Below are 48,763 nucleotides of genomic sequence, written 5' to 3' on the forward strand. Positions count from 1 at the left end.
GGGCATATCCCCGGCGCGATCTTCGTCGACCTGGAGACCGAACTCGCGGCGCCACCTTCACCCGCACGCGGACGGCATCCGCTGCCCGAGATCGGGCAGCTGGAGAAATGCGCGCGCAGCTGGGGCGTGTGCGCGGGTGACACGGTGGTCGTCTACGACGCGACCGGCGGGATGGCCGCCGCCCGCGCCTGGTGGCTGCTGCGTTGGGCTGGCATCGCGGATGTGCGGATTCTGGACGGCGGCCTGCCCGCATGGATCGCCACCGGTGGTGTGCCTGCTACCGGCGCCGAGCCCGACCCCGCCGCAGGCGATGTCGAGCTGAGCCCGGATCATCTGCCCGTCATCGATGCCGACGCGGCCGCCCGCTGGCCGGGCGCGCTGCTCGACGCGCGGGCAGGCGAACGCTTCCGCGGCGAACAAGAACCGATCGACCCACGTGCAGGCCACATCCCGGGCGCGATCAGCGCGCCGACCGCCGAGAACCTCACCGCCGACGGACTCTTCCGCCCAGCCGCCGAACTGCGCGGACGCTTCGCCGACTGCGGTGGCCCGGTCGCGGTCTACTGCGGTTCCGGAGTCACCGCCGCCCACCAGATCGCGGCTCTCGCTGTGGCAGGCATCGATGCCGCCCTGTACCCGGGCTCCTGGTCCCAATGGTCCAATGACCCGAAACGTGCTGTAGCCACCGGCGCGTGAGCATTACGCCCATACGGCGAAGATCACCGCAGCCACTGCCAGCGCGATCAGCGCGACAACGTCGATCTGTGCCACGCGGCGGATGCGTGGGTTCGCGTCGCGTGCGCCGAATGCGAACACGATGAACGTCGCCATGCTGACGGCACCCGCGATCATCGCGGGGACCCTCAGTTCCTCGACGAACGCGCCCGCGAGCATGGCTGCCCCGACCAGTACGAGCAGCACCGCCCGATGTCGCAGCAACACCGTCAGGTCCTGATTCGCGGGATCCACTCCATAAGCGGCCCGCGCCTGCGCCGCCGACAACGCCACCACACCCGGTGCGAGATGAACCAGCCCCACCGCGATCAGCAAGACCTGCGCAAAGAACTCCACGGATGTCTCCTCCCTGCCCGGTGCTGCCTGGAGGGCGCTGCACCGATCGCTGAGGTAGATCATGACTGCCCTGCCGCGTCGCCGCTTCCAGAAACCGGCTGTCATCGGACGGCCGCAACCCGGACGTCGAAGTCGTGTCGCCGCTGCCGATTCGTCGCGGGTACACGGGATCTCGTGCCTCGACGTGGTGTGTCGGACACACGGCTGGCACGGCACAAGCGGTATCTATGAGCAGGCCGAAGCCACGGGTGCGTCGTTAGGGGCAGGTCCCGGCGATCGTCCGCATTGCGGCATGGTCACCGACGGTGACCGGCAGGTCGTAGCGCAGGGCCACAGCCAGGTATTTGGCTGCGTAGAAGCAGTGGCCGGGCCGTGACGGCGGCAGCCATTCAGCGGGTGTGCTGTCGCCCTTGGCCTGATTGGCGGCACGGGTGGTGGCCTGCAGGTTGTAGTCGATGTCATTGGCGAAGCGGACCCGGCGCTGGAGCGGCCAGGCGGCGGCGCCGAGATCCCAGGCGGCGGCCAGCGGGTACACGTGATCGATCGGGACGTTGCTCGCATCGGATTTGGCGAAGGTGACGCTGGTGCCGGTGTACGGATCGGCCAGCACCCCGGAGATCACCACGCAGTCGCGGGTCCCGGGCCGATAAGCGGGGCCGGTGAGTTGGCGGGCGAGCACATTGTTTCGGGTGTCGCAGCCGTCGTGTCCGCCGGCGCCCTCGTAATCATCGGACCATGCGGGACCGAAGACACAGCCCTCACCCTCCCGGCAGCCACGTTCGTAGCCACCGGGATGTGGGCGAACCTCGACCACACGCACCGTCGCGAGCAGGCGCTCTACTTCTGCGCGGCCTGGACTGCCCGGTGCGGGCTTCGCCGGCTGCGCGCATCCGTTGAGCAGGCACGCCGCGGCGGCCAGCACCGCGACGACCGGCGCCACGATGCGTCGCGTCGGTCTCTGCTGCGCAGAGCATCCACGAGACGTGGATCGCCCCGTGACTATTGCTCTGGTCGGCGAGGTCAGCCGTCGAATTCCCACCCGCATGAACAAGGTGTACCGGCACCCACCGACAGGTGACGGCATTCGATGCGGGTTTCGAGGAGGGATCTACAACCAGGCGCGGGCCAGCAGCTCGTCGGCGGTGTCCTGGGTGCCGTGCGGCGGGAAACGAGTGGCGGCCAGTGTGCTGCTGTGCGTGCCGTCATGGCCGATCAACCAGCAGCCACCGCGATCTTCGCACTCGGCGATCTTGGCGAACGTGGTGAGCAGGAAGGTGATCGCCTCATGCGGATCGCCGGTATGCGCCAGCCGCTGCGATTCCCCCGGACGGGACAGATCCAGCCAGACGCCGGACTCGCCGTCCAGCCGCATCCCGACGATGCAGTGCGCGTTGACGAAGGTGAATTTGCGCCGTTCCCACGGTGTTGTCGGCGTGAAGCTCTGCTCGAGAACCTGGAGCAGAATCGTCATACTGCTGCCCTCCGCTATGTGTGCCGTCGTTGTGGGTGAATGACCGCGTTGTCACGCTGCGGGCGTCTTGTGGACCCGCTGCCTTGTTGTGAATGATGCCGCTACCGCAACCGCCGAACATCGAATCTCCGCGGTGACCAGCGGATACCCCAGTATGTTCCAGAATTCCTCTGTTGGGTACCGCAGAGCACGAGGTAATTCGTCCGGGTTTCCGGGCCAGGACCAGGTCGGCCGATACATCCACCCACTCCGGCGCACCGGCCTCAGGCGATACGCACCTCCGGAATCGTCGACATCAGCCGATCCCACTCCGGATACATCCGCACCTTGCGCTGGTGCAATGCCATGATCTGGGCATTGAGCTCGGGGTCCGGGTCGTCGGAGATATCCGGGCCGATGGCCACCTTCGCGAGATAAGGAATGATCACCGGATCGCCGGCCAGATGCACGGGATCGTGCATGTAGCGCTCCAGCGCCGCCAGGTCCGCGATGCCGACGCAGTACGAGTACGTGTATCCCGATTCCGGATCGCCGAGATCCTGTCCGACGCAGGCGAATTCGACCGATTCCACCGAGGCGGTGCGACGCAGCGTAGCCAGCACCAACTCCTTCTGCTGCTCGGTGACGTCATCGCGGAATCCGAAACGTAGTACGTGCACGATCATGAATCCTCCAGTTTGAACTTACCGGTTCAAAATACAAGTCCTACTAGTACAGTCAAACAACTGAACCCGCAAGTTCAAAGTTGGCCGATTCTCCGATAAGCTCGCACGGTGACTCCACCGACGACCAGCCGCGGACGGATCGACAAGCGGCAAGCAATCCTCGAGGTGGCATTCGAGGTCTTCGCACGTCGCGGCTATGACCAGGCCTGCGTCCAGGAAATCGCCGATGAGGCGGGCGTGGCCAAGCCGACGGTGTACAACCACCTCACCGATAAACCCACGCTGTTGCGGGAAACGATGCGCGCAGCGGCGGATTCGGTCGGGGCGCAGTGCCTGGCCGCGCTCGAACCGCTGCGCGACTCCGGTTCAGGTCCGGGCACCGCGCTCGGCGAGACCGCGTATCGCCTGGTAACGGTATGCGCGGGGCCGCGGGCCACGGCATTACATCGCCTGACCTACGCGCAGCTGGTCACCTTCCCCGAGCTGACCACCGAGATCCTGGACCGTGTGCCGCAGCGGCTGGCCGAGGCACTGGCCGATCGGCTGGCTCGCTACATGCTCGACGGGCGGCTGCGGCACTCCGATCCGGGACGTGCGGCCGAACAACTGCTCGCCTTGCTCACCGGTCCGCTCGAACGGCACAGCAGGCTCGGAACACGCGAGATCACGGACGACACCCTCCGCGATATATCGGACGCGGCCACCGACACGTTCATGCGGGCGTATGGCCCCGGCTCCGCATAGCGACTGCGGGTTCTGAGGTGTGGGCAGGCAAGGCCAGCAGGCACCTTCGAACCCGGCAGATCATTCCGCCTGACTGCCCGCGCGGATGAGCAGGTAGCCGCCCACACCGAGCACCACTGCGCCGATGATCAGGACCGCACCCGCGGCGCCGACCGAACCGTCGGTCCAGTCCCATACGGCTTCGGCGGCGGCGATGGCGAGTGCGGCCGCACCGCCGAGGACGAGCACCCAGGAGCGTTCGGTCAGGTAGAGGGCGAAGCAGAGCACGGCGACCAGGGCGGTGAGCCAGTAAGCGATGGCCATGGTGTCGTATTCGCCGGTGAACTGAGCCCCGAAAACAGCGAGGACCACGGCGATCAGATAGCCGGCCCAGCGTTCGTCGAAGGCGCTGAGGCGAGTCAGCACACCCCAGACGATGCCGAGGAGCAGGACGGCGAGGCCGGGCCAGCCGTCGTGTAGGTCGACCAGGTCCGTCATGACTCCGGGCACGGCGGCGGCGCTGAAGCCCGCGCAGGTGAAGATCCCGATCAGCGAGGGTAAGGCCAGATAGCCGATCACGGCGGCGATCAAGCCGGCGATGCAGGCATACACCCAGGCCGAATCGGTATTGCCGTCCTCGATCGCGGAGCCGACCGTTCCCGCGACGAACGCGGTGGCGAGTGCGAACAGCACGGTGGCGAGCCGGGTTCGGACGGCGGGCACCTGCGCGGCCGCGCCGGGCCGGTCTCGAAGCCGACCGAACAACGCCGACCCCCCGCCTGCGACCGCGACCGCGATCACGGCGAGCACCACCGATATCAGTGCGAGGATCGCGACGCGGCCGGTTCGGGCCAGATCCTCCCATGACGCCGCAAGCACCAGGGCGATCCCGGCGAGCAGCAGCCCCGCACCGGCATAGGCCGCGATCTCGGCGAGCAACCTGGTCCGCGAGTGACGGGCAGGCGGTCCGGCCAGGGCGCCGAGCACGGCGTCCAGCTGCTGCTCGGTGAGCACCCCGGATTCGACCAGTGGGCGCAACGAGGCCGCGTGCGGCCCGCTGTCCTCACCAGCCGGACCGCGTGATGCCGTGCGGCGCGGCGGATCGACGTCATCGCTGGCAAGTGCGACCGCCTCGTGCCGGGCGCGGCGGGCGGATGCGGCGTGATCCCGCTGCACGCCGGTGTCTTCAGTCCGATCGCCCGATGGCGCCGACTCGGCCCGCCCGCTCGGTTCGCCGGAATCGGCAGCCGCATCCGATGCGCCGTGATTGTTGTCGACCACGCGGCCAGTATGTCCGACCCGGCCGCGGTTTCGGCGCTACTGCGACTGCGGATCCGGCTCGCGTGTGACAATCGGCCCCGACCGGGTGAACGGCGGACGGGATGGACCCCATGGATCTCACCGACATTCCCATCATCGACGCGCATATCCACCAGTGGGATCCGCTGTCGACACCGCGTGACTTCAGTGGCCTGGCCCGGCTGTTCAAATACCTGCCGGTGCCGATAGGTGTCGCCATGAAGGTCGCGCCGCAACGTGACCGGGAATTCGTCGGCGACCCGACGCCCTATATGCACCCCTATCTGCCGGCGGACTACCGCACCGACACCGCCGGGCTGACAGTCCGAACCATCGCCCATATCGAGGTCGAATGGACCGGCACCGGACCGCTGGCAAAGGCCGACGAGACCCGGTGGGTGGCCAGCCTGCCGTTCGGCGTCGACACGCCCGCGCTCGGCGCCATTCTCGCCAGTGCCGATCCGGCCGCACCGGGGTTCGCGGCGTTGCTGGACGCACACGCCTCGGCCTCGCCGCTGCTACGTGGCATCCGCACCATGGTCGCGCACCATCCGGACCCCGGCGTCCGCTCGTTCACCAGCACGCCGGGTGATCTGACCGCGCACGCGTTCCTCGAAGGGTTCGCCGAACTGGCCGAGCGTGAGTTGTCGTTCGAGGCGTGGGTGTATGCGCATCAGCTCCCCGATGTGGCCGCGCTTGCCGCCAGGTATCCCGAGGTCACCATCGTGCTGAATCATCTCGGCACACCGGCCGGGATCTTCGGCGCGGTCGGCAAACACACCGGATACAACCCCGGGCATCGGCGCGAATTGTTCATCCGCTGGCGCGAGGAGATCGCCGCCGTCGCGGCCCAACCGAATGCGGTGGCCAAGGTCAGCGGCCTGATGATGCCGATTCTCGGTCACAAGGTGCCCCCGCGCGGAACTGCGACGCCGGTGCCCGAACTACTCGACCGGATCGGGCCCCTGCTGACACATGCGGTGGACTGCTTCGGAGTCGAGCGGCTGGTGTGGGGCTCGAACTTCCCGGTGGACAAGCCGATCACCACCATGGCGGGCAGCGCCGTGGCGGTCGCCACGGCGATCACCGATCATGTCGGCGATACCGGCTGTCTCGACCTGATCTTCCGCGCCAACGCGCAGCGGGTGTATCGCATCGACGGGGACTGATCCACGCCATATCGGTGCTCTGGACCCGAGTTGCCGTGGGCCGAATCGAACCGGTGACGCCGAGCGCATCGTCAGGAGCGGCTCAGGTCGGTATAGCAGGCGGTCAGGGCGCGCAGACCGCTCGCAGCGGTCGGCTCGTCCTCGGCGAGCATCCGTAGTGCGCGGCGCAAGAGCATTGGGTCCAGATCGTCAGGGGCCGAGTGGAATTCGGGAGTGGGCAGCGCGGGCAACTCGAGTTCCGAACCGTAGGGGTCGGTGTCGCCACCGGGACCGCCGCGTTCGACCCCGCCGATGAGTGTGTCCAGCGACAATCCACGCAGCGTGAGCAGATCGCGCGGGTACTCGTCGAGCCGTTCGGCGAGCAGGTAGCACAGCGCGGCGACGTGTTTGCACGGCCAGCCGGGGTCGGGGCAGGTGCAGCCGAAATCCAGGTCGGCGGCGGTCTCGGGCAGCAGATGGGGCGACAGCGCGGTCGGTAGCGCACCGGAGACGATCTGGGCCAGCATGCCTGGCGCGGAACGGATCTCCTCGACCAGCAGCTCGACCTCCTCCGGCCGCAGCAGCCGAATTGTGCAGGTGGCGGTGAACGGACGCGGCTGGCTGCCCTGCACCTCACCGACGACCGCGCCGCGTTCGATCCGATAGCTCACGACCTGCCCCGACCGCGCATAGCTGCGTCCACGGGAGAGCCTGCCGGGCTCGGCCATGCGCTCCACCGCATCGATGAACGCCCGGCCCCACGCAGTGCGGCCGAACGCCCCTCGCCTGCTGCGGGCTTCGACACCACCGGATACCGGCCGGCGCGGACCGAACTCACGAAAATCGACGCGCGGATTCATTCGCCCACCGCTTCCGCACCGAGGGTGAACAGATCCCGCAACTCATCGGTGCTCAACTCGGTGATCCAGTTCTCGCCCGAACCGACCGCGAGATCGGCGAGCTGGCGTTTCCCGCTGATCATTTCGTCGATCCGCTCCTCGATGGTGTCGACGCACACCAGCTTGCGCACCTGGACCGCGCGCTGCTGCCCGATCCGGTAGGCGCGGTCGGTGGCCTGGTTCTCTACGGCCGGATTCCACCAGCGATCCAGGTGCACAACATGATTGGCGGCGGTGAGGTTCAGGCCGGTACCGCCTGCCTTGAGCGAGAGCAGCATCAGCGGCGGGCCGTCGGACTGCTGGAATTCGGCCACCATGGTGTCGCGGCGCTGCTTGCTCACCCCGCCGTGCAGGAACGGGATCCGGGTGCCGAATCGATCGGCCAGATAGGGCGCGATCAATTCACCGAACTCGCGGAACTGGGTGAACATGAGCGCCTTCTCGTCGTCGGCGAGCACCGCGTCCAGCACGTCCTCTACCAGGGCGAGTTTGCCGGAGCGATGGCCGCCGCGGCGCAGCACGGCCGAACCGTCGCCGAGGAAATGCGCCGGATGGTTGCAGACCTGCTTGAGGCGGGTCAGCGCCCCGAGCACCGCACCCTTGCGGGCCATCCCCTTGGCATCGCGGAGCTTGTTCAGCATGTCGTCGACGACGGCCTGGTAGAGCGCGGCCTGCTCGACGGTGAGATTGGCGCGGACGGTCATCTCGAGCTTGTCCGGGAGATCCGCGATGACGGTCGGATCGGTTTTCACGCGGCGCAGCACGAACGGAGAGGTGACGGCGCGGAGCCTGGTGATGGCGTTCTCGTCGCGCTCGCGCTCGATCGGCACGGCGAATCTGGCGCGGAAGGCCTGCGCGCTGCCGAGCAGTTTCGGCATCGCGAAGTCCAGGATCGACCGCAATTCCTCCAGGCGGTTCTCGACCGGTGTGCCGGTCAGCGCCAGCCGGTGCCGTGCGGGCAGTGCCCGCGCCGCCCGCGCCTGCCGGGTGCCCGAGTTCTTGATGTGCTGAGCTTCATCGAGCACCACCCGCTCCCACTCCCGTGCGGCCAGATCCGCTATATCGCGAGTCATCAGGGCATATGTGGTGACGACGAGATCGGCGTCGGCGATGGCGGCGGCCAGCTCATCACCTTTGGCCCGCGCCGGACCGTGATGCACCAGCACCCGCAGATCGGGAGCGAATCGTTCGGCTTCGCGCTGCCAGTTGCCGACCACCGACATCGGGCACACCAGCAGGGTCGGTCCGGGCTCGCCGCCCACGGGGCTCGGCCTGGCTTCGCGTTCGTGCAACAGCATCGCGAGCACCTGGATCGTCTTGCCCAGACCCATATCGTCGGCCAGGATCGCGCCGAGGCCCATCCGGCTCATGGTGGCCAGCCAGGACAGGCCCCGCCCCTGGTACGGGCGCAGCTGCGCCTTCAAACCGATCGGTGCGGGCACCGGCTCATCGGCTGCGGCCGTATCGAACAGCTCGGCCGCCCAGCCGGTGGCGGTGACCTCGGTGACCGGCACCTGGTCGACGCGGGTGGCGGCGATCTCACCGATCATGTCGGCCAAACTCACCTCGGTGCCCTCGGCATGCATGGCGACGTACTCGGCGGCCGCGGCCAGCACCTTGTGGTCGGCCTGCACCCATTCACCGCGCAACTGGACCAGATCGGATTTGGCGCGGACCAGTCGCTGCATCTCGTCCCTGGTCAGCACGGTGTCGCCGAGGGCGAGTTCCCAGCGGTAGGACACCAGGCCCGGCAGCCCGACCGTGCTCTCGGCGGCGGGCACGGCACTGTCCACCCGCAGCCGCATAGTGGGTGCGCTGACGGCCCATGCGCGTGGCAGCAGCAGGCGGATGCCGGCGGCCTGCAAGGCCTGTGCGCCATGGGCCACCAGGTCGATCACCACTTCGGTGGGCAGCAACAGATCCATGCTGCGTGGATCGCCCGGCAGATCACGCAACCGCGGATAGACGCGCTGCGCCTCGCCGAGCCGTTCGACCGCGGTGCGCACCAACTGCGGATCACCATGCAGCGGAACAGAACTCGGTGCCTGCCCGTCCATCCGAAGGCACACTTCGAGACGCCACAGCGCCACCTCGTCGGAGTCGTCGGTGTCAGGTTCGAGCAGGCGCAACACCAGTTCCGTCTCGTCCACGGCGAGGCTGCTGCGCCAGCGTTCCAGCATCTGGGCGGCCTGATGGCTGCCGCCGTCCACCGGGACATCGGCAGTGAGGCCCTGTGCCAGCGGGTGCGGAGACGGACGCGTCTGGATCAACTCGCGGGCGATGGGATCGGTGAGTTCGGTGACCATATCGTCGAGCACCGCCGCCGGCTCGCCGGCCACCCGGAGCGCAGCGGGCATCACGGAGGCGAGTTCGGCCAGCCAGGCCCGCTGCCCCGCTCCGCCTACCAGGCGCCAGCGCGCCCACCACTGCCCATCATCGCGACGCAGTTCGGGCACGACGCGCCCGGCCCGCACCCACCGCTCGACTCCATTGGCGACGTGAGCGAGAAACCGCAGATCAGCGGCAACCGCAGTGGTCGGGAGCCGTTGCCGCAGCGCCGCGGCAGCGGCATCCGGCGCCAATGCGTGGGCGGGTACCCGTTCGCTGCGGACGCCGCCGGCCTCGGCGAGCAGCACCTGCGCACGGTGCCGGAACTTGGCCGTCCGGATGACGTCGCCGAGCAGCCCCGGCACGGTCGCGTCACCGGAGCCCGGGGCAGTGCGGTGGCCTCCGCCCTGGTCGGGCGGGTACCACAGCAGCAGCCCGGATCCCGGAGACCACAGACCGTGCAGCATTCGCCCATCAAATCAGGTGCCACCGACACGCATGCGGCCGTGTGGTCCGCGGCCCCGCCGGCGAGGACCTTACGGCTGATCGCGCTGCGTAGGTGCGCCCGCGACGCGTCGCTCGCCGCCATTGGCCTGCTGCCATTGCCGATAGACGTCGATCGCTTCGTCGCGCGGCTCGTAACGCATGGGCAGGCGGCGACGCTGCCAGGGTTGGGCGAATTCGTCGTAGAAGGTAGCGAGTTCGAAGTATTTACGGTCGTCGACATAGTGCGGCTCGTAGGCTTCGCGAGTGGTGAGGAAGACGACCTCGTCCGGTGAGCAGTAGTAGAGAGCTCCAAGGCACATCGGGCACGGCGAGGCCAGGATGTAGATCGTGGCGCCCATCAGGTGTTCGGTGCCGAGTTTCGTGCAGGCTTCGCGGATTGCGAGGATCTCGGCGTGGGCGGTGGGGTCGTTTGTCTGGGCAACCTTGTTCGGGCTTTCGGCCAGGATCTGGCCGTCCTTGACGATGACGGTGGCGAAGGGGCGTCCACCTTCGGCGACGTTGCGCCGCGCCAATTCGATGGTGTGTTGGGCGTATTCCATTACTTTCTCCTTCACAGTCGTATGTTTTCCAGGGATTCACAGTGCGCTTTTGGCGAGCAGTGTCAGCACTGCCGCGACCACCGCGAGCGCGACTGCGCCCGCTCCCCACGCAACGCCGGCCCGATGCCACGGGCGATCATGATCCAACGACATCATGTGTTGTTCCTTGTCGTACGTTTTCGATCAGCGCTCATCCGCATTCGCAGTGGGCTGATTGTTTCCATCGGAATATTCAGCTCGCCGCGTCGATCAGGGCGACGACGTCGTCGAAGCCCCTCCTGTCGGCCAGATCACGCGGCGAAGTGCCGTCGCGTCGGGAATCGTGACGGCCGCCCCGGCATCGATGAGCAGGCGGACCGTCAGGCATCGCCATTCACCCTCTCGCGCTCCGATCCTGGGGTGTGGTAAGGCCGCTGATGGGCACCCAGGTCTGGTCCACTAGCTGTGTCGATATATCCAGACTGCGTGTCGTTGGCTATTGCGTCCAATATCGGAAAACCATCCTGGCAATAGGTGACATCAATAGTCGGAGGGTGGCGATCTACGCCCGTTCGGGCGAACGGGCCTACAGGGACGGCCTGGTTGTGGTCGCCGCTTCGGGGGTTTCCCGAAGCCGTTGCCGCTCATCCACAGCGGCTGCTGGTGCTGCACGGCGGCCGTGTCGCCGCCGGCGACTCGCGCTAGTCGCCGGGCCGGCGCACCGATTGCAGCCGTTGCCCCAGATCCGTCACTCCAGGCTATGGGTGTCACCGGTATCGCGGACTCGGGTCGCGATGGTGGGGCCGCCGCGCCGATGGCATCGGGGCAACGACCGTCGACTGAGGTCTGGTGCACCACTCGACCTGGGTGTACATTAATGCTTGGACGTCCAACTATTGGATGCCCGTAGATCTGTGCATGCGCCGCATGTCGCCACCGCCAAACACCACCTGAGGACAGGATTCGCATGGTTCGTGAGCTCACCCACTTCATCGGCGGACAGCAGGTCCCCGGCACCTCCGGCCGCTTCGGTGATGTGTTCGATCCCAATATCGGCCAGGTACAGGCCAGGGTTCCGCTGGCCACAACCGCCGAGGTGGAGGTGGCGATCGCGAACGCCGCCGCCGCGCAGCCGGAATGGGCCGCGTTCAACCCGCAGAAGCGGGCGCGGGTCCTGATGAAGTTCCTGACCCTGGTGCAGGACGAGATGGATTCGCTTGCGGCGCTGCTGTCGAGCGAGCACGGCAAAACCCTCGCCGACGCCAAGGGTGACATTCAGCGCGGACTCGAGGTGATCGAGTTCTCGACCGGCATCCCGCACCTGCTCAAGGGCGAGTACACCGAGAGCGCGGGCACCGGCATCGACGTCTACTCGATGCGCCAGCCGCTCGGCGTCGTCGCGGGCATCACGCCGTTCAACTTCCCGGCCATGATCCCGCTGTGGAAGGCAGGTCCCGCGCTGGCCTGCGGTAATGCCTTCATCCTCAAGCCGTCCGAGCGTGATCCCTCGGTTCCGCTGCGGCTGGCCGAGCTATTCCTGGAGGCGGGGCTGCCCGCCGGCGTGTTCAACGTCGTCAACGGTGACAAGGAAGCGGTGGATGCGATTCTGCACGATCCGCGCATCCAGGCCGTCGGCTTCGTCGGCTCCACCCCGATCGCCCAGTACATCTACGAGACCGCCACCGCCAACGGCAAGCGGGCCCAGTGCTTCGGTGGCGCCAAGAATCACGCCATCGTGATGCCGGACGCCGATCTCGACGACGTCGCCGACCAGCTCATCGGCGCGGGCTACGGTTCCGCGGGCGAGCGCTGCATGGCCATTTCGGTGGCCGTGCCCGTGGGCGAGGAGACCGCCGACCGGCTCGTCGCCAAGCTCACCGAGCGGGTGCACAAGCTCAACGTCGGCCGCTCCGATGATCCGGGCGTCGATTTCGGCCCACTGGTCGGCCGCGACGGTCTGGACCGGGTGAACAACTACGTCCAGATCGGTATCGACGAGGGCGCCGAGTTGGTGGTGGACGGCCGCGGCCTGACCGTCGACGGCGCCGAGGACGGCTACTTCGTCGGCGCGACCCTGTTCGACAAGGTCACCCCCGAGATGCGCATCTACACCGAGGAGATCTTCGGTCCGGTGCTCAGCGTCGTGCGCGCACACGACTACGAGGAGGGTCTGCGCCTGGCCAGCGAGCACGAATTCGGCAACGGCGTCGCGATCTTCACCCGCGACGGCGACACCGCCCGTGATTTCGCAGCCCGCGTCCAGGTGGGCATGGTCGGCATCAACGTCCCGATCCCGGTGCCCATCGCCTACCACACCTTCGGTGGCTGGAAGCGGTCCGGATTCGGCGATCTGAACCAGCACGGCCCGGATTCGATCCGCTTCTACACCAAGACCAAGACCGTCACCCAGCGCTGGCCGAAGGGTCTGAAGGAGAACGCGGACCACTTCGTCATCCCGACGATGGACTGAGGCGATGTTCACCCTGAACTCCGATGAAAGGGCGATCCGCGAGACCGCGCGGGATTTCGCCGACGAGTTCCTGGCCCCGCACGCGCTCGAATGGGACGAGCACATGCACTTCCCGATCGAGGTGCTGCGCAAATCCGGTTCGGTCGGCCTCGGCGGCATCTATGTCGCCGAGGACGTGGGCGGGTCGGCGCTGCGCAGGCTGGATGCGGTGCGCATCTTCGAGGAGCTGGCCACCGGCTGTCCCGCGGTCGCCGCCTATATCTCCATCCACAATATGGCCGCGTGGATGATCGACGCATACGGTGACGATGCGCAGCGGTTCCGCTGGTTGCCCGGTATGACGTCGATGGAGATCCTCGGCAGTTATGCGCTCACCGAACCAGGTGTCGGGTCGGACGCGGCGGCGTTGACCACCAAAGCGGTCCGTGACGGCGACGATTACATCCTCAATGGCGTCAAGCAGTTCATCTCCGGCGCGGGCGCCAACGATGTGTACGTGATGATGGTGCGCACCGGAGACGATGGGGCACGCGGCATCTCGGCGCTGATCGTCCCGGCCGACACCCCTGGTCTCACGGTCGGCCCGAATGAGAAGAAGATGGGCTGGAAGGCACAGCCGACGCGGCAGGTGATCCTCACCGACGCCCGCGTCCCGGTGGCCAACCGGCTCGGCGCCGAGGGGGACGGCTTCCGTATCGCCATGAACGGTCTCAACGGCGGCAGGCTCAATATCGCGGCCTGTTCGGTCGGCGGCGCGCAGGCGGCGCTGGACAAAACCGTGCCGTACCTGGCTCAACGTCAGGCATTCGGCGCGCCGCTGTTGAAGAATCCGGCGTTGCAGTTCGACCTGGCCGATATGCGCACGCAACTGGAGGCCGCGCGGACCCTGCTGTGGCGAGCCGCCGCTGCCCTCGATGCCGATGACGCCGACAAGGTCGAGCTCTGCGCGATGGCAAAGCGGTTCGCCACCGACGCGGGCTTCGACGTCGCCAACAAGGCTCTACAGCTGCACGGTGGCTACGGCTACCTCGCCGAGTACGGTCTGGAGAAAATCGTCCGGGATCTGCGGGTGCATCAGATCCTCGAGGGCACCAACGAAATCATGCGGGTGGTCGTCGCCCGGTCGATGACCTCGACCGCCCGCGGGGCAGGAGCAGCGTGAGTATGAGTCAGGAACCCGAAGTCCTGATCGAGAAACGTGATGGGCTCGGCGTCATCACCCTGAACCGGCCGAAGGCCATCAATGCGCTGAATCATCCGATGGTGCTCACCATCACCGAGGCGCTGCGGGCCTGGGCCGACGATCCGCAGGTACACACCGTCGTGCTCACCGGTGCGGGGGAACGCGGGTTGTGCGCGGGCGGCGATATCGTCGCCATTCACAACGATGCCAAGAGCGCACAACAGGATTCGAGCTCGACACGCACCGGCGCCGAATCCGCATCTGGCCGGTTCTGGCGCGACGAGTACATCCTGAACGCGTTGATCGGCCGGTTCCCCAAGCCCTATGTCGCGATCATGGACGGCATAGTCATGGGTGGTGGCGTCGGATTGTCCGGGCATGCCGGGCATCGGATCGTCACCGAGCGCTCCATGATCGGTATGCCCGAGGTCGGGATCGGGTTCGTGCCGGACGTCGGTGGCACCTATCTGCTGGCTCGCACCCCCGGCGAGCTCGGCACGCACGTCGCGCTCACCACCGCGCGCATGCGTGCGGGCGACGCCATCGCCGCCGGTTTCGCCGACTATTTCATTCCTTCCGAGCACATCCCGGCGCTGCTCGAGACCTTGCGCTCGGAGACCGCCGATATCGCGATCGCCAAGTTCGCCACGGCCGCACCTGAATCGGAGCTGCTGACCCAGCGGGACTGGATCGACGCCTGCTATGGTGCCGACACCGTCGAACAGATCGTTGGCCGGTTGCGCACGCACGGCCCGCAGGCCGAGGCCGCTGCGGCCGAACTGCTGTCGAAATCGCCGGTTTCGCTGAAGGTCACGCTGCGCTCACTGCGTTCGGCCCGCCGAGCCGACTCACTCGAGACCGTGCTGAACGAGGAGTATCGCGTCTCGATCGCCACGCTCGGCTCCCACGACCTGGTCGAGGGTATTCGTGCGCAGGTGATCGATAAGGACCGTAACCCGCAGTGGTCGCCCGCCACCCTCGAGTCGGTGACCGACGAGCAGGTCGCGGCGTATTTCACCGAATTGGGTGACCAGGAACTGGGTTTGACCGCCCCGACCCCGGAGGGACAGCTGTGAACGAGCCTGCCCGCAAGACGATCGGCTTTCTCGGCCTCGGCCACATGGGTGAGCCGATGGCCGCCAATCTGGTGCGCGCCGGATACGACGTGCACGCCTTCGACCCGATGCCCGCCGCCAAGGAGACCGCACGTGCAGCGGGGATCCAGATGGTCGACACCGGCATCGCGGCCGCCACCGACCGCGACATCGTGATCACCATGCTGACCAACGGCAAACTGGTCCGCGACGTCTACGCCGAACTGCTGCCCGCGGCCCGGCCGAACACGCTGTTCATCGACTGTTCGACCATCGACGTCGCCGATGCCAAAGCGGCCGCCGAGATGGCGACCGCTGCCGGTCATCGCGCCCTGGACGCCCCGGTGTCCGGCGGTGTCGCCGGCGCCGCCGCGGGCACGCTGACCTTCATGGTCGGTGGCGGGGAGGCCGATTTCGCCGAGGCCTTGCCGATCCTCGACGTCATGGGCGGCAAGGTGGTGCACTGCGGGGCGAGCGGCGTCGGCCAGGTCGCCAAGATCTGCAACAACATGCTGCTCGGCATCTCGATGATCGGTTTGTCCGAGGCGCTGGTGCTGGGGGAGAAGCTGGGGCTGAGCCACCAGTCGTTCTTCGATGTGGTGTCCAAGGCTTCCGGTCAGAGCTGGTCGCTCACCAGCTACTGTCCGGTCCCCGGCCCGGTGCCGACCAGCCCGGCCAATAACGACTACGAACCCGGATTCGCCACCGCGCTCATGAACAAGGATCTCGGCCTCGCCGCGAATGCCCTGCGCACCAATGGTGTCGATGGTCAGCTCGGTCTGCTGGCCGCACAGATCTACGAGCGGTTCAACCAGTCGGCGGCGGGCAAGGACTTCTCCGCTATCGTCACCGACGTCCGTAAACGATCCGAGCAAGAGGGTGCATGAAATGGAAGCATCGCGGAGCGATTCCGTGAGGGGTGGCGGCCGGGAGACGGGCGGGTGCGAATTCGAGACGATTCTGCTGGAGCGCAAGGGCCGGGTCGGCCTGATCACGCTGAACCGCCCGAAGGCGCTGAACGCCCTCAATGCGCAGGTCCTCGATGATGTCATCGCCGCACTCGACGAACTCGAGAACGACAACGAGATCGGCGCGGTCGTCATCACCGGCTCCGAGAAGGCCTTCGCTGCGGGCGCCGACATCAAGGAAATGCAGCCCCAGTCGTACATGGACATGTTCATGAACGACTTCTTCGCCCGCTGGGACCGCCTGGCCGCGTTCCGTAAGCCCACCATCGCCGCCGTCGCCGGATACGCGCTCGGCGGCGGCTGTGAGCTGGCGATGATCTGCGACATCCTGATCGCGGCCGATACCGCCAAGTTCGGCCAGCCCGAGATCAAGCTCGGCGTCATCCCCGGTATCGGCGGTTCGCAGCGGCTGACCCGGGCGATCGGCAAGGCCAAGGCCATGGACCTGGTGCTCACCGGCCGCACTATGGATGTCGAGGAGGCTGAACGGGCCGGGCTGGTCTCGCGCATCGTGCCCGCTGCCGAACTACTCGACACCGCGCTCGAGGTGGCCGACACCATCGCGTCCATGTCGCTGCCGGTCGCCATGATCGCCAAGGAATCGGTGAACCGGTCTTTCGAAACCACGCTGGCCGAGGGCTTGCGGTTCGAGCGGCGGGTCTTCCACTCGCTGTTCGCCATCGAAGATCAGAAGGAAGGCATGTCCGCCTTCGTGGAGAAGCGGCAGGCGAAGTTCACCAACCGCTGATCAGTGCGGTCCCGCTCAGTTCTCGGAGCTGGGCGGGATACCCGCGATTTCCATCGGAGTCGGGGCGGTCCCTCCCTCCGAGGGCCGCGCCGATTCGTCGTTGACGGTGAGCAGTCCCGCAATGGTGGCACCGAGCCCGACGGTCACCGCGAGGGCCGCGACGAGTTTGCGACGGCCCACCGAGCCGCTGGCCAGACTCTGCGACAGTGCCCCGTTGCGCAGCCGCTGTGTCCGGATCTCCGCGGCCGGACGTTCCGCGGCCAACAGGACCGCACCGCGCGCCGATACGCATTCGGGTTCGGGGTCGTAGACGATCGGGAGACCGACCAGCGTCTCGAGTTCGGCGCGCAGGTTCGGATTCCGAGTACACCCGCCCAGCAGCACCATCGCGGCCGGTCGGACCCCGGCCTCTTCGCCGATCTGGCGGACGAACGAGGCCGAATGGTGGATGCCCGCGGCGCACAGTTCCGCGAGATCACTGCGGGTGACCACGGCACGTTCGTCGGTGCCCGGATCCATCGCGGTGACCACTCGCGCGCTGCTGAGTGCTTCGCGGTGCTTGCGGATGGTCGGCTTGTCGGTCAGCACGCCGCCGCGGGCCAGCTGCCAGCGCAGCAGGGCGTCATAGCCGTCGCCGCCGAGGACCGTGCTGCGCCTGCCTGCCAGCACCGTATCGGTGCGGCAGTCGATATGGGTGATGGTGAGCCCGGAGCTGCCGAGGTCGTAGAGGATGGCGGTGCCGGAATCGGGCAATGCCCCGGTGAAACGCAGGTAGCGCAGCTGAGCAAGCGGCTCGTCGACGACGGTGAGATCACTACCGCCCGCGGCGGCCCTGATGCTGTCGGCGTGCAGTGCGCACCGGCAGGTCACCGCGATACGGGTGATCAATTCGTCGCGGCGGGCGGCGGCGGCCCGCATCCGGCGGATCGCCTCGAAAACTGCCTCTTCGATCCCTGCACCGGCCCGGCGTGGCACCTGGCATCGGTCGATGGGATCCAGATGGGGTTGGTCGGAGTGGGTGAGCATGGCGCGCGCACCGCAGGCACCCGCCGACACCCCGAGGACCAGCACCATGGAGTCCATGGTGGACCACAGGTCCGTTCTTGCCAAGGCGGTCGGTCGCGAAATTCGCTACTTGGATGCCGGAACGTTACTCAGCGGATGCCTCGGAGGAGTAATGGACCGTGTGGTTTTCACCGTTTGCACTACTTGGGCGTTTCGCGCGGTTTGTCGTTGTGACGACTCACGAGTCGGCGGCGCTCCAGCGGGCGGGTTCCTCGCCGGTGTCGAAGTCGCCCGCGGTATGCCGGAATTCCGCCAGCAGTTGCAGCAGCGTGTGCAGCCGGTCCGGGGGGAGACCCGGGCGGGCGAAGACCTCGCCGTTGAGTCGCTCGGTGGCCTTGGCGACCACTTCCCTTCCCGCGTCGGTGATTTCGATGAGCGTGGCGCGGCGGTCGCTCGGATGCGGTACTCGGACCACTAATCCGGCGGACTCCAGCCGGTCGACGGTATTGGTGACGCTGGTCGGATGCACTTGCAGCCTGGCGCTCGCCTTGGCCATCGGTAGAGCGCCGGTCTTACTGAAACTCAGCAACATGAGCAGTTCGTAGCGGGAGAACGTCAACCCGGTGGGCTTCAATGCCTCGTCCACCCGAGACATCACGATCTGCTGTGCCCGCACCAGCGAGGTCACCGCCGCCATACCATCGGCTACCGCGCCCCAGCCGTGGCCGACCCACTGACGGTGGGCCTCCTGGATCGGGTCGAGCGGTAGCGGACGTGACCTGGACATGGATCCGATCATTCCATGCGCCCATTCCTGGGCCGCCTCGCCGCGGCCGGCACATTGAAATCAGGGTGATCGCAACGCTGGGCGAGCCGGATCGTGCCGGGCACTATCGGTAGGTGAGGCGGGCGTGGCTGAGTGGTTCAGGCAACGGTCTGCAAAGCCGTTCACGCGGGTTCGATTCCCGCCGCTCGCTCCATGCGTCGCCTCGGTGCCTCGCCCGGTTCCGTCACTGCCGGGCGGGGCGCCGGGTGCGGTTTCAGCTCAGTCCCGAAAAATCGCGCGGCACAACATGATTGCGGTCTGCGAACGTGCCGAGGGTGTAGTCCGGGAAGAGGCCGAAGTATTCGCCGCGGGTCAGTGTGCTCCACCGGCGGGCATGATCGGTGCGGGTCTTGTAGAAGTTCAGCATGTACCCGCCCTCGTAGATCCGAACCAGGCTGTATCCACCGGGGTATTCCTTCACCGCCGCAACCTCGAGGAACTCGACCGCGCACGCCGTGTCGGGCCGGGTGCGCCGGTTGCGGTGGGTATGTCCGCTGTGGTGCAGGAATACCCCTGGGGTGCGCTCGTACAGCGCTTGCAGCTCGGTGCTGTCACGACGGTTCAACACGAACCCGGGACCTGCGGTGTTGGTGAGCCCCGATTCCGCGGTGACCGGGTGATGGCCGAACACGAGCGTCGGGCGATCCGGTTCGTCGCGAAGGATCTCGCATACCCGGTCCATCTGCGGTCGTTCGATCGTGCCGCCGGAACCGTCGAGCTCGCTGGTGTCGAGGCCGATCAGCCGCAAGCCGCCGAGATCATGCTCCACCGCCTGCTGTCGTGGACCGAATTCTTTTGCCCAGCAATCAAAATGGGTGTCATGGCCTCGTACTGCAGGACAGTCGCGGTAGTCGGTCCCGGTGTGTGGGCGATCGTGGTTACCGCGCACCGCGAGATAATCGGCGCCCGCGGTGCCCCACGCATCGAGGTGTGCACGCACGCCACGGGTTTCGGCCGGGGTCGCCTCACTGGTGAGATCTCCGGCCAGTAGTAGGAACCCGGCGTCACGATCCGGTCGGCGCAGATCGTCGAGCATCGCCGTCAGCATTACCTCCGGATACGGCGGCAGCCCCGGCTCCTGCCGGAAACCGGGCGGCAGACCCCCGACGACGAGGCCGCTGACATCCTCGCCGTAGTGCACGTCATTGGCGAGCGCGACAGTGCGAAGCAACCGGCCAGGCGGTGGGACCAGTGTGATGAATTCGCCGAGCAGTTCGGGACTGTCGGGCAGATGCGTGATCAGCGATGGCGCCGGTTGTGCGCGCACGCCCTGTGACCAGGCTTCGAAACGGTAGCGCCGCCCCGGTTCCAAGCCGTCGACCTGCGCGTAATGAAACGGCGTTCGGGCATCGGAGGCCCACACCTGGATCGGTGCGCGTGGGCTGTCGGCCGAGATCAGCCGGACTTCGCCGTCGGTGGCCACGGGCAGCAGTCGCCCGGCGGCGTCGGGGGCGCGCGTCGTCCAGGTCAGGACGGCGGACCGATCGGTGACGGTAACGACCTCCAGATCGCACGCGATGATCGGATTCGCCTGGGCCAGAACCGAACCTGGCCGCACCGCGCCCACAGCGGGCAACAGTGCGGCCAGGCCGATGGCGCCGAGAATCGTCCGGCGCGAGGGTCCGCAGCAGCTCACAGCCGGCAGCGGCTCAGCTCTCGTCGGAGTCCGAGCAGATCTTCCACTCGCCGTCTTCCTTGGCAAGTGTCTCGTCCGAGGTGTTCTCGGGTTCGGTGGTCTCTTCGCCCGGCATGGAGATACTGAAGGTGCCGGTGACCTTCGCGGTCGCCTTGTCTCCGGTGATGACGACGTCCTCGACCTTGTCGATATCGATCGAGAAGGACGCCTTGCCCATCATGTCCTTCTCGCTCTGCGACGCCTCGTCGAACTTGGCCCGGTCGGCCGCGCACGACAAGTCGGCCGCGGCGATGATGCCGTCGTTCTCCATGGTGTCGTAGAACTCGCGGATCGCGTTCTCGATCTGCTTCTCATCCGATGCCAGTGGCGTCTTGCCCTGCATCGTCAGCACCACACCGGTAGTGATACCGCCGATCACAACGAGCGCGAGCACAACGAGACCGATGATGAGTCCGGTCTTCTTCTTCGGTGGCTGCTGTGGCGGGTAGCCGCCGGGCTGCTGGAATCCACCGGGCGGCGGCGGGTACTGGCCCGGCTGTTGCCCGTACTGGGGCTGCTGGCCATAGGGCGGCTGCTGCTGCCCGTACGGCTGCTGACCGTGCGGCGGCTGCTGACCGTAGGGCGGCTGCTGCCCATGCGGCGGCTGTCCTGCTGGTGGGTAAGTCATGTGGGTTCGTCCTCCGTATCCCCCGGGTGTGTCTGGAACATTACGACACCTGATGGCTGCTGTCCCTGTCCGCCTCGATGAGCCTAGGGACGGGTCGGTGGCGGCCCCGCCAGCGCTGGGAAACCCCGACCTCGCCTACGGACAAGGATATTCGTGCCTGCTGACACGAAAAATGTCCGCCGAACACGACGAAGGCCCCGACCATGCGGTCGGGGCCTTGCTCATCTGTGCCCTCGGCAGGAATCGAACCTGCGGCCTTCTGCTCCGGAGGCAGACGCTCTATCCCCTGAGCTACGAGGGCGGGGATCGCGCCGGTCGGGGCCGGGAGGGCCGTCCGATCGGGCTGGGAAAGCGTATCGCATCCGGGGCCGTTGGCCAAAAAGTGGTTCAGTTCAGTGGTAGCGGGGTGGCGCCGCGGGCGGCGAGCATGCCGGTCATCAGGTGGGACTCGCCCTGTTGGGTCTGGTCCATATTGCTCGCCAGGCTCCGCACTGCCGTGGTTTCGGCGTAGGTGGCGGCGTACTGGATCATCGGCAGCCCGCCTTGGTGGTGGCGCAGCATCAGTTGCAGGAACAGCACATCCAGTTCGGCGCCCTCGGCCCGCCGCAATGCGGCGAGGTCCTCGGAGCTCGCCATTCCGGGCATCTCCCGCACCGGGCCGCCCATCGCGTGGCCCGATGCGGCAGCGGTGTGGTCGTGGCCGCCACCGTGGTCGGTCATCCAGCCCATATAGCCGTCGACGCCGCGCGCGGGCTCACCCCACAGTTGCAGCCAGCCCTGCATCCGCCCGACCTGATTCTGCTGGGTGGTGAGGATGTCGTAGGCCAGGCGCCGCACATCCTGATCGGTGGATCGGATGAGTGCGACCCCGGCCATCTCGACGGCCTGCGCGTGGTGGGCGGACATGTCCTGGCTGAATCCGACGTCGACCGAGTTCGGCGACGGCTCGGAGTCACCGTCCAGCGGCAGCCGTGCCAGCACTCCGATGGCGAAACCGAGCACGATCGCACCGATGACGCCGAGTACCAGCAGCGCGGTCCGTTGCCGCCGCACCTGCCCGGAGAAACCCGCATCGTCGTCATCGGCCGGCTCGGTGTCGTCGTCGGCCGAATCCGCAGCGGCGTCGATGGGCGCCGCACCGGGTTCGCCCGTGGTGTCGCTCTCGGCCGGGCCTGCCTCCGGCGCGCCGGACGTAGCGTCGGGGCCGGTCTCCTCGGAGTCCTTCGGCCGATCCACAGATCCCATCTACTGACCCGAGCCCGGCTGCGCACCCTCGGGTGCAGGCGCAACCGGAGCACCGCCCGGCACCACTCCGCCAGGTGCAGGAGCCCCGCCGGGCACCGGTGCCCCGCCAGGCACTTGCACGCCATCGGGCACCGGCGCACCGCCGGGCATACCGGGCATACCCGGGATAGCGGGAACGCCCGGAACACCGGGAACCCCACCCGGCATACCGCCGAGCTCGGTCGGATCCGGCGTGATGCCGCCGCCGTCCATCGGCACCGCGTCTGGGCCGGGGGGAGTGGGGTCGAACGGCGGCGGGTTCTCGGTATCGAAGGCGATCGTCGAGCAGTCCGCGCCGACCTCAGGGTAGGCGTAGTTGTTCAGCCGCAGTGCGGTGATGAACTGGCCGACACGCTTGTCGTCGGCACTGTCGAGCTTCAACTGGTGGCCCCAGGACTGCAAGGCGACGGCCGAGTCCTGGCCCGGATAGGGCGACATCATCGTGTACTGCTCGCCCTTGACCCTGCCCGCGAGCGTCTCGATACCCGAGGAGTCGACCTTGTCCGGGTTGTAGGTGATCCAGACCGCGCCGTGTTCGAGCGAATGCACGGCGTTCTCCACCCGAATGGGCGTGTCGTAGACGACGCCGGTGCAGTTGGCCCATGAGCTGTCGTGCGGTCCGCCGAAGGGCGGGGTCTGGTCATAGGCCACGCGCTGGTTCGGGGCGATGTGCAGGCCGGCCGGGTATTCCTTCTTCACCACACCCTCGATGTCGAGGGAAGGATCCTGCTTGTCAGCGCTGGGGGTGAACTTCTCCAGCTCCGCCGCCTCCTGGTACTTCGGTACCAGGTTGTAGGCCAGCGCCCCGATGAGGGCGACGACCACCGCGGCCGCGCCGATGGCGAGCCAAGGAATCTGGCGCTGACGTGTACCTTTACCCTTGCCGGTGCTCTTCTTCCGGCCGGGCCCCGCCTTTCCGGCGGCCTTGACGGCCTTGGCCGATTTGGCGCTGGTCTTGCTCGGCATCGCTGATCGTGCTCTTTCGACGTGGTGGACGGTCCTTCGCGCGGTGCCCACGTGACCGCGAACACCTGGTGCCCACTCGTGGTGCACACCTGCCCAGACCATAGGATAGAGACTCGTGACTCCAGCTGACCTTGCAGATCTCCTTCACGCGACCGCGGCGAAGGTGCTTGTCGAACGTGGACTGGACCCGGCGGTCCTGCCCGACGAGGTCACGGTGGAGCGTCCCCGCAATCCGGAACACGGCGACTATGCCACGAATCTGGCCATGCGTGTCGCGAAGAAGGCCGGAGCCAATCCGCGGGAACTGGCGACATGGCTGGCCGAGGCGCTCGACGCCACCGATGCCGTCGCCGCGGCCGAGGTCGCAGGCCCCGGCTTCCTGAACATCCGGCTCGCCGCGTCCGCGCAGGGCGCCATCCTCGAGCAGGTGCGTTCGGCAGGCGCCGCGTACGGCACCGCCGACACGCTGGCTGGCACCAAGATCAACCTCGAGTTCGTCTCCGCCAACCCCACCGGTCCGGTGCACCTCGGCGGCACCCGCTGGGCGGCCGTCGGCGACGCGCTCGGTCGCATCCTGGACGCGCAGGGCGCCGACGTGGTGCGTGAGTACTACTTCAACGACCACGGCGCGCAGATCGACCGATTCGCCGAATCCCTTGTCGCCGCCGCCACCGGCGCACCGACTCCGGAGAAGGGTTACGCGGGCGCCTACATCGGTGAGATCGCCGACAAGATCGTCGCCGAACATCCCGGTGTGCTCGAGATCGACCCCGATGCCCGGCTGGAGCGCTTCCGCGCCGAGGGCGTGGAACTGATGTTCGCCCACATCAAGAAGACGCTGCACGATTTCGGCACCGACTTCGACGTCTACTTCAACGAGAGCTCGCTGTTCGCCTCGGGTGCGGTCGAGGACGCGGTGAACACGCTCAAGAACTCGGGCGACCTGTACGAGAAGGACGGCGCCTGGTGGATCGCCAGCTCCGAGTACGGCGACGACCAGGACCGCGTCGTCATCAAGAGCGACGGCAACGCCGCCTACATCGCCGGTGACATCGCCTACTTCCAGAACAAGCGCTCGCGCGGCTTCGACCTGTGCATCTACATGCTCGGCGCCGACCATCACGGCTACATCGGCAGGTTGAAGGCCGCCGCCGCCGCGTTCGGCGATGACCCGGCCACCGTCGAGGTGCTCATCGGCCAGATGGTCAACCTGCTGCGCGACGGCGTCGCGGTGCGGATGAGCAAGCGGGCCGGCACCGTGGTCACTCTCGACGACCTGGTCGAGGCCATCGGTGTGGACGCCGCGCGCTACTCGCTGGTGCGCAGTTCGGTGAATTCGAGCCTGGACATCGACCTGGACCTGTGGACCAAACAGGACAGCGTCAACCCGGTCTACTACGTGCAGTACGCGCACGCCCGCGCCGCCTCCATCGGCCGCAATGCCGCCGAATTCCCGGAGTACGGCACTGTCGAACCGGACTTCGCGCTGCTCACCGCCGACGAGGAAGGTGCGCTCATCCGCACCATCGGCGAATTCCCCCGGGTCGTGGCCAGTGCCGCGAGTCTGCGCGAACCGCATCGGATCGCCCGCTACCTGGAGGAGCTGGCCGGGGCCTACCACCCGTTCCAGACCAACAAGTCCCTGCGTGTACTGCCGTTGGGCGACGAGCCGGTCTCGCCGACCAATGTCGCCCGCCTCGCGCTGGTGAACGCCACCAAGCAGGTGCTGGCCAACGGCCTCGCCCTGCTCGGCGTCTCCGCACCGGAGCGCATGTGAACACGCGGCATCAGGCATCGAACGCACCGGCTATGGAGGAGAACAAGTGAGCGCCCATCCTGCCGGACCCCGGCACGCCGAAATCCCACACGCCCCGAATCTGCCGGAGCGTCCGGCCGACCCGAAGCAGCTCATCGAGCTGCCCGCGCATGTGTGGCCGCGCAACGCCACTCGCGGTGAGGACGGTGTGGTGCGTCTGGCCGGTATCCCGGTCACCGAACTCGCGGCCGAATTCGGTACACCGCTGTTCGTCATCGACGAGGACGACTTCCGTTCCCGCTGCCGCGATATGGTCCGCGCCTTCGGCCCGAACGCCCGGGTGCACTACGCCTCCAAGGCGTTTCTGTGTGGTGAGATCGCGCGCTGGATTCGCGACGAAGGCCTGTCGCTGGACGTGTGCTCCGGCGGTGAACTCGCGGTTGCGCTCAACGGCGGCTTCCCGGCCGAGCGAATCGCCTTGCACGGCAACAACAAATCCGTTGCCGAGCTGGAGAAGGCCGTCGAGGTCGGGGTCGGGCACGTGGTTGTCGACTCGCTGATCGAGATCGAACGGCTCGAGGCCGTGGCTGGGCGCGCCGGTGTGGTGCAGGACGTGCTGGTTCGCGTCACCGTCGGTGTGGAAGCTCATACCCACGAATACATTTCGACGGCGCACGAGGACCAGAAGTTCGGGTTCTCCATCGCGGGCGGCGACGCCATGCAGGCGCTGGCCCGGGTTTTCGAGGCCGACAACCTGCGTCTGGTCGGTCTGCACAGCCATATCGGCTCGCAGATCTTCGAGATCGACGGGTTCGAGATCGCCGCGCGTCGCATCCTCGGCCTGCTGCGCGATGCCGTCGACAAGTTCGGTGCCGAACGCACCGCGCAGATCGCCATCCTGGATCTCGGTGGCGGACTCGGTATCTCCTATCTGGAGGCGGATAACCCGCCCCCGCTCGACGAATTCGCCGCCAACCTGCGCAAGCTCGTCGCCCAAGAGGCCGAGCGTGCTGGTTTGCCCGAACCGGTTATCGCCGTGGAACCCGGTCGCGCGATCGCCGGACCCGGCACGGTCACCCTCTATGAGGTCGGCACCACCAAGGACGTCTCACTCGACGGCGGCCTGCGTCGCCGGTATGTCAGCGTCGACGGCGGGATGAGCGACAACATCCGGCCCGCGCTGTACCAGGCCGACTACGACTGCCGTCTCGTCTCCCGCGCCTCCGATGCCGCGCCCGTCGTCGCTCGCGTCGTCGGAAAGCATTGTGAGAGTGGGGATATCGTCATCAGGGACACTTGGATGCAGGCCGACGCCGGGCCGGGTGATCTGGTCGCGGTGGCCGCGACCGGTGCGTACTGCTACTCGATGTCGAGTCGGTACAACATGCTGACCAGGCCAGCGGTCGTCGCCGTGCGTGATGGCCAGGCGCGGCTGCTGCTGCGCCGCGAAACGGTTGCGGACCTGATCGGCCTAGAGGTCTGATGGACGACTCGATGAGCAATGCCAGAAAGAAGGAGCATCATGACCGAGGCGACTGACGCCGGCGCGGCTGTGGCTGCGAAGAACGGCACCTGGGGCACCGATCGTCCGATCGGGGTCGCGGTCCTCGGCCTGGGCAATGTCGGTACCGAGGTGGTGCGCATCCTGCGCGAGCACACCGCCGATCTGGAATCGCGGGTCGGTGCGCCGGTGGTGCTGCGCGGGGTCGCGGTACGTAACACGGCCGACCGGGGCATACCCGACGAGCTGCTCACTACCGACGCCGATGCGCTCGTCGCGCGCGACGACGTCGATCTGGTGGTCGAGGTCATCGGCGGTATCGATCCGCCGCGCAGGCTGATCCTGGCCGCGCTCAACGCGGGTAAGTCCGTGGTGACGGCCAACAAGGCCCTGCTGGCCGACTACACCGGCGAACTCGCCGCGGCTGCCGAGCGCAGCCGTGCCGACCTCTACTTCGAGGCCGCCGTGGCCGGTGCCATCCCGGTGGTGCGCCCGCTCATCCAGTCGCTGGCCGGTGACCGGGTCAACCGGGTGGTCGGCATCGTCAACGGCACCACCAACTTCATCCTCTCCGCGATGGACGAGACCGGCGCCGACTATCACGACACCCTCGCCGAAGCGACCCGTCTGGGTTACGCCGAGGCCGACCCGACCGCCGATGTCGAGGGCTACGACGCCGCCGCCAAGGCCGCGATCCTGGCCTCGCTGGCCTTCCACACCAGGGTCACCGCCGCCGACGTCTACCGCGAGGGCATCTCCCGGATCACCTCCGAGGACCTGGAGACCGCTTCCGCGGTCGGCTGCACCGTGAAGCTGCTCGCCATCTGCGAGCGGGTTCCGGCGGGCCCTGGCGAACCCGGACCCGAAGACGGCGGTAAGGAGCGGGTCTCGGTCCGCGTCTACCCGGCACTCGTCCCGCGCGAGCATCCGCTGGCCGCGGTCAACGGCGCCTTCAACGCGGTGGTCGTTGAGGCCGAGAATGCGGGCAGGCTGATGTTCTACGGCCAGGGTGCCGGTGGCGCCCCGACCGCGTCGGCCGTGCTCGGCGATCTGGTGATGGCGGCACGCAACAAGTTCTACGGTGGCCGGGCCCCGGGTGAATCGGTTTATGCTGAGCTACCGATTGCGCCGATCGGTGATACACCCACTCGCTACCACGTGAACCTGCAGGTCGCCGACCGTGCGGGTGTGCTGCAGGCGGTGGCGGGTGAATTCGCCGAACACGGGGTGAGCATCTCGACCGTCCGCCAGGAAGGTCACGGCGAGGGTGCGCGCCTCGTCGTCGTCACCCACCATGCGACGGAGTCGGCGCTCGCGGATACTGTGTCCGCGCTGGCGGAACTGGATTCCGTCACCTCTGTGACCAGCGTTCTTAGATTGGAAGGCACCGAAGAATGAGCACGACAGGCGCGGGAGTGGCCCACCAGACCGGGGTGCACTCCCGGTGGCCGGGTCTGATCACTGCCTACCGCGATCGGCTCGCGGTCGGTGCCGACTGGGAGCCGGTCACCCTCTTCGAGGGCGGCACCCCGCTGGTGCCTGCGACGCATCTGTCCGAGCTGACCGGTTGCGAGGTGTACCTCAAGGTCGAGGGCCTGAACCCGACCGGTTCGTTCAAGGACCGTGGCATGACCATGGCCATCACCGATGCCAAGTACCGCGGCCAGAGGGCCGTGCTGTGCGCCTCCACCGGCAACACCTCGGCATCGGCCGCGGCCTACGCCACCCGGGCGGGCATGAGCTGCGCGGTGCTGATCCCCGAGGGCAAGATCGCGATGGGCAAGCTGGCCCAGGCCGTCATGCTCGGCGCGAAGGTCATCCAGGTGCAGGGCAATTTCGACGACTGCCTCGAGCTGGCTCGCAAGGTGACCTCGGAGTTCCCCGAGATCGGCCTGGTCAACTCGGTGAATCCGGCCCGCATCGAGGGTCAGAAGACCGCGTCGTTCGAGATCTGCGATGTGCTGGGCAAAGCACCCGACGTGCACGTGCTGCCGGTGGGCAACGCCGGCAACATCACCGCCTACTGGCGCGGTTACCGCGAGTACCACGCCGACGGTGTCACCACCTCGCTGCCGCGCATGCTCGGCGTGCAGGCCGCCGGTGCGGCCCCGCTGGTGAACGGTGCCCCGGTCAAGGACCCCGAGACCATCGCGACGGCGATCCGGATCGGCGCCCCGGCGTCCTGGAACAGCGCGGTCGAGGCCAAGGAACAGTCCGGCGGTGCCTTCCGCGCGGCCACCGACGAGGAGATCCTGGCGGCGTATCGCCTGGTCGCGGCGACCGAGGGCGTGTTCGTCGAACCCGCGTCGGCGGCCAGCGTCGCAGGTCTGCTCGCCGCACGCAACGAGGGCTGGCTCGATTCCGGCCTGACCGTCGTGTGCACCGTGACCGGTAACGGTCTGAAGGACCCCGACACCGCGCTGCTGGGAATGCCGCAGGTCCAGGCGATTCCGGTCGACCCGGTCGCGGTCGCCGCCGAACTCGAGCTGGCCTGAGTGTCCGCGCGCGAGAGCCAGGTGATGACCAGGACGCTGCCCGCCGGTCTGACCGTGACCGCGCGGGTACCGGCGTCCAGCGCCAACCTCGGCCCCGGATTCGATTCGCTCGGTATGGCATTGGGCATCTACGACGAGATCGAGGTGCGCACCACCGCATCCGGCCTCACCATCCGGGTCGAGGGTGAGGGCGCCGACGATGTGCCTTGGGGCCCTTCGCATCTGGTGGTTCGCGCGATCGAGCGTGGGCTGGAGTCGGCCGGAGTGTGGGCCGATGGTCTCGATGTGGTGTGCCGCAACGTGATTCCGCATTCGCGCGGTCTCGGATCGTCGGCCTCGGCGGTCGTCGGTGGGTTGGCCGCGGGCTGCGGTCTCGCCACGAAATTCGATCCGGAGCTGGCCGTCGACACCGATCGGCTGGTGCAGCTCGCCTCGGAATTCGAAGGTCATCCCGACAATGCCGCGGCCAGTGTGCTCGGCGGCATCGTGGTGTCCTGGTCGGAGACCGATCGCCCCGCCGATGCCGGACTCGATGGTGTCCAGGTAGAGCACCATAACCGGGCCTATCACGCGGTCCGGCTGAACCCGCATCCCGCGCTGCGTCCGGTGGTGCTGGTCCCGGAGGAGCGATCCTCGACCGCGCACACCCGCGGTCTGCTGCCCGAGGTGGTGCCGCACGGTGACGCGGCGTTCAACGTCAGCCGCGCCGCCCTGGCAGTTGTGGCCCTGACCGAGCGCCCCGATCTGCTCATGCCGGCCACCGCTGACCGCCTGCACCAGGCCCAGCGTGCGCCGGCGTTGCCGCTCACCACCACCTGGATCGCCCGGTTACGTTCCGCGGGGATCGCCGCGATGGTGTCCGGTGCCGGCCCGACCGTGCTGGCCCTCACCACCTCGGAATTCCCCGCCGAGCTGCGTGAACTTGCCGTCGCTGACGGCCTGCGGGTGGTCGAGCCCGGACTCGCCGAAGGCGTCGACGTCGTCTGACGGCGAGTCCACCTTGCCGAGCCTTACGGTTGCCAGCTATCCTGAGCAGGTCCGTACATCGTGCGCGTCAGACGCCGGTGCTTCATCAGGGCAATCGCTCCAGCAGGCTCCAGGCTCGAGCCTCCAGGCCATGGGGGTGTTGCGGAGCTGCGCAACTGGAATGATCTCTCCCACCTTTTTCATGATCGGTGGCGAAGCCTCCGACTCCGACGGAGCAGGCGATACGGCTACACATCCGTGCCCGGCACAGCGACCGGACTGCGGAACGAACCCTCGATACAGCACACGGCCCATCGAGGGAAGGAAAGGATCTCCGTGACAGATACGGACCTGCTCGCGACACCCGGGGTGGATTCCAACCCGCAGCCCTCGGGAGACCGCGATAGTGACTCCGGACAGATTTCGAAGATGAGCGAACAAACCGACGTCGCACGATCGGGGCTGACTGGAATGTTGTTGCCGCAGTTGCGCGCACTCGCGGGGGAGCTCGGTATCCGAGGAACCTCCGGTATGCGTAAGGGCGATCTGATCGCCGCCATCAAGGAAAATCAGGCCGGTAAAGCCGCGTCCGCGGAGAAGCCGGCGCGTGGATCGGCCAAGTCCGCCACCAAGACCGAGGCGAAGAGCGCCGCCGCGGATGCCGCCACGGCCCGCGTCGAGCAGCCGACTCTCGACGTCGCGCCTGCGCCGGCCGCCGAGAAATCTGCCGCCCCCGTCAAGGACGCTCAGGCCGCGGTGGCCCCGGCCGACAAGGCCACGGCCGGTGACGCCGCCAAGGACGCGCGCGCCAAAGACCAGACTTCCAAGAAGAATTCCGCCGCCGCCGATAACTCGGCCGCTGCCGACAACGCCGCGCCCGCCGCCGAGAACACCGACGAGTCCGGACGTGAGCAGGGGCAGCGCGGTCGCGGCAGGCAGCGCCGTGGCCGCGATCAGGCACGTGGCGGCGCCGGTGGCGGCGACACCGCCACCGAGGCCCGTACCGACGAGGCCAAGCCGGAGGGTGACGGCGGCGAACGTCGTCGCGACCGTGGCCAGCAGTCGGGTGAGCGCGGTCAGAGCGCCGGCGGCCGGGACGGTAACCGTGGTGGCGACAATCGTGGTGGCGATGACGAAGAAGGCGGCCGCGGTAGGCGCGGACGTCGGTTCCGCGAGCGTCGGCGCACCCGTGATCGTGACGGTGGCGGCGAGTCGCGTGAGCTCGAGATCCGCGAGGACGATGTCCTGCAGCCGGTCGCGGGCATTCTCGACGTGCTCGACAACTACGCGTTCGTGCGCACCTCCGGGTACCTGGCCGGCCCGAACGACGTCTACGTCTCGATGAACCTGGTCCGCAAGAACGGCCTGCGCCGCGGTGACGCGATCACCGGTGCCGTGCGCGCCCCGCGCGACGGTGAGCAGTCGAATCAGCGGCAGAAGTTCGATCCGCTGGTCCGTCTGGACACCGTCAACGGCGGCGATGTGGATGCGGCCAAGCGTCGCCCCGATTTCAACAAGCTGACCCCGCTCTACCCGAACCAGCGGCTGCGCCTGGAAACTCAGCAGAACAAGCTGACCACCAGGGTGATCGATCTGATCATGCCGATCGGTAAGGGGCAGCGCGCGCTGATCGTGTCCCCGCCGAAGGCCGGTAAGACCACGATCATGCAGGACATCGCCAATGCGATCGCGGTCAACAACCCTGAGGTCTACCTGATGGTGGTCCTGGTCGACGAGCGGCCCGAAGAGGTCACCGATATGCAGCGTTCGGTCAAGGGTGAGGTCATCGCCTCCACCTTCGACCGGCCGCCTGCCGACCACACCTCGGTCGCCGAGCTGGCGATCGAGCGGGCCAAGCGCCTGGTCGAGATGGGCAAGGACGTAGTCGTGCTGCTCGACTCGATCACCCGCTTGGGTCGCGCGTACAACAACTCCTCACCGGCCTCGGGCCGAATCCTTTCCGGTGGTGTGGATTCCACCGCGCTGTACCCGCCCAAGCGGTTCCTCGGCGCGGCCCGCAACATCGAGAACGGCGGCTCGCTGACGATCATCGCCACCGCAATGGTGGAAACCGGTTCGACCGGTGACACGGTGATCTTCGAGGAGTTCAAGGGCACCGGTAACGCCGAGCTCAAGCTGGACCGCAAGATCGCGGAGCGGCGCGTGTTCCCTGCGGTGGATGTCGCACCGTCCGGTACCCGTAAGGACGAACTACTGCTGAGCCCAGACGAGGCCGCGGTGCTGCACAAGCTGCGTCGCGTACTGTCCGGTCTGGACTCGCATCAGGCGATCGACCTGCTCATCGATCGTCTGAAGAAGAGCAAGAACAACCTGGAGTTCCTCATGCAGGTCTCCAAGACTGCGCCGGGCGCGCTCGACGAGTGATTCGCCGAACCGCCGTGCGGCGGTGAGCACGGCCTCGAGGGCCTCACTTCGGTGGGGCCCTCGAGCCGTTTCCGGAGCCGCGCGCGAGCTACGCGGTGCCCGGACGGATGCGGGGGAGAAAAAGACGACGCCGATCGCGGCGGCCCCCACGACCAGATAAGCGAGAATCAGTGCGGCGCCACCGAACGAGGTGCGCCGCGACGCGGCAGTGAGCGCGGTGTCGGAGGCCGGTGTGTGTTGTCGCTGGGTGTCCACGGGGTAGCTCGGTATGGTCTCGGTCTCCGATACGAACCCCGATTCCGCTGTCCGGTCCGGGCTCGCCGATGACGGAGAGTCCGTTCCACCCGGCGCGGCGAACCATCCCGCCACGACAGCCACGACCAGTGCGACCAGCACCGCGAGGGCCACACGGTTGTTCACTCGGCTGTTCAAAGGATTCTCCTTTCCATGTCTCGGCACGCCGACGTGCATCGGATTCCAACACTATGAACGGAGCTGTTCGTATTCTTGAGTAGCCGACTACCCGACTTCAGGGTTCCTCGAGTGCGGCCTGTGCGCGTCCCCCCAGTTCCTGGGGCGATAGCGAAGGGGGATTACTCGCGGCGGGAACATCCGGCCGTCCGGGGGCGTTTGATGGACGTAGCGGTGACTCTGGCATACTGGATCGCCGTGCGTCCGCGCTGTTCGCGGACAATCCCGCCTAGTCGGCTCCGGTTCACGTTCGACGCCTCCCGCGCGAGCGACCCGGCGCCATTTTCGAGAGGACACCCATGAAGGCAGGAATCCACCCGACCTACGTCGACACCACCGTCGTCTGCGGTTGCGGAAACACTTTCCAGACCCGTTCCACCAAGGAATCCGGTCACATCACCGTCGAGGTCTGCTCGCAGTGCCACCCGTTCTACACCGGCAAGCAGAAGATCCTGGACACCGGCGGCCGCGTGGCCCGCTTCGAGGCTCGCTACGGCAAGCGTGCCGCGAAGAACGCCGAATCGAAGTAGCTTCCTCGCCGACGCCCGGTCCTGCACAGCAGGCCGGGCGTCTGTGTTTGATGGCGCCGCCCCGGCGTCGCGGTCGAAGTCGAGCCGGGCCAGAACCGCCATGACAGAGCCCTTGACTAGGAGTGCACCGTGACCCAGCCGTCCGCGATCGACGACATCCTGGCCGAGTACGCGGGCTTGGAGACCCAGCTCGCCGATCCGGCGCTGCACAACGACGCAGGCGCCGCCCGCCGCGTCGGTAAGCGGTTCGCCGAGCTCGCGCCCGTCATGTCCACCTACCGGAAGCTGACGAGCGCGCGTGACGATCTGGCCGCCGCCCGCGAGCTGGCCGCCGACGACGCCGCGTTCGCCGCCGAGGTCCCCGACCTGGAACAGCAGGTGGGGGAGCTGGAGCAGGCGCTGACCGACCTGCTGGCCCCGCGCGACCCGCACGACGGTGACGATGTCGTGCTCGAGGTGAAGTCCGGTGAGGGCGGTGAGGAATCCGCGCTGTTCGCCGCCGATCTGGCCCGGATGTACCTGCGCTACGCGGAACGGCACGGCTGGAAGGTCGAGATACTCGACGCCACCTACTCCGACCTGGGCGGATACAAAGAGGCAACGCTGTCGATCAAGAGCCGCGACGCCGCCCGCGACGGTGTGTGGTCCCGGTTCAAGTTCGAGGGTGGCGTGCACCGCGTGCAGCGGGTGCCGGTGACCGAATCGCAGGGCCGGGTGCACACCTCCGCCGCCGGCGTCCTGATCTATCCCGAGCCCGACGAGGTCGAGCAGGTGCAGATCGACGAGACCGATCTACGCATCGACGTCTACCGGTCGTCCGGTAAAGGTGGTCAGGGCGTCAACACCACCGACTCCGCGGTCCGCATCACCCACCTGCCCTCCGGCATCGTGGTGACCTGCCAGAACGAGCGCTCCCAGTTGCAGAACAAGGCGCGTGCCATGCAGGTGCTGGCCGCGCGGCTACAGGCGCTGGCCGAGGAGCAGGCCGAGCAGGAGGCCGCGGCAGGCCGGGCCAGCCAGATCCGCACCGTCGACCGTTCCGAGCGGATCCGCACCTATAACTTCCCGGAGAACCGCATCGCCGACCACCGCATCGGTTTCAAGGCGCACAACCTCGACGCGGTCCTCGACGGTGATATGGACGCCCTTCTCGACGCGCTCGGTAAGGCCGACCGTGACGCCCGCATGGCCGCGGAGTGATGCGCGCACCCGGTCATGCCGAATGAGGCACCGCCTGACAGTTCATCGGGCAGAGTCGACGATATGACTCGCGCACCGTTGCGGCCTGCGCTCCTCGAGGCCGTCGAAACGCTCCAGGCCGCGGGCGTACCGAGCCCGCGGGCCGACGCCGAGCAGCTGGCCGCCCATGTCCTCGGGGTGCCGCGTTCGCGTCTGTTGCTCGCCCCGCTGCTCACCCCCGAGCAGCTGGCCGATCTGCGTGGTCTCGTCGAGCGTCGCGCGCGGCGAATTCCCTTGCAGCACTTGATCGGGCGTGCGGCGATGGGGCGGATCGAACTGGAGGTCGGCCCGGGGGTGTTCATTCCGCGGCCGGAGACCGAGCTGGTGTTCGCGTGGGCGCTGGCGCATCTGGAGGCCGTGCGCCACGATCACGCTCCCGTCGTCGTGGACCTGTGCACCGGTTCCGGAGCGCTGGCCCTTGCCATCGCACACGCCAGACCCGACGCCGAAGTGCACGCGGTCGAACTCGACCCTGCGGCCCTGAAATGGGCCAGGCACAATGCCGACCTGCGAATCGCGGCGGGCGACACCCCGATCACCCTGCATGCCGACGATGCCACCGACCCCGCGTTGCTCACGGATCTGGACGGCCGGGCCGACATCGTGGTGTCCAACCCGCCCTACATTCCCGCGGGCGCCGAGCTCGATCCCGAGGTCGCCGACCACGATCCGCATCGTGCCCTGTTCGGCGGCCCGGACGGGCTCGACGTCATTCGCGGTCTCGTTCCCGTCATCACCCGCCTGTTGCGCCCCGGCGGTGGCACCGCCATCGAACACGACGACACCAACGGCTCCGCGCTGGCCGCACTGCTTGCCGATACCGGAGCGTTCACCGGCATCGCCGAACATCCGGATCTCGCGGGCAAGCCGCGCTTCGTCGCCGCCGTCCGTGTCTGACCAGTTCGCGGTGCCCGCGAGCAGCGATCTCGGGTGTGGCGCCGCGCCACGGTTTGCGCGTGGCGCGTGGCGAATTCGAGTTCGAGCCGGGGGCCGACGGCGCCGCCGCACCCGCGTGACAGGATGGGGGCCGTGAGTACCGTCTACGACTGCGCGGATCCCGACTCGCGCACCGCCGGACTGTCCGCCGCGACCAGCGCCCTGAAATCCGGGCGGCTCGTCGTCATGCCCACCGATACGCTCTACGGCATAGCCGCCGACGCGTTCGACGGCCAGGCGGTAGCCGAGCTGCTCGCCGCCAAGCGGCGCGGGCGCGATATGCCGGTACCCGTGCTCGTCGGTTCCTGGCACACCATCGACGGCCTGGTCTTCTCGGTGCGACCGCAGGCGAGGGAACTGATCCGCGCGTTCTGGCCGGGCGGGCTGAGTCTGGTTGTGCAGCAAGCGCCTTCGCTGGCCTGGGACCTCGGCGACACCCGGGGGACGGTCATGCTGCGGATGCCGCTGCACCCGGTCGCGCTGGATCTGCTGCGCGAGGTCGGTCCGCTGGCGGTGTCGAGCGCCAATGTCTCCGGGCAGCCACCCGCCACCACTGCCGAGCAGGCGCGCGCTCAGCTCGGTGAGCACGTCGGGGTGTACCTCGACGGCGGTCCCGCTGAACATGCCACCGCCTCGACCATCGTCGACCTGACCGCTGACCAGCCGCGCATCCTGCGCGAGGGTGCGGTCTCGATCGCCGATATCGCCGATGTGCTCGGAATGGCTCCCGAGGCCCTGACCGGGCCCACCGCCCGGTGACCGGATGGCTGATCGGATGAGCGGGCGGTATCGCGAGTGATCGCGGTTCACGCGTTGGGTAGTTCCGGTGCCGTCGTTCCGCTGCGTGAGCTGCTGCTGGTGCTGTTGGTCTCCACGGTGGTCACCTTCCTCGCCACCGGCGGGATCAGGGTGCTTGCCATCGGTTTCGGCGCGGTCGCCGTCCCACGCGAGCGCGACGTGCACGTCAAGCCGATCCCGCGGATGGGTGGCGTCGGCATGTACCTCGGCGTGGTGGCGGCGGTGCTGTTCGCCCACCAGCTGCCCGCGCTGCGTCGCGGGTTCGACTACCGGCCCGATATCACCGCGGTGCTGGTCGCGGCGACGATTATCGTCGCGGTCGGCATCGTCGACGACCGCTGGGGCCTGGACGCGCTGACCAAATTCTCCGGTCAGGTCACCGCCGCCGGGGTCATGGCGGTCATGGGGCTGAGCTGGTACGTCATCTACAACCCGTTCAACAACGAGACCGTTGTACTGGATGGCCTGCAGAGTGCCCTGGTGACGGTCGCGGTCGCGGTGACGCTGATCAACGCGATGAACTTCGTCGACGGTTTGGACGGCCTCGCCGCCGGCCTCGGCCTGATTTCCTCCATCGCGGTGTTCGCCTTCTCGGTCGGGCTGCTCACCGAACAGGGCGGTTCGGTCGACACCTATCCGCCCGCGATGCTCGCTGCCGCGCTGGCAGGCGCGTGCCTGGGATTCCTGCCGCACAATTTCTCGCCCGCGCGGATCTTCATGGGCGATTCGGGCTCGATGCTGATCGGCCTTGTGCTGGCGGCGGTGTCGACCAGCGCCTCCGGGCGTATCCCGCTCACCGGATACGGCCCGCGCGACATCGTCGGTCTGCTGTCGCCGCTGCTGCTCGTCGGCGCGGTGATGTTCATTCCGGTGCTCGATCTGCTGCTCGCCATCGTGCGCCGAGTGCGGGCCGGGGTCAGCTTCTCCACACCGGACAAGATGCACCTGCACCACCGGTTGTTGCAGATCGGACACTCGCAGCGGCGTGTGGTGCTGCTGATCTACTTGTGGGTCGGCGTGCTGGCTTTCGGCGCCGTCGGCACCTCCTTGATGGACCGGCGCGTCGTCGTGTTGCTGATGGCGGGAGGACTGGTCTTCGCTCTGGTCGCGACCGCTGTTCCCGGCTTGCGCCGGGAGCGTGCCGCAGCCGCTGAACAGGCCGATCAGCCCGGCGATCCGCAGGAGCCCGCCGGATGAGCTGATCGGCGCCGAAGGCGGGCACGGGTAGAGTGCGGCTCGTGAGTTCGACACCGTATACAGACCCAGGCCCCGACGCCCCGCTGCGCGCCGCGTTGCGCTACGGCCTGGTCGGGCTCGTCGTGCTGACCGTGCTCGCGGTGGCGATCGCAGGCGCGGTCGCCGGTGCCGCGGGCGTCTGGGGTGCGCTGCTCGGTGCGGCCATTGGCGGCGGCTTCATCCTGACCACCGCCGCGGTGGTGCTGTTCGGGGCGAAACTGCCTCCCACCACGGCAGGGCTGGTCATGCTTGTCAGTTGGGCAGGCAAATTGCTCGTCGCGATGGTGGTTATCGCGATCTTGAATCAGTTCGATTTCTACGACCGGGTCGCGCTGTTTCTCACCGTCATCGGCGCCCTGATCATCGTGCTCGGCGCGGAGACGTATGGCGTTCTGCGGCAGAAGGTTCCGTACGTGAATGTGCCTGATCGTGAAGCCGGTCCAGGTACCGATCGGTAACAAATCGCACCCAGCTACACGCTGTCGTAGATAACTTGGTAAAGTCTTGGTAAGCAAGCGACCCTTCGGGGGGAATCACCACGATCCCACCAGGTGACGCTATGCTACTGCCGTGCCGGGCTCCGCAGAGTTCCGGTTCTGCATGTCGACGATGTCGCCGACACACGTACAGACGCCCGAGCGGGAATGCCGCGCAGCTGCTGACGAACTTCGAGCCGACCTGAGTCGACCCACATTGATCGTCAATGTCCGATCGAACCGCGGGAACGACCGAACCCGCGGCCCGAACACGGGAGAGAACGCTGAGCGTCACCACTTTGGCCGCGGAATTTCACGCGCCATCGCTAACCGACTTTTTCCCTCCGGCGGTGCTGTTCGAGGGAACGCCGTTCGAACTCGATCGCTTGATGCTCATTCGCATCCTGATGACGGCGGTCCTGATCGGCCTCATGGCGCTGGCCTTCCGCTCGCCGCGGATCGTGCCGCGTGGCCTGCAGAACGTCGCCGAGGTCGGTCTGGTCTTCGTCAAGGAGCAGATCTGCGAGGAAATTCTCGGTAAGGAAACCGGGCGTAAGTTCTTCCCGCTCATCGCGACGATCTTCTTCACCGTTCTTTTCCTGAATTTCTCCAGCATCGTGCCGTTCTTGAATATCTCCTCGAACGCGCGGATCGGTATGCCGCTGGTGCTGGCCGCGATCGCCTACATCGCGTTCAACTATGTCGGCATCAAGAAGTACGGCTTCTGGAAGTACATGCGTAGCAGCATCGTGGTGCCGAACGTGCCGCCCGCTCTGCATGTGCTGCTGATTCCGATCGAATTCGTCTCGACCTTCATCCTGCGTCCGTTCACGCTGACCGTCCGACTCATGGCCAACATGCTGGCCGGTCACATCATGCTGGTGCTGTTCTTCAGCTCCACCTGGTTCTTCCTGTTCGACGCCACCAGCTGGATGAAGGTGTTCTCGCCGTTCTCGCTGCTTGCGGGAATCGGGTTCACGATGTTCGAGATGCTGGTCATCTTCCTGCAGGCCTACGTGTTTGCACTGTTGACCGCCGTGTACATCGGCCTGGCCGAGCACGCAGATTCCCACTGACCGCACTAAATAATCACTGGAGACCTGCTACACCGCGCCGACCGGCGGGTGAGCAACAGAAAGGGAAAGAAGACTCATGAGCCTCTCGTACCTGGCCCAGGAAGCTGCCAACGAGTCGACGCTGAAGGGCCTCGGCGCCGTCGGCTACGGCCTGGCCGCCATCGGCCCGGGCATCGGCGTCGGCATCGTCGTCGGTAAGGCGATCGAGGGTATCGCCCGCCAGCCCGAGCTGCAGGGCACCATCCGTACCAACATGTTCCTCGGTATCGCCTTCACCGAGGCGCTGGCCCTGATCGGCCTCGTCGCCGGCTTCATCTTCTGATTCCGATGTACAACATTTCTGTACTCGCAGCGGAGGGCGGAGAGGATGTGAATCCTCTCCTCCCCGAAACGTACGACATCGTCTGGTCGATCGTCTGCGTCGCGGTTATCGCGGTGCTGTTCTACAAGTTCGTCGTTCCGCGCCTGACCAAGGTGCTCGACGAGCGTAGCGACAAGATCGAGGGCGGTATCGCCAAGGCCGAGGCCGCGCAGGAAGAAGCTCAGCTCACCCTGCAGCAGTACCAGCAGCAGCTGGCCGATGCCCGCCTCGAAGCCGCACGCATCCGTGAGGACGCGCGCACCCAGGGCCAGCAGATCCTCGCGCAGATGCGCACGGAGGCCCAGGCCGAGAGCGACCGCATCGTGGCAGCTGGCCACTCCCAGCTGGAAGCCCAGCGCCAGCAGATCCTGACCGAACTGCGCACCGAGGTCGGCCGTACCGCGGTCGATCTGGCCGAGAAGGTCATCGGGCAGTCGGTTTCGGACGAGGCCAAGCAGGCGGCGTCGATCGAGAAGTTCCTCAGCGAACTCGACGACACCGACGCCGGCATCGGGGTCGGAAGGTAGCGACGCGAAAGTGAGAAGCATGTACGCAGCGAGCCGCGAGGCCAGCTCCCGTTCGCGGGAAGCGCTTCGGGCCGCTCTGACCGGAAGCGACAGTGTTGCCGCGACGACGGGTTCGGAACTGTTCGCCGTCGTCGCCGTGCTGGACGACCAGCGTTCGCTGCGTGTTGCGCTCGCGGACGTGTCGGTGCCCGGTTCGGTACGCGCCGAACTGAGCGAGCGGGTCTTCGGCGGAAAGGTCAGCGCCGCCACCCTTGCGGTGCTGACCACCGCGGTGGCCCAGGACTGGTCCCGCACCGCCGACATGGTCGACACCCTGGTGTTGCTCGGCCAGGAGGCGCTGCTGGAGTCGGCCGCCGACAGCGGCAGGCTCGACGCGGTCGAGGACGAGCTGTTCCGGCTGGGCCGGATCGTCGCCGACAACCCCGACCTGGAGCAGGCGCTGTCGGATCGCGCGAAGCCGGCATCGGCACGGCGTGAACTGATCACCCGTCTGCTGACCGGCAAGGCCGAGCCCATCACCGTCACCCTCGCGGAGCAGGCGGTGACCAGGCAGAAGTCCGGCATCGGCGCGGCCTTCGACGAGTTGTCCGACCTGGCAGCGTCGCGGCGCGACCAGATCGTCGCGCACGTGCGGGCCGCGATTGCCCTGACCGCGCCACAGCGGGAGCGGCTCGCCGCCTCCCTGCAGCGCATCTACGGCAAGCCGGTCACGGTGCACGTGCAGGTCGACGCAAGTCTGCTGAGCGGACTCGTCGTGCGCGTCGGTGACGACGTGATCGACGGCAGCGCCGTGGGCCGACTGGAGCGGCTGCGCCGCGAACTGGCGTAGCCCAGCTCCGCTGGCCATCAGACACAGTCGCCAAACCCCCGACATTCGAGACCCTTACAGCGAGAGCAGGAAGAACATGGCGGAGCTGACGATCTCCTCCGACGAGATCCGTAGCGCGATCGAGAGCTACACCCAGAGCTACACCCCCGAGACCTCCATCGAAGAAATCGGTGTGGTCACCGATACCAGCGACGGCATCGCGCACGTCTCCGGCCTGCCCTCGGCAATGGCCAACGAGCTGCTCGAGTTCCCGGGCGGCGTGCTCGGCGTGGCGCTGAACCTCGAGGACCGCGAGATCGGTGCGGTCATCCTCGGCGAGTTCGCCGAGATCGAAGAGGGCCAGCAGGTACGCCGTACCGGCGACGTGCTCTCGGTCCCGGTCGGCGACAAGTTCCTCGGCCGCGTGGTCAACCCGCTCGGTCAGCCGATCGACGGCCTCGGCGAGATCGAGGCCGATGACCGCCGCGTGCTCGAGCTGCAGGCCGCGACCGTGCTGGAGCGCCAGCCGGTCGAGGAGCCGATGGCCACCGGTATCACCGCCATCGACGCCCTGACCGCGATCGGCCGTGGCCAGCGTCAGCTGGTCATCGGTGACCGCAAGACCGGCAAGACCGCGGTCTGCATCGACGCGATCCTGAACCAGAAGGCGAACTGGGAGTCGGGTGACCCCAAGAAGCAGATGCGCTGCATCTACGTCGCCATCGGTCAGAAGGGTTCCACCATCGCCGGCGTGAAGGCCGCGCTGGAGGAGCACGGCGCGATGGAGTACACCACCATCGTCGCGGCTCCGGCCTCCGACTCCGCCGGCTTCAAGTGGCTGGCCCCCTACACCGGCTCGGCCATCGGCCAGCACTGGATGTACCAGGGCAAGCACGTCCTGATCGTGTTCGACGACCTGACCAAGCAGGCCGAGGCCTACCGCGCCATCTCGCTGCTGCTGCGTCGTCCGCCGGGCCGCGAGGCGTACCCCGGTGACGTCTTCTACCTGCACTCGCGTCTGCTGGAGCGTTGCGCCAAGCTGTCCGACGAGATGGGCGCGGGCTCGATGACCGGTCTGCCGATCATCGAGACCAAAGCCGGTGACGTCTCGGCGTTCATCCCGACCAACGTCATCTCCATCACCGACGGCCAGGTCTTCCTCGAGTCCGACCTGTTCAACAAGGGTGTCCGCCCGGCGATCAACGTCGGTACCTCGGTCTCCCGTGTCGGTGGCGCCGCCCAGACCAAGGCCATGAAGAAGGTTGCCGGTTCGCTGCGTCTGGAGCTTGCCCAGTTCCGTGAGCTCGAGGCGTTCTCCGCCTTCGCCTCCGACCTGGATGCCGCGTCGAAGGCGCAGCTGGAGCGCGGTGCCCGCTGGGTCGAGCTGCTCAAGCAGGACCAGTACTCGCCGGTCGCGGTCGAGGATCAGGTCGTCTCGATCTTCCTGGTGGACAAGGGCTACTTCGACTCGGTGCCGGTCGCCGACATCCGCCGCTTCAACCGTGATCTGCTCGAAGACCTGCACCGCAACGCCCAGGACGCGTTCGATTCGCTGCAGGGTGGCGCCAAGCCGCTGGACGGCGACGCGGCCGAGGCCATCAAGACGGCCACCGACCAGTTCAAGCAGGGCTTCCTCGCTTCCGACGGCAGCCGCGTCGTGAACGAGCCCGCCGCGGGCGAGCTCGATCACGAAGAGGTCGAGAACCTGTCGGTCACCCGCAAGCACGTCGAGAAGTAGTCCGGATCCATGCGCTACTTGACTGCAGTGAACGAAGGGAGGGTGAACCGTGGCAACCTTGCGTGAATTGCGCTCCCGCATTCGCAGTGTGAACTCGACGAAGAAGATCACCAAGGCGCAGGAGCTGATCGCAACCTCGCGTATCACGAAGGCTCAGGCCCAGGTCGCGGCTGCCAAGCCGTACGCCGAGGAGATCACCAAGGCGCTGACCGAGCTCGCAGGTGCGTCCAAGAACCTGTCGCACCCGCTGCTGACCGAGCGGGAGAATCCGCGCCGGGCCGCGGTTCTGGTGATCAGCAGTGACCGTGGCATGTGCGGCGGTTACAACGCCAACGTGTTCAGGCGCGCCGAAGAGCTGATGACCACCTTGCGCAATGAGGGCAAGGAGCCGGTGCTGTATGTGATGGGCAACAAGGGCCTCACGTACTACACCTTCCGCAACCGCCAGCCGATGGCGTCGTGGACCGGGTTCTCGCAGCAGCCGAAGTACACCGATGCTTCGGCGGCCTGCCGCCACCTGGTCGACGCCTTCATGGCCGGCGCCGACGGTGAGGTGCCGCATCCCCACGGGACCGGCGAGATCGCGGGTGTCGATGAACTGCACATCGTGTACACGCGTTTCGTGTCGATGTTGACCCAGACCCCTGAGGTGCGCCGCCTGGCGCCGATCCAGGTGAGCTTCGTCGACGAGAACTTCGACATGGGTGAGGACTCGTTCGTCGATTCGGCGACTGCCGATCCGCAGGCGCAGTACGAATTCGAGCCCGACGCCGATGTGCTGCTGGCGGCCCTGCTGCCGAAGTACATCAACACGCGTATCTACTCATCGTTGCTCGAGGCAGCGGCATCCGAGTCCGCGGCTCGGCGCACCGCAATGAAGGCGGCCACCGATAACGCCAACGAGCTGGCCAGAGTGCTGCAGCGCGAGGCCAACTCGGTGCGTCAGGCCCACATCACGCAGGAAATCAGCGAAATCGTCGGCGGCGTCAACGCGCTGGCGTCGAGCTCGGACCGCGACTAACGCGCAGGAAGTGAACCAATCCAAATGACCGCAGCTGTCACACAAGACAACTCGAGCCGGACCGGCGCTGCTGCAGGCCGCGTCATCCGGGTCATCGGCCCCGTCGTGGACGTCGAGTTCCCGCGTGGTGCCATCCCCGAGCTGTTCAACGCTCTGCATGCCGAGATCGCTCTGGCCTCGGTTGCCAAGACCCTGACCCTCGAGGTCGCCCAGCACCTCGGTGACAACATCGTGCGCACCATCTCGATGCAGCCCACCGACGGTCTGGTCCGTGGTGCCACCGTCACCGACACCGGCAAGCCGATCTCGGTGCCCGTCGGTGACGTCGTCAAGGGCCACGTGTTCAACGCCCTCGGCGACTGCCTGGACAGCCCGGGCCTCGGCCGCGACGGCGAGAACTGGGGCATCCACCGCAAGCCGCCGAGCTTCGACCAGCTCGAGGGCAAGACCGAGATCCTCGAGACCGGCGTCAAGGTGCTCGACCTGCTGACCCCGTACGTGAAGGGCGGCAAGATCGGTCTGTTCGGTGGTGCCGGTGTCGGCAAGACCGTTCTGATCCAGGAGATGATCACCCGTATCGCGCGTGAGTTCTCCGGTACGTCGGTGTTCGCCGGCGTCGGTGAGCGCACCCGTGAGGGCACCGACCTGCACCTGGAAATGGAAGAGATGGGCGTCCTCCAGGACACCGCCCTCGTCTTCGGCCAGATGGACGAGCCGCCCGGCACGCGTATGCGCGTCGCCCTCTCGGCCCTGACCATGGCCGAGTACTTCCGCGACGTGCAGCACCAGGACGTGCTGCTGTTCATCGACAACATCTTCCGGTTCACCCAGGCCGGTTCCGAGGTCTCGACCCTGCTGGGTCGTATGCCTTCGGCCGTGGGTTACCAGCCGACGCTGGCCGACGAGATGGGTGAGCTGCAGGAGCGCATCACCTCGACCCGTGGTCGCTCGATCACCTCGCTGCAGGCGATCTACGTCCCCGCCGACGACTACACCGACCCGGCGCCTGCGACCACCTTCGCCCACCTGGATGCGACGACCGAGCTCTCCCGCCCGATCTCGCAGAAGGGTATTTACCCGGCCGTCGACCCGCTGACCTCGACCTCCCGCATCCTGGAGGCCTCGATCGTCGGTGATCGGCACTTCGCCGTGGCCAACGAGGTCAAGCGGATCCTGCAGAAGTACAAGGAGCTGCAGGACATCATCGCCATCCTCGGTATGGACGAGCTCTCCGAGGAGGACAAGGTCCTCGTCGGTCGTGCGCGTCGTCTGGAGAAGTTCCTTGGCCAGAACTTCATCGTCGCCGAGAAGTTCACCGGTCAGCCGGGTTCGGTGGTTCCGCTGGAGCAGACCATCGACGACTTCGACCGCGTCTGCAAGGGCGAGTTCGACCACTTCCCGGAGCAGGCGTTCAACTCCTGCGGTGGTCTCGACGACGTCGAGGCGGCCGCCAAGAAGATCGCCGGAAAGTAGTCACCGATGGCGGATATGTCAGTTGATCTCGTCGCCGTAGAACGGCTGCTCTGGTCTGGCCGGGCGTCGTTCGTCAGCGCGCAGACCACCGAGGGCCAGATCGGCATCATGGCAGGCCATGAGCCGCTGCTCGGCCAGCTGGTCGAGGGCGGAACGGTGACCATCGTCGATTCCGACGGTCAGCGGATCGTCGCGGCGGTGCACGGCGGGTTCTTCTCGGTCACCGGCGACTCGGTGCGGGTACTGGCCGAGTCCGCCGAGTTCGCCGGCGAGGTCGATATCGAGGCGGCCCGTAAGGTGCTCGCCGACGGTACGGCCTCCGAGGAAGAACAGCGGGTGGCGCAGGGGCGGGTACGCGCGGTCGAACAGAACGCGCACGCCTGAGCCCCGGACGCTCGAATAGCGTCCAAGCGGCACAACAGAATCGAACACGACACTGCCGGTGGCGATCTCGCCGCCGGCAGTGTCGTTTCTGTCTCGGCTCTTACAGATCATGCGATCTGGGCGGTACGTTCTCCGACAAGCCCGGCCCATTTGTAAACTCGAGTCCGTGATTGAATGACCGGGTTCGGTCGACGGGGTTGGGGTCGATCGATCTGGCGAACGAAGGGATGGACGGCATTGCAGACCGGGATGGTTCTTCTGATCATTCTGGTATGTCTGCTGGTCGCCCTGGCCCTTGCGTCGACCTACCGGCTGGTGATGTTGCGTCGTGGCGGCACGGCCGCGATCCTGCGGGTGCTCCCGGCCCGCGGCGGGGAACGTTGGCGGCACGGATTGATCCGATACGACGAGGACAGGCTCGTCTTCTACAAGCTGTCGAGCCTCAAACTCGGACCGGATTCGGTGATTCACCGGCGCGGTATCGAGGTCGGTGAACGGCGCGGACCCCGCGGTGACGAATACGACATCATGACCGACGAAATCGCGGTGATCGCGGTGTCGGATACCCAGGGCAGCTTCGAGTTGGCGTTGGATCGCGGCTCGCTGGCTGCCTTTTTGTCATGGGTGGAATCCCGGCCGTCCGACCGGGCCCGCAGGTTGCGCGGCCATTGACAGTGGCCGCCAGCGCGGGCGCCAGCGTTTAAGGTGGTCGTGTGAGCGTGCATCTGACCCGGATCTACACCCGGACCGGGGACGACGGAACCACCGGGCTGAGCGATTTCTCCCGCGTGGCCAAAACCGATCCGCGTTTGATCGCCTACGCCGACTGCGATGAGGCCAATGCGGCAATCGGCGTCGCCCTCGCGGTGGGCGAGCCCGAGCCACGTATCGGTACGGTCCTGCGTCAGGTGCAGAACGACCTGTTCGACGCGGGCGCGGACCTGTCGACGCCGATCGTCGAGGAGCCGAAGTACCCACCACTGCGCATCACGCAGTCCTATATCGACCGGTTGGAAGCCTGGTGCGACGAGTTCAACGCCGAGCTCGCCCCACTGAACTCCTTCATCCTTCCCGGCGGCACGCCGTTGGCGGCGCACTTGCACGTGGCCAGGACGGTGGCGCGCCGCGCCGAACGTTCGGCCTGGGCTGCGGTCGAAGCTCATCCCGACAACACCGGTACGCTGCCCGCTCGGTACCTGAATCGACTGTCGGACCTGCTGTTCATTCTCGGCCGGGTGGCCAATCCCGGTGGCGACGTGCTGTGGCAGCCCGGTGGAGGTGCCGGGCCCGCGGCCGGCGGCGACTAGTTCACCGGTTCAGCGCTCGGTGTCCGATCGCCGGGAGCCGGTAGAGCATTATCCTTGCACTCAGTGGTGCGCCGAAGACGCGGAGAGGCGGCATGGAACGTTTTCTGGTAACTGGCGGGAATCGGCTCGTCGGTGAGGTCGCGGTCGGGGGCGCCAAGAACAGTGTCCTCAAGTTGATGGCCGCGGCCCTACTGGCCGAGGGCACCACAACCATCACCAACTGCCCCGACATCCTCGACGTACCGCTGATGGCGGATGTGCTACGCGGCCTCGGCTGCGATGTGGTGATCGAGGGCTCGGTGGTCAGCATTGATACGCCGGCCGAACCCAAATACCACGCCGACTTCCCGGCGGTCACGCAGTTCCGCGCCTCGGTGTGTGTACTCGGTCCGCTGATGGCGCGCTGCAAACGCGCGGTGGTCGCACTTCCCGGCGGGGATGCCATCGGGTCCAGGCCCTTGGATATGCACCAGGCCGGACTGCGCCTGCTCGGCGCCACCAGCGAAATCGAGCACGGTTGCGTGGTGGCCCGCGCCGACGAGCTACAGGGCGCCCGGATCCGGCTCGATTTCCCGTCCGTCGGTGCGACCGAGAACATCCTCATGGCCGCGGTGCTGGCCGAGGGGGAGACGGTGATCGACAATGCCGCGCGTGAACCCGACATCGTCGACCTGTGCAACATGCTGGTGCAGATGGGTGCGCGGATCAATGGTGCCGGAACCTCGGTGTTGACCATCGAGGGCGTCGAGCGGCTCTCGCCAACCACCCACCGGGTGATCGGCGACCGCATCGTTGCCGCCACCTGGGGTATCGCCGCCGCGATGACCATGGGTGATGTCCGAGTGACCGGAATCAACCCCAAGCATCTGTCGCTGGTGTTGGACAAGCTGCGTTCTGCGGGCGCCCGGATCTCCTTCGAACCCGATGGCTTCCGTGTGGTGCAGCCCGAACGTCCGCGTGCGGTGAACTTCTCGACTCTGCCGTTCCCTGGTTTCCCCACCGACCTGCAGCCGATGGCGATCGGCCTTGCGGCCATCTCCGACGGCACCTCGATGATCACCGAGAACATTTTCGAGGCGCGGTTCCGTTTCGTGGAGGAGATGATCCGCCTCGGCGCCGACGCGCGTACCGATGGCCACCATGCGGTGGTGCGCGGGATTCCGCGGTTGTCGAGTGCGCCGGTCTGGTCCTCGGATATTCGTGCGGGTGCGGGACTGGTACTTGCCGGCCTGGTCGCCGACGGCACGACCGAAGTACACGACGTCTTCCATATCGACCGCGGTTACCCCGACTTCGTCGAGCAGTTGCAGGCGCTTGGCGGGCAGGTCCAGCGGGTCGGCGTGACCGAATGACCGGCGTCAGATCGCCGCTACGGCAACGGGAGCGGGGAAGCGATGTGAAAACATCGCTGAAAACCCTTCCTGACCAGGCGATTTGACATTGCAAATGTAGCCACGTAACTTTATTCAAGTCAGAGCGACACGGACACCGACCCGGGGCCCAGGAGCTGAGCGGAAACGCTGAGCGAGAGGCCAGGGAAACGAGGTAGTACGAGGAGCGCCTGACAATCACACTAGCTGGACCGAGAGCCCCGATTTGCATTCGGGTCCGCGGCCGGGCTAAGCTGTAAAAGTTGCCTCACCGATCAATCAGGTTAAATCTTGTGCGATGGTGTGTGCGTGTGTTCTTTGAGAACTCAATAGTGTGTCGATGAATGTCAGTGCCAAATAATATATTTGGTTCCGGCCTCTCATACCCCCGTGTGTTGAGGTCGGACATTTAGTCAGCAAATCTTTTTGCTGG

At 67.0% G+C, this 48,763-nt stretch carries 45 protein-coding genes and 2 tRNA genes (1 of these 47 only partly in view); 32 read left to right on the forward strand and 15 right to left on the reverse strand.

Annotated features, from left to right (window positions below; genetic code table 11):
* Positions 1–696, forward strand: partial view of a sulfurtransferase gene (locus GV792_RS21095; protein ID WP_163826009.1) — the 3' portion only. It extends 120 nt beyond the left edge of the window; the window shows 696 of its 816 coding nt (coding positions 121–816); the start codon falls outside the window, past its left edge; it ends in the stop codon at positions 694–696.
* A gap of 3 nt (positions 697–699) precedes the next feature.
* Here GV792_RS21095 and GV792_RS21100 read toward each other — a convergent pair whose 3' ends face one another.
* The 4 genes from GV792_RS21100 to GV792_RS21115 form a co-directional block, all read right to left on the reverse strand.
* Positions 700–1,071, reverse strand: a complete 372-nt coding sequence (locus tag GV792_RS21100) for a hypothetical protein (RefSeq protein ID WP_163826010.1) — start codon at positions 1,069–1,071, stop codon at positions 700–702.
* Positions 1,072–1,327: 256 nt separating this feature from the next.
* The gene (locus GV792_RS21105; RefSeq protein WP_375154471.1) at positions 1,328–2,014 is read right to left on the reverse strand and encodes an HNH endonuclease family protein; all 687 of its coding nucleotides are present in this window, start codon (positions 2,012–2,014) and stop codon (positions 1,328–1,330) included.
* A gap of 165 nt (positions 2,015–2,179) precedes the next feature.
* Positions 2,180–2,542, reverse strand: a complete 363-nt coding sequence (locus GV792_RS21110; protein ID WP_163826012.1) for a hypothetical protein — start codon at positions 2,540–2,542, stop codon at positions 2,180–2,182.
* A 263-nt stretch (positions 2,543–2,805) separates the two neighbouring features.
* Positions 2,806–3,207, reverse strand: a complete 402-nt coding sequence (locus GV792_RS21115; protein ID WP_163826013.1) for a Dabb family protein — start codon at positions 3,205–3,207, stop codon at positions 2,806–2,808.
* A gap of 108 nt (positions 3,208–3,315) precedes the next feature.
* Between GV792_RS21115 and GV792_RS21120 the strand changes: the two genes are divergently transcribed.
* Positions 3,316–3,951: a TetR/AcrR family transcriptional regulator gene (locus tag GV792_RS21120; RefSeq protein WP_309138578.1), complete on the forward strand. Its 636-nt coding sequence runs from the start codon at positions 3,316–3,318 to the stop codon at positions 3,949–3,951.
* Positions 3,952–4,011: 60 nt separating this feature from the next.
* Here the strand turns inward: GV792_RS21120 and GV792_RS21125 are convergent, their stop codons facing one another.
* Complete coding sequence (locus tag GV792_RS21125) at positions 4,012–5,211, reverse strand: DUF2157 domain-containing protein (protein WP_163826014.1); 1,200 nt, start codon at positions 5,209–5,211, stop codon at positions 4,012–4,014.
* A 110-nt stretch (positions 5,212–5,321) separates the two neighbouring features.
* Between GV792_RS21125 and GV792_RS21130 the strand changes: the two genes are divergently transcribed.
* On the forward strand, positions 5,322–6,398 hold the full coding sequence (locus GV792_RS21130; RefSeq protein WP_163826015.1) for an amidohydrolase family protein: 1,077 nt from the start codon (positions 5,322–5,324) through the stop codon (positions 6,396–6,398).
* A 71-nt stretch (positions 6,399–6,469) separates the two neighbouring features.
* Here the strand turns inward: GV792_RS21130 and GV792_RS21135 are convergent, their stop codons facing one another.
* From GV792_RS21135 to GV792_RS21145, 3 genes are all read right to left on the reverse strand, one after another.
* Positions 6,470–7,237 (reverse strand): SWIM zinc finger family protein, encoded by a 768-nt coding sequence (locus GV792_RS21135; protein ID WP_163826016.1) that lies wholly within the window; start codon positions 7,235–7,237, stop codon positions 6,470–6,472.
* Positions 7,234–10,071: a DEAD/DEAH box helicase gene (locus tag GV792_RS21140; RefSeq protein WP_163826017.1), complete on the reverse strand. Its 2,838-nt coding sequence runs from the start codon at positions 10,069–10,071 to the stop codon at positions 7,234–7,236. The genes GV792_RS21135 and GV792_RS21140 overlap by 4 nt, the downstream gene beginning before the upstream one ends.
* 69 nt (positions 10,072–10,140) lie before the next feature.
* Complete coding sequence (locus GV792_RS21145) at positions 10,141–10,650, reverse strand: nucleoside deaminase (RefSeq protein ID WP_163826018.1); 510 nt, start codon at positions 10,648–10,650, stop codon at positions 10,141–10,143.
* Between the two features lie 946 nt (positions 10,651–11,596).
* Between GV792_RS21145 and GV792_RS21150 the strand changes: the two genes are divergently transcribed.
* The 5 genes from GV792_RS21150 to GV792_RS21170 are packed head-to-tail and all read left to right on the forward strand — an operon-like array spanning position 11,597 to position 17,092.
* Positions 11,597–13,099: a CoA-acylating methylmalonate-semialdehyde dehydrogenase gene (locus GV792_RS21150; protein WP_163826019.1), complete on the forward strand. Its 1,503-nt coding sequence runs from the start codon at positions 11,597–11,599 to the stop codon at positions 13,097–13,099.
* 4 nt (positions 13,100–13,103) lie between these two features.
* Positions 13,104–14,261: an acyl-CoA dehydrogenase family protein gene (locus GV792_RS21155; RefSeq protein WP_163826020.1), complete on the forward strand. Its 1,158-nt coding sequence runs from the start codon at positions 13,104–13,106 to the stop codon at positions 14,259–14,261.
* 2 nt (positions 14,262–14,263) lie between these two features.
* On the forward strand, positions 14,264–15,358 hold the full coding sequence (locus tag GV792_RS21160; RefSeq protein WP_163826059.1) for an enoyl-CoA hydratase/isomerase family protein: 1,095 nt from the start codon (positions 14,264–14,266) through the stop codon (positions 15,356–15,358).
* Complete coding sequence (gene mmsB / locus GV792_RS21165; protein ID WP_163826021.1) at positions 15,355–16,263, forward strand: 3-hydroxyisobutyrate dehydrogenase; 909 nt, start codon at positions 15,355–15,357, stop codon at positions 16,261–16,263. The genes GV792_RS21160 and mmsB overlap by 4 nt, the downstream gene beginning before the upstream one ends.
* A 1-nt stretch (position 16,264) precedes the next feature.
* Complete coding sequence (locus GV792_RS21170; RefSeq protein WP_163826022.1) at positions 16,265–17,092, forward strand: enoyl-CoA hydratase; 828 nt, start codon at positions 16,265–16,267, stop codon at positions 17,090–17,092.
* 15 nt (positions 17,093–17,107) lie between these two features.
* On the opposite strand, the gene GV792_RS21175 is transcribed toward GV792_RS21170, so the two are convergent.
* Positions 17,108–18,166, reverse strand: a complete 1,059-nt coding sequence (locus tag GV792_RS21175; protein WP_175583080.1) for a hypothetical protein — start codon at positions 18,164–18,166, stop codon at positions 17,108–17,110.
* Between the two features lie 169 nt (positions 18,167–18,335).
* Positions 18,336–18,884: a MarR family winged helix-turn-helix transcriptional regulator gene (locus tag GV792_RS21180; RefSeq protein ID WP_163826024.1), complete on the reverse strand. Its 549-nt coding sequence runs from the start codon at positions 18,882–18,884 to the stop codon at positions 18,336–18,338.
* A gap of 118 nt (positions 18,885–19,002) precedes the next feature.
* Here GV792_RS21180 and GV792_RS21185 point away from each other — a divergent pair.
* Positions 19,003–19,077 (forward strand) — tRNA-Cys (locus tag GV792_RS21185).
* Between the two features lie 60 nt (positions 19,078–19,137).
* Here the strand turns inward: GV792_RS21185 and GV792_RS21190 are convergent.
* From GV792_RS21190 to GV792_RS21210, 5 genes are all read right to left on the reverse strand, one after another.
* Positions 19,138–20,559, reverse strand: coding sequence for a metallophosphoesterase (locus GV792_RS21190; protein ID WP_163826025.1), 1,422 nt, complete (start codon positions 20,557–20,559; stop codon positions 19,138–19,140).
* Between the two features lie 13 nt (positions 20,560–20,572).
* Complete coding sequence (locus GV792_RS21195; RefSeq protein ID WP_163826026.1) at positions 20,573–21,226, reverse strand: Rv0361 family membrane protein; 654 nt, start codon at positions 21,224–21,226, stop codon at positions 20,573–20,575.
* Positions 21,227–21,454: 228 nt separating this feature from the next.
* Positions 21,455–21,527 (reverse strand) — tRNA-Arg (locus GV792_RS21200).
* An 86-nt stretch (positions 21,528–21,613) separates the two neighbouring features.
* On the reverse strand, positions 21,614–22,471 hold the full coding sequence (locus tag GV792_RS21205) for a DUF305 domain-containing protein (protein WP_163826027.1): 858 nt from the start codon (positions 22,469–22,471) through the stop codon (positions 21,614–21,616).
* Positions 22,472–23,476: a DUF3105 domain-containing protein gene (locus tag GV792_RS21210; RefSeq protein ID WP_163826028.1), complete on the reverse strand. Its 1,005-nt coding sequence runs from the start codon at positions 23,474–23,476 to the stop codon at positions 22,472–22,474.
* Positions 23,477–23,591: 115 nt separating this feature from the next.
* On the opposite strand from GV792_RS21210, the gene argS reads away from it, so the two are divergent.
* The 23 genes from argS (at position 23,592) to murA (ending at position 48,312) form a co-directional block, all read left to right on the forward strand.
* The gene (gene argS, locus GV792_RS21215) at positions 23,592–25,253 is read left to right on the forward strand and encodes an arginine--tRNA ligase (protein WP_163826029.1); all 1,662 of its coding nucleotides are present in this window, start codon (positions 23,592–23,594) and stop codon (positions 25,251–25,253) included.
* A gap of 46 nt (positions 25,254–25,299) precedes the next feature.
* Positions 25,300–26,715 carry a diaminopimelate decarboxylase gene (gene lysA / locus GV792_RS21220; protein ID WP_163826030.1) on the forward strand — a complete coding sequence of 472 codons (1,416 nt, stop codon included), beginning with the start codon at positions 25,300–25,302 and terminating at the stop codon, positions 26,713–26,715.
* 39 nt (positions 26,716–26,754) lie between these two features.
* Positions 26,755–28,131 (forward strand): homoserine dehydrogenase, encoded by a 1,377-nt coding sequence (locus GV792_RS21225; RefSeq protein ID WP_175584621.1) that lies wholly within the window; start codon positions 26,755–26,757, stop codon positions 28,129–28,131.
* The gene (gene thrC / locus GV792_RS21230) at positions 28,128–29,228 is read left to right on the forward strand and encodes a threonine synthase (protein WP_163826031.1); all 1,101 of its coding nucleotides are present in this window, start codon (positions 28,128–28,130) and stop codon (positions 29,226–29,228) included. The genes GV792_RS21225 and thrC overlap by 4 nt, the downstream gene beginning before the upstream one ends.
* A 24-nt stretch (positions 29,229–29,252) precedes the next feature.
* Complete coding sequence (gene thrB, locus GV792_RS21235; RefSeq protein ID WP_163826061.1) at positions 29,253–30,215, forward strand: homoserine kinase; 963 nt, start codon at positions 29,253–29,255, stop codon at positions 30,213–30,215.
* Between the two features lie 408 nt (positions 30,216–30,623).
* Positions 30,624–32,579 (forward strand): transcription termination factor Rho, encoded by a 1,956-nt coding sequence (gene rho / locus GV792_RS21240; protein WP_163826032.1) that lies wholly within the window; start codon positions 30,624–30,626, stop codon positions 32,577–32,579.
* Positions 32,580–33,349: 770 nt separating this feature from the next.
* A complete protein-coding gene (gene rpmE, locus GV792_RS21245; protein ID WP_163826033.1) occupies positions 33,350–33,580 on the forward strand; it encodes a 50S ribosomal protein L31 in 231 nt (76 codons plus the stop codon).
* A gap of 129 nt (positions 33,581–33,709) precedes the next feature.
* Positions 33,710–34,780: a peptide chain release factor 1 gene (gene prfA / locus GV792_RS21250; RefSeq protein ID WP_163826034.1), complete on the forward strand. Its 1,071-nt coding sequence runs from the start codon at positions 33,710–33,712 to the stop codon at positions 34,778–34,780.
* 63 nt (positions 34,781–34,843) lie between these two features.
* A complete protein-coding gene (prmC, locus tag GV792_RS21255) occupies positions 34,844–35,716 on the forward strand; it encodes a peptide chain release factor N(5)-glutamine methyltransferase (protein ID WP_163826035.1) in 873 nt (290 codons plus the stop codon).
* Positions 35,717–35,848: 132 nt separating this feature from the next.
* Positions 35,849–36,514 carry an L-threonylcarbamoyladenylate synthase gene (locus GV792_RS21260; RefSeq protein ID WP_163826036.1) on the forward strand — a complete coding sequence of 222 codons (666 nt, stop codon included), beginning with the start codon at positions 35,849–35,851 and terminating at the stop codon, positions 36,512–36,514.
* 36 nt (positions 36,515–36,550) lie between these two features.
* On the forward strand, positions 36,551–37,750 hold the full coding sequence (locus tag GV792_RS21265; RefSeq protein WP_163826037.1) for an MraY family glycosyltransferase: 1,200 nt from the start codon (positions 36,551–36,553) through the stop codon (positions 37,748–37,750).
* A gap of 32 nt (positions 37,751–37,782) precedes the next feature.
* Positions 37,783–38,247: a hypothetical protein gene (locus GV792_RS21270; RefSeq protein ID WP_163826038.1), complete on the forward strand. Its 465-nt coding sequence runs from the start codon at positions 37,783–37,785 to the stop codon at positions 38,245–38,247.
* Between the two features lie 245 nt (positions 38,248–38,492).
* Positions 38,493–39,341 carry a F0F1 ATP synthase subunit A gene (gene atpB / locus GV792_RS21275; RefSeq protein WP_163826039.1) on the forward strand — a complete coding sequence of 283 codons (849 nt, stop codon included), beginning with the start codon at positions 38,493–38,495 and terminating at the stop codon, positions 39,339–39,341.
* A gap of 76 nt (positions 39,342–39,417) precedes the next feature.
* Positions 39,418–39,663: an ATP synthase F0 subunit C gene (locus GV792_RS21280; RefSeq protein WP_011207590.1), complete on the forward strand. Its 246-nt coding sequence runs from the start codon at positions 39,418–39,420 to the stop codon at positions 39,661–39,663.
* A 5-nt stretch (positions 39,664–39,668) separates the two neighbouring features.
* Positions 39,669–40,229 (forward strand): F0F1 ATP synthase subunit B, encoded by a 561-nt coding sequence (locus GV792_RS21285; RefSeq protein WP_163826040.1) that lies wholly within the window; start codon positions 39,669–39,671, stop codon positions 40,227–40,229.
* Positions 40,230–40,248: 19 nt separating this feature from the next.
* A complete protein-coding gene (locus GV792_RS21290) occupies positions 40,249–41,058 on the forward strand; it encodes a F0F1 ATP synthase subunit delta (RefSeq protein ID WP_163826041.1) in 810 nt (269 codons plus the stop codon).
* A gap of 76 nt (positions 41,059–41,134) precedes the next feature.
* On the forward strand, positions 41,135–42,775 hold the full coding sequence (gene atpA, locus GV792_RS21295) for a F0F1 ATP synthase subunit alpha (protein WP_163826042.1): 1,641 nt from the start codon (positions 41,135–41,137) through the stop codon (positions 42,773–42,775).
* A 49-nt stretch (positions 42,776–42,824) separates the two neighbouring features.
* The gene (locus GV792_RS21300; protein WP_163826043.1) at positions 42,825–43,796 is read left to right on the forward strand and encodes a F0F1 ATP synthase subunit gamma; all 972 of its coding nucleotides are present in this window, start codon (positions 42,825–42,827) and stop codon (positions 43,794–43,796) included.
* 24 nt (positions 43,797–43,820) lie between these two features.
* Positions 43,821–45,269, forward strand: coding sequence for a F0F1 ATP synthase subunit beta (gene atpD, locus GV792_RS21305; RefSeq protein WP_163826044.1), 1,449 nt, complete (start codon positions 43,821–43,823; stop codon positions 45,267–45,269).
* Between the two features lie 6 nt (positions 45,270–45,275).
* Positions 45,276–45,653: a F0F1 ATP synthase subunit epsilon gene (locus GV792_RS21310; RefSeq protein WP_163826045.1), complete on the forward strand. Its 378-nt coding sequence runs from the start codon at positions 45,276–45,278 to the stop codon at positions 45,651–45,653.
* Between the two features lie 249 nt (positions 45,654–45,902).
* Entirely contained in the window at positions 45,903–46,325 is a 423-nt protein-coding gene (locus GV792_RS21315; protein ID WP_175583222.1) for a DUF2550 domain-containing protein, read from the forward strand.
* Positions 46,326–46,366: 41 nt separating this feature from the next.
* The gene (locus GV792_RS21320; RefSeq protein ID WP_163826047.1) at positions 46,367–46,960 is read left to right on the forward strand and encodes a cob(I)yrinic acid a,c-diamide adenosyltransferase; all 594 of its coding nucleotides are present in this window, start codon (positions 46,367–46,369) and stop codon (positions 46,958–46,960) included.
* Positions 46,961–47,052: 92 nt separating this feature from the next.
* Positions 47,053–48,312 (forward strand): UDP-N-acetylglucosamine 1-carboxyvinyltransferase, encoded by a 1,260-nt coding sequence (gene murA, locus GV792_RS21325; RefSeq protein ID WP_163826048.1) that lies wholly within the window; start codon positions 47,053–47,055, stop codon positions 48,310–48,312.
* Positions 48,313–48,763 lie beyond the last annotated feature (451 nt).

This window comes from Nocardia cyriacigeorgica (assembly GCF_010868145.1).
Classification (GTDB): domain Bacteria; phylum Actinomycetota; class Actinomycetes; order Mycobacteriales; family Mycobacteriaceae; genus Nocardia; species Nocardia cyriacigeorgica_D.

Excerpts from the sequence above, each read along its gene's own strand:
- GV792_RS21110 (WP_163826012.1), bottom strand. The coding sequence starts at position 2,542 with ATGACGATTCTGCTCCAGGTTCTCGAGCAGAGCTTCACGCCGACAACA.
- GV792_RS21115 (WP_163826013.1), bottom strand. The coding sequence starts at position 3,207 with ATGATCGTGCACGTACTACGTTTCGGATTCCGCGATGACGTCACCGAG.
- GV792_RS21130 (WP_163826015.1), top strand. The coding sequence starts at position 5,322 with ATGGATCTCACCGACATTCCCATCATCGACGCGCATATCCACCAGTGG.
- GV792_RS21135 (WP_163826016.1), bottom strand. The coding sequence starts at position 7,237 with ATGAATCCGCGCGTCGATTTTCGTGAGTTCGGTCCGCGCCGGCCGGTA.
- GV792_RS21140 (WP_163826017.1), bottom strand. The coding sequence starts at position 10,071 with ATGCTGCACGGTCTGTGGTCTCCGGGATCCGGGCTGCTGCTGTGGTAC.
- GV792_RS21145 (WP_163826018.1), bottom strand. The coding sequence starts at position 10,650 with ATGGAATACGCCCAACACACCATCGAATTGGCGCGGCGCAACGTCGCC.
- GV792_RS21150 (WP_163826019.1), top strand. The coding sequence starts at position 11,597 with ATGGTTCGTGAGCTCACCCACTTCATCGGCGGACAGCAGGTCCCCGGC.
- GV792_RS21155 (WP_163826020.1), top strand. The coding sequence starts at position 13,104 with ATGTTCACCCTGAACTCCGATGAAAGGGCGATCCGCGAGACCGCGCGG.
- GV792_RS21160 (WP_163826059.1), top strand. The coding sequence starts at position 14,264 with ATGAGTCAGGAACCCGAAGTCCTGATCGAGAAACGTGATGGGCTCGGC.
- GV792_RS21170 (WP_163826022.1), top strand. The coding sequence starts at position 16,265 with ATGGAAGCATCGCGGAGCGATTCCGTGAGGGGTGGCGGCCGGGAGACG.
- GV792_RS21175 (WP_175583080.1), bottom strand. The coding sequence starts at position 18,166 with ATGGTGCTGGTCCTCGGGGTGTCGGCGGGTGCCTGCGGTGCGCGCGCC.
- GV792_RS21180 (WP_163826024.1), bottom strand. The coding sequence starts at position 18,884 with ATGTCCAGGTCACGTCCGCTACCGCTCGACCCGATCCAGGAGGCCCAC.
- GV792_RS21195 (WP_163826026.1), bottom strand. The coding sequence starts at position 21,226 with ATGACTTACCCACCAGCAGGACAGCCGCCGCATGGGCAGCAGCCGCCC.
- GV792_RS21205 (WP_163826027.1), bottom strand. The coding sequence starts at position 22,471 with ATGGGATCTGTGGATCGGCCGAAGGACTCCGAGGAGACCGGCCCCGAC.
- GV792_RS21210 (WP_163826028.1), bottom strand. The coding sequence starts at position 23,476 with ATGCCGAGCAAGACCAGCGCCAAATCGGCCAAGGCCGTCAAGGCCGCC.
- GV792_RS21225 (WP_175584621.1), top strand. The coding sequence starts at position 26,755 with ATGACCGAGGCGACTGACGCCGGCGCGGCTGTGGCTGCGAAGAACGGC.
- thrC (WP_163826031.1), top strand. The coding sequence starts at position 28,128 with ATGAGCACGACAGGCGCGGGAGTGGCCCACCAGACCGGGGTGCACTCC.
- thrB (WP_163826061.1), top strand. The coding sequence starts at position 29,253 with ATGACCAGGACGCTGCCCGCCGGTCTGACCGTGACCGCGCGGGTACCG.
- rho (WP_163826032.1), top strand. The coding sequence starts at position 30,624 with ATGAGCGAACAAACCGACGTCGCACGATCGGGGCTGACTGGAATGTTG.
- rpmE (WP_163826033.1), top strand. The coding sequence starts at position 33,350 with ATGAAGGCAGGAATCCACCCGACCTACGTCGACACCACCGTCGTCTGC.
- prmC (WP_163826035.1), top strand. The coding sequence starts at position 34,844 with ATGACTCGCGCACCGTTGCGGCCTGCGCTCCTCGAGGCCGTCGAAACG.
- atpB (WP_163826039.1), top strand. The coding sequence starts at position 38,493 with ATGTCCGATCGAACCGCGGGAACGACCGAACCCGCGGCCCGAACACGG.
- GV792_RS21280 (WP_011207590.1), top strand. The coding sequence starts at position 39,418 with ATGAGCCTCTCGTACCTGGCCCAGGAAGCTGCCAACGAGTCGACGCTG.
- GV792_RS21285 (WP_163826040.1), top strand. The coding sequence starts at position 39,669 with ATGTACAACATTTCTGTACTCGCAGCGGAGGGCGGAGAGGATGTGAAT.
- GV792_RS21290 (WP_163826041.1), top strand. The coding sequence starts at position 40,249 with ATGTACGCAGCGAGCCGCGAGGCCAGCTCCCGTTCGCGGGAAGCGCTT.
- atpA (WP_163826042.1), top strand. The coding sequence starts at position 41,135 with ATGGCGGAGCTGACGATCTCCTCCGACGAGATCCGTAGCGCGATCGAG.
- atpD (WP_163826044.1), top strand. The coding sequence starts at position 43,821 with ATGACCGCAGCTGTCACACAAGACAACTCGAGCCGGACCGGCGCTGCT.
- GV792_RS21310 (WP_163826045.1), top strand. The coding sequence starts at position 45,276 with ATGGCGGATATGTCAGTTGATCTCGTCGCCGTAGAACGGCTGCTCTGG.
- GV792_RS21315 (WP_175583222.1), top strand. The coding sequence starts at position 45,903 with ATGGTTCTTCTGATCATTCTGGTATGTCTGCTGGTCGCCCTGGCCCTT.
- murA (WP_163826048.1), top strand. The coding sequence starts at position 47,053 with ATGGAACGTTTTCTGGTAACTGGCGGGAATCGGCTCGTCGGTGAGGTC.